53 protein-coding genes (2 of these 53 running past the window's edge) are annotated in these 57671 nt (G+C 36.1%); 33 read left to right on the top strand and 20 right to left on the bottom strand.

The features are described 5' to 3' along the window. Nucleotides 1-2: a 2-nt sliver of an NAD(P)-dependent oxidoreductase gene (locus ACFSAH_RS07300; protein ID WP_379662053.1), read on the bottom strand. 1018 nt of this gene lie to the left of the window's left edge; just 2 of its 1020 coding nucleotides fall inside the window; only part of the start codon is in view: it crosses the left edge, with 2 bases visible at nt 1-2; its stop codon lies beyond the left edge, outside the window. Between the two features lie 293 nt (nt 3-295). Here ACFSAH_RS07300 and ACFSAH_RS07295 point away from each other — a divergent pair, with 293 nt between their 5' ends. Further along, nucleotides 296-622, top strand: coding sequence for a DMT family transporter (locus ACFSAH_RS07295; RefSeq protein ID WP_379662052.1), 327 nt, complete (start codon nt 296-298; stop codon nt 620-622). A gap of 116 nt (nt 623-738) precedes the next feature. Here the strand turns inward: ACFSAH_RS07295 and ACFSAH_RS07290 are convergent, their stop codons facing one another. After that, on the bottom strand, nt 739-1668 hold the full coding sequence (locus ACFSAH_RS07290; RefSeq protein ID WP_379662051.1) for a hydrogen peroxide-inducible genes activator: 930 nt from the start codon (nt 1666-1668) through the stop codon (nt 739-741). Nucleotides 1669-1940: 272 nt separating this feature from the next. Between ACFSAH_RS07290 and ACFSAH_RS07285 the strand changes: the two genes are divergently transcribed. Both ACFSAH_RS07285 and ACFSAH_RS07280 read left to right on the top strand, forming a co-directional pair. Then, nucleotides 1941-5006 carry a SusC/RagA family TonB-linked outer membrane protein gene (locus ACFSAH_RS07285; protein WP_379662050.1) on the top strand — a complete coding sequence of 1022 codons (3066 nt, stop codon included), beginning with the start codon at nt 1941-1943 and terminating at the stop codon, nt 5004-5006. An 11-nt stretch (nt 5007-5017) separates the two neighbouring features. Further along, a complete protein-coding gene (locus ACFSAH_RS07280; RefSeq protein WP_379662049.1) occupies nt 5018-6388 on the top strand; it encodes a SusD/RagB family nutrient-binding outer membrane lipoprotein in 1371 nt (456 codons plus the stop codon). Between the two features lie 42 nt (nt 6389-6430). Here ACFSAH_RS07280 and ACFSAH_RS07275 read toward each other — a convergent pair whose 3' ends face one another. The 3 genes from ACFSAH_RS07275 to ACFSAH_RS07265 are packed head-to-tail and all read right to left on the bottom strand — an operon-like array spanning nt 6431 to nt 7653. Beyond that, nucleotides 6431-7279 carry a S66 peptidase family protein gene (locus ACFSAH_RS07275; protein ID WP_379662048.1) on the bottom strand — a complete coding sequence of 283 codons (849 nt, stop codon included), beginning with the start codon at nt 7277-7279 and terminating at the stop codon, nt 6431-6433. Beyond that, nucleotides 7248-7463 (bottom strand): hypothetical protein, encoded by a 216-nt coding sequence (locus ACFSAH_RS07270; RefSeq protein WP_379662047.1) that lies wholly within the window; start codon nt 7461-7463, stop codon nt 7248-7250. The genes ACFSAH_RS07275 and ACFSAH_RS07270 overlap by 32 nt, the downstream gene beginning before the upstream one ends. Then, nucleotides 7444-7653, bottom strand: coding sequence for a hypothetical protein (locus tag ACFSAH_RS07265; protein WP_379662046.1), 210 nt, complete (start codon nt 7651-7653; stop codon nt 7444-7446). The genes ACFSAH_RS07270 and ACFSAH_RS07265 overlap by 20 nt, the downstream gene beginning before the upstream one ends. Nucleotides 7654-7822: 169 nt before the next feature. On the opposite strand from ACFSAH_RS07265, the gene metG reads away from it, so the two are divergent. The 5 genes from metG to ACFSAH_RS07240 all read left to right on the top strand — a co-directional run bounded on the left by metG (nt 7823) and on the right by ACFSAH_RS07240 (nt 14164). Continuing rightward, the gene (metG, locus tag ACFSAH_RS07260) at nt 7823-9874 is read left to right on the top strand and encodes a methionine--tRNA ligase (RefSeq protein WP_379662045.1); all 2052 of its coding nucleotides are present in this window, start codon (nt 7823-7825) and stop codon (nt 9872-9874) included. Between the two features lie 225 nt (nt 9875-10099). Beyond that, nucleotides 10100-11065, top strand: a complete 966-nt coding sequence (locus ACFSAH_RS07255) for a M20/M25/M40 family metallo-hydrolase (RefSeq protein WP_379662044.1) — start codon at nt 10100-10102, stop codon at nt 11063-11065. 4 nt (nt 11066-11069) lie between these two features. Further along, nucleotides 11070-13235, top strand: coding sequence for a DPP IV N-terminal domain-containing protein (locus ACFSAH_RS07250; RefSeq protein ID WP_379662043.1), 2166 nt, complete (start codon nt 11070-11072; stop codon nt 13233-13235). A gap of 239 nt (nt 13236-13474) precedes the next feature. Beyond that, nucleotides 13475-13954: a DUF2975 domain-containing protein gene (locus ACFSAH_RS07245; protein WP_379662042.1), complete on the top strand. Its 480-nt coding sequence runs from the start codon at nt 13475-13477 to the stop codon at nt 13952-13954. Nucleotides 13955-13957: 3 nt separating this feature from the next. Continuing rightward, nucleotides 13958-14164 (top strand): helix-turn-helix domain-containing protein, encoded by a 207-nt coding sequence (locus ACFSAH_RS07240; RefSeq protein WP_379662041.1) that lies wholly within the window; start codon nt 13958-13960, stop codon nt 14162-14164. Between the two features lie 160 nt (nt 14165-14324). Here ACFSAH_RS07240 and ACFSAH_RS07235 read toward each other — a convergent pair whose 3' ends face one another. Continuing rightward, nucleotides 14325-14729 (bottom strand): DoxX family protein, encoded by a 405-nt coding sequence (locus ACFSAH_RS07235; protein WP_379662040.1) that lies wholly within the window; start codon nt 14727-14729, stop codon nt 14325-14327. A gap of 147 nt (nt 14730-14876) precedes the next feature. On the opposite strand from ACFSAH_RS07235, the gene ACFSAH_RS07230 reads away from it, so the two are divergent. Together ACFSAH_RS07230 and ACFSAH_RS07225 are read left to right on the top strand one after the other, a co-directional pair. Next, entirely contained in the window at nt 14877-15578 is a 702-nt protein-coding gene (locus ACFSAH_RS07230; protein ID WP_379662039.1) for a hypothetical protein, read from the top strand. Nucleotides 15579-15585: 7 nt separating this feature from the next. Next, nucleotides 15586-16398, top strand: a complete 813-nt coding sequence (locus ACFSAH_RS07225) for an alpha/beta hydrolase family protein (RefSeq protein ID WP_379662038.1) — start codon at nt 15586-15588, stop codon at nt 16396-16398. Nucleotides 16399-16485: 87 nt separating this feature from the next. Here ACFSAH_RS07225 and ACFSAH_RS07220 read toward each other — a convergent pair whose 3' ends face one another. Further along, nucleotides 16486-16926, bottom strand: coding sequence for a single-stranded DNA-binding protein (locus ACFSAH_RS07220; RefSeq protein WP_379662037.1), 441 nt, complete (start codon nt 16924-16926; stop codon nt 16486-16488). 9 nt (nt 16927-16935) lie between these two features. Next, on the bottom strand, nt 16936-17997 hold the full coding sequence (gene mutY / locus ACFSAH_RS07215; protein WP_379662036.1) for an A/G-specific adenine glycosylase: 1062 nt from the start codon (nt 17995-17997) through the stop codon (nt 16936-16938). 170 nt (nt 17998-18167) lie between these two features. Between mutY and ACFSAH_RS07210 the strand changes: the two genes are divergently transcribed. The 3 genes from ACFSAH_RS07210 to ACFSAH_RS07200 all read left to right on the top strand — a co-directional run bounded on the left by ACFSAH_RS07210 (nt 18168) and on the right by ACFSAH_RS07200 (nt 21123). Beyond that, the gene (locus ACFSAH_RS07210) at nt 18168-18467 is read left to right on the top strand and encodes an HU family DNA-binding protein (protein WP_379662035.1); all 300 of its coding nucleotides are present in this window, start codon (nt 18168-18170) and stop codon (nt 18465-18467) included. 15 nt (nt 18468-18482) lie between these two features. Continuing rightward, entirely contained in the window at nt 18483-19328 is an 846-nt protein-coding gene (locus tag ACFSAH_RS07205; protein WP_379662034.1) for a tetratricopeptide repeat protein, read from the top strand. A gap of 244 nt (nt 19329-19572) precedes the next feature. Next, nucleotides 19573-21123, top strand: coding sequence for an Rne/Rng family ribonuclease (locus tag ACFSAH_RS07200; protein WP_379662033.1), 1551 nt, complete (start codon nt 19573-19575; stop codon nt 21121-21123). Between the two features lie 399 nt (nt 21124-21522). Here the strand turns inward: ACFSAH_RS07200 and glmS are convergent, their stop codons facing one another. The 3 genes from glmS to ACFSAH_RS07185 all read right to left on the bottom strand — a co-directional run bounded on the left by glmS (nt 21523) and on the right by ACFSAH_RS07185 (nt 25669). Beyond that, nucleotides 21523-23364 carry a glutamine--fructose-6-phosphate transaminase (isomerizing) gene (gene glmS, locus ACFSAH_RS07195; RefSeq protein ID WP_379662032.1) on the bottom strand — a complete coding sequence of 614 codons (1842 nt, stop codon included), beginning with the start codon at nt 23362-23364 and terminating at the stop codon, nt 21523-21525. A gap of 65 nt (nt 23365-23429) precedes the next feature. Beyond that, a complete protein-coding gene (locus ACFSAH_RS07190) occupies nt 23430-24815 on the bottom strand; it encodes a DUF4270 domain-containing protein (RefSeq protein WP_379662031.1) in 1386 nt (461 codons plus the stop codon). A 29-nt stretch (nt 24816-24844) separates the two neighbouring features. Further along, nucleotides 24845-25669, bottom strand: a complete 825-nt coding sequence (locus tag ACFSAH_RS07185) for a glycogen/starch synthase (protein ID WP_379662030.1) — start codon at nt 25667-25669, stop codon at nt 24845-24847. Nucleotides 25670-25812: 143 nt separating this feature from the next. On the opposite strand from ACFSAH_RS07185, the gene panC reads away from it, so the two are divergent. The 4 genes from panC to ACFSAH_RS07165 all read left to right on the top strand — a co-directional run bounded on the left by panC (nt 25813) and on the right by ACFSAH_RS07165 (nt 30157). Next, nucleotides 25813-26652, top strand: a complete 840-nt coding sequence (gene panC, locus ACFSAH_RS07180) for a pantoate--beta-alanine ligase (protein WP_379662029.1) — start codon at nt 25813-25815, stop codon at nt 26650-26652. Between the two features lie 33 nt (nt 26653-26685). Further along, on the top strand, nt 26686-27036 hold the full coding sequence (gene panD / locus ACFSAH_RS07175) for an aspartate 1-decarboxylase (RefSeq protein WP_379662028.1): 351 nt from the start codon (nt 26686-26688) through the stop codon (nt 27034-27036). A gap of 629 nt (nt 27037-27665) precedes the next feature. After that, a complete protein-coding gene (locus ACFSAH_RS07170; RefSeq protein ID WP_379662027.1) occupies nt 27666-28808 on the top strand; it encodes an acyl-CoA dehydrogenase in 1143 nt (380 codons plus the stop codon). Between the two features lie 104 nt (nt 28809-28912). After that, on the top strand, nt 28913-30157 hold the full coding sequence (locus ACFSAH_RS07165; RefSeq protein ID WP_379662026.1) for a TlpA disulfide reductase family protein: 1245 nt from the start codon (nt 28913-28915) through the stop codon (nt 30155-30157). 155 nt (nt 30158-30312) lie between these two features. On the opposite strand, the gene ACFSAH_RS07160 is transcribed toward ACFSAH_RS07165, so the two are convergent. After that, the gene (locus ACFSAH_RS07160) at nt 30313-30660 is read right to left on the bottom strand and encodes a phage holin family protein (RefSeq protein WP_379662025.1); all 348 of its coding nucleotides are present in this window, start codon (nt 30658-30660) and stop codon (nt 30313-30315) included. A gap of 266 nt (nt 30661-30926) precedes the next feature. Between ACFSAH_RS07160 and ACFSAH_RS07155 the strand changes: the two genes are divergently transcribed. The 12 genes from ACFSAH_RS07155 (at nt 30927) to ACFSAH_RS07100 (ending at nt 42927) form a co-directional block, all read left to right on the top strand. After that, nucleotides 30927-31388, top strand: a complete 462-nt coding sequence (locus ACFSAH_RS07155) for a ribosome maturation factor RimP (RefSeq protein ID WP_379662024.1) — start codon at nt 30927-30929, stop codon at nt 31386-31388. A 31-nt stretch (nt 31389-31419) separates the two neighbouring features. Continuing rightward, nucleotides 31420-32655 (top strand): transcription termination factor NusA, encoded by a 1236-nt coding sequence (gene nusA / locus ACFSAH_RS07150; RefSeq protein ID WP_379662023.1) that lies wholly within the window; start codon nt 31420-31422, stop codon nt 32653-32655. Between the two features lie 69 nt (nt 32656-32724). After that, nucleotides 32725-35778, top strand: coding sequence for a translation initiation factor IF-2 (gene infB, locus ACFSAH_RS07145; protein WP_379662022.1), 3054 nt, complete (start codon nt 32725-32727; stop codon nt 35776-35778). Between the two features lie 140 nt (nt 35779-35918). Then, nucleotides 35919-36320 carry a sugar 3,4-ketoisomerase gene (locus ACFSAH_RS07140; protein WP_379662021.1) on the top strand — a complete coding sequence of 134 codons (402 nt, stop codon included), beginning with the start codon at nt 35919-35921 and terminating at the stop codon, nt 36318-36320. Further along, nucleotides 36317-36739 carry a sugar 3,4-ketoisomerase gene (locus ACFSAH_RS07135; RefSeq protein WP_379662020.1) on the top strand — a complete coding sequence of 141 codons (423 nt, stop codon included), beginning with the start codon at nt 36317-36319 and terminating at the stop codon, nt 36737-36739. The genes ACFSAH_RS07140 and ACFSAH_RS07135 overlap by 4 nt, the downstream gene beginning before the upstream one ends. Next, nucleotides 36723-37271, top strand: a complete 549-nt coding sequence (locus tag ACFSAH_RS07130; protein ID WP_379662019.1) for a GNAT family N-acetyltransferase — start codon at nt 36723-36725, stop codon at nt 37269-37271. Before ACFSAH_RS07135 ends, ACFSAH_RS07130 begins: the two co-directional genes overlap by 17 nt. A 9-nt stretch (nt 37272-37280) precedes the next feature. Then, nucleotides 37281-37511: a phosphopantetheine-binding protein gene (locus ACFSAH_RS07125; protein WP_379662018.1), complete on the top strand. Its 231-nt coding sequence runs from the start codon at nt 37281-37283 to the stop codon at nt 37509-37511. A gap of 5 nt (nt 37512-37516) precedes the next feature. Continuing rightward, entirely contained in the window at nt 37517-38527 is a 1011-nt protein-coding gene (locus tag ACFSAH_RS07120) for a ketoacyl-ACP synthase III (RefSeq protein WP_379662017.1), read from the top strand. A 2-nt stretch (nt 38528-38529) separates the two neighbouring features. Continuing rightward, a complete protein-coding gene (locus ACFSAH_RS07115; protein ID WP_379662016.1) occupies nt 38530-39633 on the top strand; it encodes a DegT/DnrJ/EryC1/StrS family aminotransferase in 1104 nt (367 codons plus the stop codon). Beyond that, on the top strand, nt 39623-40933 hold the full coding sequence (locus ACFSAH_RS07110; RefSeq protein WP_379662015.1) for a glycosyltransferase family 61 protein: 1311 nt from the start codon (nt 39623-39625) through the stop codon (nt 40931-40933). The genes ACFSAH_RS07115 and ACFSAH_RS07110 overlap by 11 nt, the downstream gene beginning before the upstream one ends. Beyond that, the gene (locus ACFSAH_RS07105) at nt 40930-41796 is read left to right on the top strand and encodes a glycosyltransferase (protein ID WP_379662014.1); all 867 of its coding nucleotides are present in this window, start codon (nt 40930-40932) and stop codon (nt 41794-41796) included. The genes ACFSAH_RS07110 and ACFSAH_RS07105 overlap by 4 nt, the downstream gene beginning before the upstream one ends. Nucleotides 41797-41814: 18 nt before the next feature. Then, nucleotides 41815-42927 carry a glycosyltransferase family 4 protein gene (locus ACFSAH_RS07100; protein ID WP_379662013.1) on the top strand — a complete coding sequence of 371 codons (1113 nt, stop codon included), beginning with the start codon at nt 41815-41817 and terminating at the stop codon, nt 42925-42927. A 4-nt stretch (nt 42928-42931) separates the two neighbouring features. Here the strand turns inward: ACFSAH_RS07100 and ACFSAH_RS07095 are convergent, their stop codons facing one another. The 7 genes from ACFSAH_RS07095 to ACFSAH_RS07065 all read right to left on the bottom strand — a co-directional run bounded on the left by ACFSAH_RS07095 (nt 42932) and on the right by ACFSAH_RS07065 (nt 52201). Continuing rightward, complete coding sequence (locus ACFSAH_RS07095) at nt 42932-44761, bottom strand: ABC transporter ATP-binding protein (protein WP_379662012.1); 1830 nt, start codon at nt 44759-44761, stop codon at nt 42932-42934. Between the two features lie 59 nt (nt 44762-44820). Then, nucleotides 44821-46755 (bottom strand): LTA synthase family protein, encoded by a 1935-nt coding sequence (locus ACFSAH_RS07090; RefSeq protein WP_379662011.1) that lies wholly within the window; start codon nt 46753-46755, stop codon nt 44821-44823. A 215-nt stretch (nt 46756-46970) separates the two neighbouring features. Next, nucleotides 46971-47963, bottom strand: coding sequence for a glycosyltransferase (locus tag ACFSAH_RS07085; RefSeq protein WP_379662010.1), 993 nt, complete (start codon nt 47961-47963; stop codon nt 46971-46973). Between the two features lie 24 nt (nt 47964-47987). Then, entirely contained in the window at nt 47988-48791 is an 804-nt protein-coding gene (locus tag ACFSAH_RS07080) for an FkbM family methyltransferase (RefSeq protein ID WP_379662009.1), read from the bottom strand. Between the two features lie 107 nt (nt 48792-48898). Further along, nucleotides 48899-49882, bottom strand: a complete 984-nt coding sequence (locus tag ACFSAH_RS07075) for a glycosyltransferase family 2 protein (RefSeq protein WP_379662008.1) — start codon at nt 49880-49882, stop codon at nt 48899-48901. A gap of 8 nt (nt 49883-49890) precedes the next feature. Next, the gene (locus tag ACFSAH_RS07070) at nt 49891-50769 is read right to left on the bottom strand and encodes a glycosyltransferase family protein (RefSeq protein WP_379662007.1); all 879 of its coding nucleotides are present in this window, start codon (nt 50767-50769) and stop codon (nt 49891-49893) included. 127 nt (nt 50770-50896) lie between these two features. Continuing rightward, nucleotides 50897-52201, bottom strand: coding sequence for an aminopeptidase P family protein (locus ACFSAH_RS07065; protein WP_379662006.1), 1305 nt, complete (start codon nt 52199-52201; stop codon nt 50897-50899). A gap of 157 nt (nt 52202-52358) precedes the next feature. Between ACFSAH_RS07065 and ACFSAH_RS07060 the strand changes: the two genes are divergently transcribed. The 4 genes from ACFSAH_RS07060 to recG all read left to right on the top strand — a co-directional run bounded on the left by ACFSAH_RS07060 (nt 52359) and on the right by recG (nt 56441). Next, on the top strand, nt 52359-53621 hold the full coding sequence (locus ACFSAH_RS07060) for an acyloxyacyl hydrolase (RefSeq protein ID WP_379662005.1): 1263 nt from the start codon (nt 52359-52361) through the stop codon (nt 53619-53621). A gap of 76 nt (nt 53622-53697) precedes the next feature. Then, nucleotides 53698-53841, top strand: coding sequence for a DUF6728 family protein (locus ACFSAH_RS07055; protein ID WP_379662004.1), 144 nt, complete (start codon nt 53698-53700; stop codon nt 53839-53841). A gap of 98 nt (nt 53842-53939) precedes the next feature. After that, nucleotides 53940-54326 (top strand): Rid family detoxifying hydrolase, encoded by a 387-nt coding sequence (locus ACFSAH_RS07050; RefSeq protein ID WP_379662003.1) that lies wholly within the window; start codon nt 53940-53942, stop codon nt 54324-54326. Nucleotides 54327-54338: 12 nt separating this feature from the next. Then, nucleotides 54339-56441, top strand: a complete 2103-nt coding sequence (gene recG / locus ACFSAH_RS07045) for an ATP-dependent DNA helicase RecG (RefSeq protein WP_379662002.1) — start codon at nt 54339-54341, stop codon at nt 56439-56441. A gap of 125 nt (nt 56442-56566) precedes the next feature. Here recG and ACFSAH_RS07040 read toward each other — a convergent pair whose 3' ends face one another. Further along, on the bottom strand, nt 56567-57671 hold the 3' portion of the coding sequence (locus ACFSAH_RS07040; protein ID WP_379662001.1) for a glutamine--tRNA ligase/YqeY domain fusion protein. 569 nt of this gene lie beyond the right edge of the window; 1105 of the gene's 1674 nt are visible here — the last part of the coding sequence; its start codon lies off the right edge, out of view; its stop codon occupies nt 56567-56569.

Below are 57671 nucleotides of genomic sequence, written 5' to 3'. Positions count from 1 at the left end.
ATTTTAAAAAGTATTTTAATTTAGTTAATTGTTAAGGCCTTAAAGTTATCAAATAGGCCAGCCAAAACAAAAATGGCTGCGTGTGTTTTTACGTAAACGATTTCGGAGCTTGTGGGAGGGGGTATAGTCCATAGTCCATAGTCCATAGTCCATAGTCCATAGTCCATAGTCCATAGTCCATAGTTCATAGTTTATGGTTCATCGTTCAATAATTCCTCATTCTTTGGTTTTAGGTTCACCGTTCTCCAGTTATCATTCAAATTTTATTTTTTACTTTTGGCCTTTTGAAAATAGTATGAATTGGGTTTATTTAATTATAGGTGGTCTTTTTGAGATTGGTTTTGCTTCTTGTTTAGGTAAGGCGAAAGAAACCTCGGGAACAGAATCTTTATTATGGTTAATCGGTTTCTTTATTAGCCTTTCGTTTAGTATGACACTGCTGTACCTGGCTACTAAAACATTGCCTATTGGAACTGCCTATGCGGTGTGGACAGGTATTGGTGCTGTAGGAACGGTATTGGTTGGGATATTCTTTTTTAATGAACCTGCCACCTTTTGGCGTATGTTTTTTATAACTACTCTGATTGCCTCTATTATCGGATTAAAGTTTGTGTCCAATTAGTTGTCTGCTGTTGTTTGTTCATCATTCTCTGGTTTATTGTTCATAGTTAACTAAAGACCGAAGTGGATTAGTTCATCGTTTATAGTTTTTCAGTTCATCATTCACCATCAACAAGTTTAAATAGCAATTACAGACTTCTTACTTTTAGACCGCATACTTTTAGGAATACTATTGAGGATCTCTTTTTCTAACGCGTCAATGGTTTTTCTTTTGATAAAGTTGGTGTGGGTAACAATGCTTACTTCTCTGCTGGGCTGTGGTGTTCTAAAATACCTGACTTTATCCAATTGCTCTACAGAAAAATCCTGGATACTGAGTTCTGGTAGTATGGTCATTCCTTTATTAACATCTACCATTCTAATGAGCGTTTCAATACTGCCGGTATTGTAATCCAGATGCTGTCCGTCGGCCTTTTTATACTTGCAAAGGTTAAGCACCTGATTTCTTAGGCAGTGTCCTTCGTTTAATAGCCAGAGCTCGTCTATATTCAGATCTTGAAACTCAAGTGTCTTTTTTGTAAAGGCAGCTGTTTCTTCAGAGGCATAGCAAACAAAGTTTTCGTAGTACACCGGTCGCTCAATAATGGTGTTTTCGCTTAATGGAGTAGCCAGTATTCCGCAATCCAATAAACCGTTTTTTAGCTTTTGGACGATGTTTTCAGTAGTGAGCTCTGATATAGATAGCCTTACCTTTGGATATTCTTTCATAAAGGCACCAATTACTTTAGGAAGTAGAAAAGGAGCAATGGTGGGGATTACGCCAATTTTTAAATCTCCACTAACTTCGTCTTTTCTTTCATTAATAATTTCGTTGATCTTATAAGATTCCTGTAACGTTTTTCTGGCTTGTGCTATAATCTCTTTGCCAATTTCTGTGGCTACAACAGGTTGTTTGGTTCTGTCGAATATTTTTACCCCTAAAACTTCTTCCAGTTTTTGTACCTGCATACTTAAAGTGGGCTGTGTAACAAAGCATTTTTCTGCGGCCATTACAAAACTTTTATAGGTATCTACTGCTACGATATATTCGAGTTGGACGATTGTCATACGAAAAGTATTATAGATGATTTTTATAAATATAAGGGCTTGTTATTTGTTTTGCAAATATTTATAAGATTGCTTAAAGAGTGTAATTGGTTTTGTGGTTATTATACTGATTTGTAAGTGCTTGTTTATGAGGTGAAATAATTGAAAACAAAACAGAATGAATGTGTGTTAAGAAAATATCAAACTAATTATAATAAAAGTTTTATGTATGCATAATAAATCTCTATATTTAACATTAATTAACACTAATATTAACTAATTTTTATTTTAACATGAAAAAACTTGTACAGAGTTTGTTCATTGTTTTGTTATTGGTAACTACTGTAATGGCTCAGGATAGGGTTGTTAAAGGTGTGGTTACCGCTGCAGAAGATGGACTGCCTCTTCCAGGCGTGAGTGTATCTGTAAAAGGTACAACTTCGGGTACGCAAACCAATGCGAACGGTCAGTATTCCCTAAAAATTACTACTTCTAATCCTGTTTTGGTGTTTTCTTTTATAGGGACCAAAACACAGGAGTTAGCTGTTCCGGCATCTAATACATTAAATGTGAAGATGGTTTCTGATGCTGAACAATTAAGTGAGGTGGTAGTAACTGCTTTGGGTGTCTCCAAAGCTAAAAAATCAATAGGTTATTCATATTCTACTGTTTCAGGTGATGACTTAGTGAAATCAGGAGAATCAAATGTGATTCAAGGCTTGGCAGCTAAAGCTTCGGGTGTTCAAGTAACCTCGTCTAGTGGGACTCCGGGTGCTTCTTCAAAAATAATTTTAAGGGGTCCAGCTTCTTTTTCTGGAGATAATCAGCCGTTAATCGTTATAGATGGAGTTCCTATTAATAACGATGTAAATAATATTACTGCTGGGGACGATCCTTATAATGGAAATCTAGCAGGAGTTCAACTAGGGAATAGAGCTTTAGATATAAATCCAGAAGATATCGAGTCAGTTACTGTTCTTAAAGGACCTGCAGCAGCGGCTTTGTATGGGCAAGCAGCGGGGAATGGTGCAATCGTATATACAACAAAAAGAGGTAAGTTTGGACAGGGATTAGGGGTTGTTTATTCATCTTCGGCTGAACTTGAAAAAGTAAATAAATTGCCTGAATTGCAATCTAGATACGGACAAGGTAAAAATGGGGTTTATGATTCCGATGAACCTAATAGTTGGGGAGAAGACTTGTTGGCTACAAATAGAAAAACCTTTAATAATATGGAAGATTTCTTCCAGACGGGAAGTACTTTCAATAATAATATAGCTATTAGTTCTGGAAATGAAAAAGGAGCATTTAGATTATCGGTAGGTAGTACTAATTCAAATGGGATAGTCCCGTTTTCTAAAATGAATAGATATACGGCAAGGCTTTCTGCAGACTCTAAGTTATCAGATTTTCTTTCTATAGGAGGGACTTTTGGTTATACAAACTCTAATGTACGAAATGTTCAAAATGGATCTAATTTGGCAGGTGTAATGTTAGGGCTTCTCCGTATGCCTGCAGAATTTGATGGTAGTGATTATATAGATGAGCATGGAAACCAAAAAACGTTTTATGGGGCTTATGATAATCCTTGGTATTCTGTTCGGAGTAATCCCTATACAAGTGAGAATGATCGTGTGACAGGTAATGTTTATGCAGATGCAAAGTTAAACGATGTATTTACTGTGACTTGGAGAACAGGAATAGACGCATATTCTACAAAAGGTACACAAATTTATGCTGTTGGATCTAACGGGGATGATAACTCAGAGGGCTATGGAGAAATTAAGAGAACTAATGTTGATTTTAGAAATGTATATAGTGACCTATTGTTGAAATTTAAAACAGAAATAAATAAAGATTTTTCTGTTTCAGGTCTTTTAGGAGGTAATATAAATTATAATCAATTTTTGAAGAACTTCGGTAGAGGCAGAAATTTAAGTATTCCAGAATTTTATAATTTTAAAAATGCTAAAGATTTGTATGTGAGTAACGAAGAGACATATAGGAATAGTAAAGCTGTTTTTTTAGATGCAACTTTTGATTATAGAAGCATTGTTTTTCTTACTCTTACTGGTAGGAATGAATGGTCAACAACTTTCGGCAAAAAATCCAAAGGATTTTTCTATCCTAAAGCAGATCTTTCTTATGTGTTCTCCCATTTACTTGATCCCAATAGTATATTATCTTATGGGAAAGTGCGCTTTGCTTACTCAAATGTAGGTATATCTCCTGATGTTTATACAGATAGAACCTATTATACTACTCCATTTATAGCAGATGGGATGACTAATGGCTTTTCTTTTCCATATTTAGGTCAAGTAGGTTATTCAATGAATGAAGAACTGAATGCAGATGGGCTTAAACCTGAAAGAAATACAGGTTATGAAATGGGGTTAGAGCTTCAGTTTTTTAAAAATAGATTAGGGTTTGATGGGACTTATTATCACCAGAAGTCTAAAGATCTATTGATTTCTCAACCTGTTGACCCTGCGACAGGGTATGCTTACTATTATAGTAATGTGGGAGAAATGGAAAATAAAGGAATTGAAATTGGTTTAAGAGGAGATATTATAAAGAAAAAGGATTTTGGTTGGAGCATGAATGTAAACTGGTCCAAGAATAAAAGTAACGTTTTAGAATTAGCTCCTGGAGTAGAAAAGCTGTCTATAGGAAGTGCCTTTGCTAGCCCCCAATCTTACGCAATTGTGGGTAATCCTTTTGGAGTGCTGTATGCAACGGCATACAAGAGAGATGGTAATGGTAATATGTTGATAAATCCTGCTACAGGGCTTCCAGAGTTTGAAGAAGAACTCCAAAATGTGGGGAGCCCAATACCTGATTGGTTGATGAATATTAACAATCAATTTATCTATAAAAATTGGTCTTTCTCATTTCTATGGGATATTAGACAAGGAGGTAAGATCTGGGGAGGTACTCAACAAACCTTAATAAATAGAGGGCGAGCTAAGATGACAGAAGATAGGGATAGGAATTATATTGTTGATGGTGTGTATGCGAGTGGGCCTAATGCGGGACAAAAGAATACTACTGAGATTTCGGGTTTTACATATTTTACAAATTATTATACTGCCGGAGAATTAGGTATTCAAGATGGATCATGGGTTCGATTGAGGTCGGTAGACCTTTCCTATAAATTTGATAAATTAGGAGCCTTATCTAAAGGAATTCAATATATAAAAGTTGGGGCTAGTGCCAGAAATCTGTTGTTATTCACAGATTATATTGGTGTTGATCCAGAAACTAGTCTTACTGGCTCTGATCAAAATTTTGCAGGATATGATTTTTATAATAATCCAGGAACGAAGTCATTTTCTATAAATTTAAGAGTAGGGTTTTAAAAAGAAATATTATGAAAAATAAGATAATTTATATAGTTTTTTTACTTACTTCCTTGTTTATAGGATGTAAAAGTGGAGATGAGCTATACTTAAGTCCAAATGATCCGGTTGATGGCACACCTCAAACTCTTTTGACCGTTTTACAAGTCAATACATTTGCGAATGTTGAGGGAGAGTTGAATAGATTGTCAGGGATATTAGTTCAACATATGGCTGGTACTGATAATCAGTATGTCCCATTTCAGAATTATAATATTACAGCAGGAGACTTTGACAACTCATGGCAAGGCTTGTATTCAGGAACAATGCAAAATGCGTATCTGTTAATTAATAAAACTAAAGACGATAATCCTTATTACGCAGGTATAGGACGAGTATTGATGGCTGTGAATTTAGGTATTGCAACCGATTTATGGGGAGATGTGCCATACTCTGAATCATTTAAGTTAACTGAGGGCGTGAAAAATCCGGTATACGATTCTCAAAAATCGGTTTATGCTTCTATTGATGCACTTCTTGAACAAGCTATAGCAGATTTTGCTAAACCGGCTTCTGCAAATGTAGTAGAGCCTGAAGACGATGATTTGATGTTTTCAGGAGATATGGGTCTTTGGACTAAAGCCGCCTATACGCTTAGGGCAAGGTATTTACATAGGACATCCGGTAAAGTTGCAGGGACAGAGGCTAAAGTCTTGCAGTATTTGACAAATGGTATCTCTAGTAATAGTGAGAATTTGGAGGCTGTCCATACGGCTGTTGGAGGTACACAAAATCAATGGGGAGCTTTTAAAAACTCCAGAAAGGGTTATATTGTTGCTAATAAAAAATTTGTTGATTATCTGAAATCCAGAAATGATCCGAGGATTAGTTATTTTCTAACAAAAGATTCTCAAAATGATTATAGTGGAGGGGATATAACTCAAGAGCAAATTAGTACTAGTGTTTCAACGATTGGTGATTTTTTTGCGACTAGTCAGAACTTTCCTATCGTTACTTTTTATGAAGCCAAGTTTATAGAAGCTGAAATTTTAGAAAAGCAAGGGGACTTAAATGCTTTTTCTGTTTTAAATGATGCTATTTCCGCTTCTGTTGATTATGTTACAAAGGGAGTAGGAAACGCATCTCCAGTGGCTAATTATTCAGTAGCAAATACAAACTTGGAGAATATTATGACTGAAAAATGGGTGGCTATGTTTGGACAGCTGGAAGCTTATAATGATTATAGAAGAACAAAATTTCCTTCTTTAGCTCCCAGACCATCTAGTGCGGGAGCAGTTAGGGCCTATATCCCTTTGAGATACCCTACACCGCAAAACTCAAGTTTATATAATCCAAATGCCAAATACGTAGAATTGAATATTCCTGTTTGGTGGGGAAATTAATATTACATTTCTAAATGTCTTCGCTAATTTTAGCGAAGACATTTAGTTTTCTTTCCCCAATACCACAGCCCAGTTATCATCAATATGCCCTGCGGGAAATCCTGAGACTATAGGGTAGCCATATTTAGAAACTACATCCCTTACTATTTCTTCAATAGAAAACCCAAAAGGAATGTCGTTGTCCTTAATAGCGGTAAAACCACCCATAATTAACCCCTTTAAGTTTTTTAGTTTTTCTGCCCTGTCTAAGGCTCTGAGCATACGATCGATAGAATAATAATATTCTCCCACATCTTCAATGAAGAGAATTTTTCCATCATAATCAGGGTCACTGTTAGATCCTAATACCGAAAGTAAGATGCTTAAATTTCCGCCAATAACCTCGGCTGGGGGTAATGCTTTTAATTGTTCGGCATTTTCAAAAACATAATCTATTGCTTCTCCAAATAAAGCCCTTCTTAATGATTCTACTCCTGCGGCAGTGCTATCCGGAATAGTTGCAGGCATTTGCCCATGGATGGTTTGTAAACCGAGTTTATTCAGGTGACAGTGAAATACCGTAATGTCGCTAAAGCCAACTATCCATTTGGGGGCTTCCATTAACGGAGAAAAATCAATTTTGTCAACAATTCTTACGCTCCCGTACCCGCCTCTGGCAGCAATAATAGCTTTGATAGATGGATCATTAATAAAAGTTTGCATTTCAGCAGCTCTAAAATCATCATCACCCGCAAATTGATGGAACTGAGAAGTCACTGTTTTTCCGATAATAACTTCTAGTCCCCAAGATTCCATCAACTTAATTGCCTGCTCCATGGAAACCAGTGGGAATTTAGCAGGACATGTAATGGCAATTTTATCACCCTTTTTTAGAAATGGAGGTTGAATCATAGCGTTGAATTTTGGTGTTACAATAATTTTCGATGCTTTGTTCTACCCAAATATCCATATCTTCCGTTGATCGGGGGTAACCATGCAGGACTACAGAGTAACCACCTACCAGGATATACTTGATGTTATAGGTGTTCAGGAGTGTTATAAATTCTTTAAAATCCTCATTGAATATGTTTCCCATCACGCGAATTTATAGAGAATAGTTTTTTTTCCATTTTCGGAAACTCACGACCTACCAAACCAAATGCTAACTTGGTCATTTCCATAGCAGCCTCTAAGCGTTCCGAATATGATTTGCTCTTCCAATATTCGATTTGTATATCGGCATCTTTAAAACTTCCTTTTTGAAATAAAGACCTTTCGAATTTCATGCCTAAAGATAAAAAAAGATGTTTAAAGGTCGAAACCAAAGACAAAGATGAAAACAGGTTGAATCTACCACTATATGGACTACCTCCGAAACTATTCAACTAATAGCTAATGATCTAAAATTTTTCATACTTAACGACTATCTTTGCAAATCAATAAATTGAATAGAAATTGGAGCAGAGTAAAATTAAAAGATATACTATTACAGCGGCGTTACCGTATGCCAATGGACCAAAACATATAGGACACCTGGCCGGAGCATACATTCCCGCAGATTTGTACGTCAGATATTTACGTTTAAAAGAAAGGGAAGTTGTTTTTGTTTGTGGGTCTGATGAGCATGGTACAGCTATTGCCAATCAGGCAATGAAAGAAAATACTACACCCAGAGCTATTATAGACAAATATCATGTTTTAATTAAGGAGTGTTTTGATAAGTTGGGTATATCGTTTGATATTTATCATCGTACCAGTGAGCCTATCCATCACGAAACAGCTCAGGATTTTTTCCGGGTACTGGATCAGAAAGATATATTTAAAGTAGAGTCCTCAGAGCAATATTATGACGAAGAGGCGCAGGCGTTTCTTGCCGACAGGTATATTAAAGGGACTTGCCCAAATTGTGGCGATCATAATGCTTATGGCGATCAGTGCGAAAAGTGCGGTACTTCTTTGAGTCCGGATGAGTTGATTAACCCGGTATCTACTTTAACAGGAAATAAACCTGTAAAGAAATTAACAAAACACTGGTACCTGCCTTTAAATGAATATGAAGATTATTTGAAACAGTGGATTCTGGAAGGTCATAAATCTGATTGGAAAACCAATGTTTACGGACAGTGTAAAAGTTGGCTAGACGGTGGTTTACACCCAAGAGCGGTAACCAGAGATTTAGATTGGGGCATTAAAGTTCCTGCTAAAGACGCAGACGGAAAAGTTTTGTATGTATGGTTTGATGCTCCAATAGGTTATATATCGGCAACCAAACAATGGGCGCTGGATAACGGAAAAGATTGGGAGTTGTACTGGAAAGATAAAGAAACTAAACTGGTGCATTTTATTGGTAAAGACAATATAGTGTTCCATTGTATTGTGTTTCCGGTAATGCTGCATGCCCATGGCGATTTTATTTTACCGGATAATGTTCCAGCAAATGAATTCATGAATCTGGAAGGAGATAAGATGTCTACCTCAAGAGGATGGAGCATAGAAATGCATGAATATCTGGAAGATTTTCCTACGCGTGTAGATGAATTGCGTTATTACCTGGCAAGTATAGCACCAGAAACCAGCGATAGTGAGTTTACCTGGAAAGACTATCAGGCAAGGGTGAATAACGAATTGGTGGCTATTCTGGGGAATTTTGTGAACAGGGTGATGATCCTGATGCATAAATATTATGAGGGCAAGGTGCAGTCGGATGGGGCTATGCTGTTAAAAGACAGTGCTATTGAACAGGAGTTAGCCCTTCATGCAGCAGAGATAGAAAAATCTTTCGAAGCCTATAAATTCAGGCAGGCGTTGGCAAGTACTATGGATATTGCCAGATTGGGTAACAAATATCTGACGGAGAAAGAACCGTGGAAAACTTATAAAGAAGATTCGGAAGCTGCCCGGGAAGTACTGCATAACTGTTTGCATATTATTGCTGCGGCGGCAAAACATTTACAACCATTTTTACCGGGATCGGCCAGAAAGATGTTTGAGATGTTGAATCTGAAACCAGAGTTTAAATTTAACGATACGGTTGTTTTTGAATCGGGACATCAACTGAACGAGGCACAATTGCTGTTTTCAAAAGTTGAAGATGATGTTATTGCACAGCAAGTACAAAAGCTGATAGATAAAAAAGAAGCTAATGAGAAAGATAAAAAAGTAGAGGTAGCTCCGGCAAAAGAAAACATCAATTTCGATCAGTTTACAGCCCTAGATATTCGTACAGGAATCATCTTGGAAGCCGACAAAGTAGCTAAGACCAAAAAACTGTTGAAGCTAAAGGTTGATACAGGTTTAGATATCAGAACCGTAGTATCCGGGATAGCAGAGTTTTATCAGCCCGAAGAGATCATAGGTCAGCAGGTAAGTATTTTAGTCAATCTGGAGCCCAGAGAAATAAAAGGGATTATGTCTCAGGGCATGATTCTGATGGCCGAAAATGCAGAAGGAAAATTAAGCTTTGTTTCGGCAACCGAAACATTTAATGCCGGAAGCGTCATCAGGTAGCTACTAAGAACTAAAAAAAATAATACAAAGGGGTTGTATCAAAAGGACCTTGTCATCCCAAGCGTAGTCGAGGAATCTCTTTCAGAAGTACTTAGGGAAGAGATTTCTCTTCGCTGTACTCATCGAAATGACAACATTTTTATTTTTGATACAGCCCCCTATTTTATTGTTTTGATTTATATCATGTACTAAATTAAGAGTTATACTAATAAAATATGGTGCAATATGAATAACCTCACCCGTTTAACATTATTCCCCTTGTTTTGTTTGTTATGGGTTTCATGTAAAGGTCAAACCACTATAACCAGCGATTTTTTTAAACCAAAAAATCTGGAAGAAATTGTTAAAGCCCTTTCTTCGGACGAGATGAGAGGACGCAGCGTATTCGATTCTGTTGCAATTAATCAAGCTGCGGAATATATTATTAGTGAGTTTGAAAAAGCAGGGCTGCAATATTTTGAAAATCTCCCGTCCTATTCACAAGAATTTCTCTACAACGCTAATGACAAAGACTACAGGCTAAGGAATATTGTAGGGATAATTCCGGGGAAAACAAAGCCCCAAGAGTATATTCTCTTTTCGGCACATTACGATCATATTGGTATTATAAAAGGAGAGGTAACAGATTCAATTGCAAATGGCGCAGATGACAATGCTTCTGGAGTGACCAGTATCATTCAGCTGGCAAGATACTTTTCTGCACAGCAAGAAAATGCCAGGACTTTAGTTTTTGTGGCATTTACCGCAGAAGAGGTAGGAGGAAAAGGTTCTGCATACTTTGCCGAAAATGTAGATCCCAGCAAGATTGTTGCCATGTTTAATCTGGAAATGGTAGGTAAAGTTTCTAAATTTGGTAAGAACACAGCGTATATAACCGGCTTTAAATATTCAGATGTAGGTAAGATTATGCAAAAAAATCTGGAAGGAACAAAGTATAAACTTTTTCCGGACCCTTATCCAAATCAGCAGCTTTTCTTTAGGTCCGATAACGCTCCATTAGCACATAAAGGCGTTCCGGCACATACCCTTTGTACCGTTGAAATAGATAAAGACAACACCTATCATCAGGTAACAGATGAATGGCCGCTTTTAGATACAGAAAATATGTCCGGCTTGTTAAAATTCATCGTATTGTCAACAAAAACAATAATTAACGGAGAAGATACACCCCAAAGAATAAAATCGAAATAAAGACATGAAACACCTGTATATTTTTATAATTATTTTGCAGCTGAGTTTACCCGGGGTTTTATATGCACAGTATGATAAATTACCCTGGTCGCCAGATGGCAATTATTTTTATGATATAGACGACAGCGGGATATATGAAGTAAATGCCAAAAATCCAAAATCAAGAAAACTATTTATAGCTCAGGCAGCGCTAACAGTGCAAGAGCAACAACCGTTGCGAGTTTCCAGTATAGCATTAAGCGCAGATAATAAGAAGGTACTGTTATTTACCAATACCAAAAAAGTATGGCGCTACGAAACAAAAGGCGATTACTGGGTATATGATATTCGCACCAAAAAAATAAGGCAAATAGGCGCTAAAAAAACAGCATCTTCTCTGATGTTTGCCAAATTCTCGCCAGACGCCCAAAAGGTAGCCTATGTTTACCAGAACAATATTTATGTAGAAGATATAGTAACCGGAAAAGGGGTGCAGCTTACCACTTCTGGAACTACGAGGCTAATTAACGGGACTTTTGATTGGGTGTATGAAGAAGAGTTTGGTTGCAGAGATGGCTTTAGATGGTCTCCAGATGGAAAAAACATTGCCTATTGGCAATTAGATGCCACTCAGATTAAAAACTATCTGATGATTAATAATACCGATTCCCTTTATCCTTTTACCATTCCCGTAGAATATCCGGTAGTAGGCGAAGACCCCAGTAAATGCAGGATAGGAGTTGTTTCCGCCAGTGGAGGAGAAACCCGATGGATGCAAATAGATGGAGATGCCAAACAGCATTATATACCGCGGATGGAATGGGTTTCCAATACCGAAATTATTTTGGAACAACTGAATAGAAGACAAAACATATCCAGAATATTTTTAGCGGAGGTAGGTAACGGAACAAGCAAAATTTTGCATAAAGAAGAGGAAACAGCGTGGATAGATTCTAAAGACAGGTGGAGCGATGACGGGCCCGATGGGTGGGATTGGATAAATAACGGCAAAGAGTTTATTTGGGTAAGCGAAAAAGGTGGATGGAGACAGATTTACGCTATAGACCTGAAAGGAACAGAGCGACTGATTACCCAAGAGAAATTTGATATCCTATCTATTAAGAAGGTAGATAGCCGAAACAATCAGATTTATTTTATGGCATCGCCGCTGAATGCGACCGAACGTTATCTGTATAAAATAGCGTTAGACGGTAATTCAAATGCGGTAAAGTTAAGTCCAGAGAACCAAAAAGGGACTCACGATTACGATATTTCACCCAACGGATTGTTGGCAGTACATTATTTTTCCAGTGTAAATGATTATCCCATGAGTGAGACTGTTTCTCTTCCTGCGCATAAATCATTAATAAAACAGGAAAAAACAAAGTTGCCTGCGTCAGCACCAAAAGTAGAGTTCTTTAAAGTGACCACAGTTGATGGTGTAGAAATGGACGGCTGGATGGTAAAACCGAAAAACTTTGACCCTCATAAAAAATACCCGGTTCTGTTTTATGTTTATGGAGAGCCCGCCAGTCAAACCGTTAAAAATAGATATGGAACCGGAATAAACAGGCTTTACGATGGTGATATGTCTGCAGATGGATATATTTATATATCTGTAGATGGTAGGGGTACCCCTGCACCAAAAGGAAGAACATGGCGAAAATCTATTTATAAAAATATAGGCATACAGAATATCAGGGACCAGGCCATGGCGGCAAAAGAAATATTGAAGTGGAATTTTATAGATAAAAACCGGATGGCAGTTTGGGGCTGGAGCGGAGGTGGGTCTACTACGCTTAACCTGCTGTTTCAGTACCCTGATATTTACCAGACGGGTATTTCTATAGCAGCTGTGGATAACCAGTTGAACTATGATAACATTTATCAGGAAAGATACATGGGGCTGTTACCCGAAGACAGACAGTTTTTTGAACAGGGATCGCCTATAGCCCATGCTAAAAACCTGAAAGGTAATTTGTTACTGATACATGGAACAGGTGACGATAATGTGCATTATAATAATGCCGAACAAATGATTAATGAATTAATAAAATACGGTAAAACTTTTCAGATGATGAGTTATCCAAACAGGTCGCACAGCATTTCGGAAGGAGAGGGAACAAGCAAACACCTGACTTTGATTTTTACCAAATTTTTGAAAGAGAACTGTCCTCCGGGAGCCCTATAATTAGAGAAAGCTGAACCATGATTAACCCACTAGCTCAAATCTCTGGGTAAGGGTCAAATCGAAAGGAGATTTGGTCTTTTATACTGCAAATATAAGTTAGGACTTAGTAGCTAGAGTCGTTGGTTTTAGAATTTAAACTAGGAGACTGTTCTTAAATGTTTTGATTGTTAATCGATTTTTATTTATTGTTTATCAATAAATAATTGTTGTATATTTGTAATGGGATAATGCAAATCATTATGAAAAGAATTTCAATCATATTTCTGCAGGCAGTCGTTGTGCTTATCGGCATAATAACACTTGCCATTTTAATCAGGTTCCCTTTAATTGAAGGAAGAGCCACAAATCTGGATCTGTGGAGTATTTATTTCGACGGATTTATTTTGTATATGTATGCAGCTTCAATGGTGTATTTTATTGCCCTGTACAAAATATTTAAATTACTAGGGTATATTGGTCAAAATAAAATATTCTTTCCAAATTCAGTTGAGGCATTAAGAAGCATAAAGTATTGCGGAATTGTACTGAGTATTTTAATTGTAGTGGCTGGACTTTACATAAGGTTATTCCATAGTAAGGAAGACGATCCTGCTGGTTTTTTAGGTATTTGTATGGTGGCTACTTTGGTTGCTGCTGTAGTTGCAACTGCCGCTGCGATATTTGAGAAGATTCTACAAAATGCTGTAGATATGAAATCCGAAAATGACTTGACAATTTAAGCTATGGCAATTATTGTAAATTTAGATGTGATGATGGCAAAGCGAAAAATTTCTCTTAATGAGCTATCCGAAAGAGTTGATTTGACATTATCCAATCTTTCTATATTAAAGACAGGAAAGGCAAAAGCAATTCGTTTCTCTACTTTAGAAGCAATTTGTAAAGCATTGGATTGCCAGCCAGGAGATATTTTGGAATATGTAAGTGAATAGGGCAAATAATAGCCGTAAACAAAATGCAGGACTACAACGCTTAGTTTTTGAAAGAAAACTGCCCGCCGGGAGCCCTATAGTTAAAGGAAGCTGAACCATGATGATGTATGAGTTTTTATGAGAGAGAAATAATCCAATCTATCACGGCTCAGCCCGGTAATTATTTCTTATCTATACTGTATTTCCCAGGACCTATAAATATCAATCCCAAAAATGCAATGCCAATTTCTATGGCATGGGAAGCTCCCATAAAACCCTCGCCTTTGTTGATATGAACAAGAGCTGCAATTAACATGGTAAATGCCAACAAAGCATTGGCCGGTCTGAAAAAAAGCCCCAGTACCAAAAGAAAACCACCAAAAGTTTCTACAGCAGAAGCCATAAAGCCCCAGAAAGTTGGTGCGAAATCTATACCTATTGTATTCATGGCCCCGCCAATAGCCTTCCATTTTTCCATGCCGCCTGTAATTTTAGGTAAGCCATGCATAACCATACAGATACCTAATCCAACCCTGATGATGAGTATACCGAAGTCCCGGTTCTTAAAAAAATTAGTACTTGCCATATTGTAAAATAAAGTTGTAAAGATAAATTTAACCTCAAAGTACAACAAGTCTTCTGTTACATATTTTTAATTATTGGAAAGCTTAACTCCTTGTTTGATTTTAAAGTGCAAATACTTTGTTATTTTTAAAAATAAATTAAAATCATAATGAACAAATATTTCATCTGCCTTGCGCTGTTAACAATTGGTTTGGCAGGATGTAAGAAAAACGAGCCGATTGATTTAGAGACACTAAGTGGGACTTTTTTAGCAGATAAAACCATTCAGGTTTATAAGGCCGAGCTTTATACAAAGAATGGGAAATCTGTCGTTAAGAATGAGGTCGCAAATTTTATAAAAAGGAGGGCATTAACTGAGTCTTTTTCTGAAAAGGATAAACAGGATATGGGTGATCAGTTTTTGTTTAAAATTACGCTGGATGGTCAGGGGAGTTTTTCGGCAACAATAGCGGATGAACCTTATGCCGCCGGTAAGATGGAAAAACAATCATCCAGTATAGCTTTATTAATAGATGATAAGGAACCTGATCCTCTAATAATAGGAGGTGAAGATTGTTTGACCAAAGTTGTAAGTCGTTTCACACACTTGATAGAATGTAGGTGGATTCCTTCAACTACTGGGTATTTAAGTGGGTGTATTTCTAAAACATTTCTTCCTATAGAAGTCAAAAATGCAAATTCCCTTGCCATACCATTATACTCTTTGTATTACTCAAAAAATAAGATGGGGGTAAGTTCATACTGTATGGCTTTAGACCGGCCTAATTTTATTAACGAAGATTTCTATAAAAATTTACAGGAAGGAGATACAGTCCTGATTCAACGTAAAGAACATTTTTTAAAAAAATAATAAAAAGATGGAATTTAAGATAGCCGGGTTTAATGGTAAAACCATATTGGGTGATATCACCAGAGCCAAAGAAGAGAATAATATTTATGCTGTTTTTGTACATGGATTTAAAGGTTTTAAAGACTGGGGGGCACATAATCTGGTAGGTAGTTATTTTGCAGATCAGGGAGTCCATTATGTGAAGTTTAACTTTTCCCATAGTGGTGTGCCTATCGAAAACCCCGTAGATGTTTCCAATCTGGAAGATTTTGCCAATAATACACCCATTAAAGAACTATATGATCTGGACAAAGTACTGCACTATGTGAAAAGTGATCTAAAAGCAGCTAAAATAATTCTGATTGGACATAGTAGAGGAGGTGGAATTAGTATTCTACAAACAGCTAAAGACCAAAGAGTGGATGGGTTAATAACCTGGGCAGCTATTAGTGATTTTGCCAGCCTCTGGAAAAAAGAACAGGAACAAGAATGGGAGCAAAAAGGTAAAATAGAAACATTTAATGCCCGAACCAAGGAATATATGCCGTTAAATGTAGTGCTTTTGCATGATTACTTACAACATGCCAAAGAACTGAATATTATTACAGCAGCTAGTGGCGTAAAGCAGCCCTGGTTAATTATACATGGTGATAATGATATTAATGTGAACGTATCTGTAGCAAAACAGTTCCATCAGATTAATCCTGTATCTGAGTTAGAAATTATACCTGCTGCCAACCATGTTTTTGGAGCATACCATCCCTATAAGGAAGATATGCTTCCAAAAGAGTTGTTAGATATTTGTAAGATGAGTATTCGGTTTATAAATGACTTAACTTAAGATTACCTTGGGTAATACTTAGGCTGCTTATAGCAGGTGGTGGCTATTGCGCAATATGCGGAAGTTTCCACTACCTCTATTTACAGGTTAAAAAGGCAAATCATCATCTACCGGATTCAAACTTAAACTTTCATCAGTATTAGAAGAATTAGTTTTTTCAGTGTCGGCACCCCCACTATTAGAGCTGCTTTCAAAATCACTCTTTCTGCCCAGCATCGTAAAGTTTTCAGCCACTATTTCAGTAGTATATTTTTTGTGGCCTTCTTTGTCTTCAAAAGAACGGGTTCTTAGTTTTCCTTCAATATATACCAGCTTACCTTTTTGGAGGTATTTAGAAGCAACCTCAGCCAAACCACGCCACATGACGATGTTGTGCCATTCGGTTTGCTCTATTCTTTTACCGTCTTTATTATACGTTTCTGATGTAGCTAAGGGGAAGCTTGCTACCGTAACATTTCCATCTAAATGTCTTACTTCGGGATCTTTTCCCAAGTGACCTACTAAAATAACCTTGTTAATACCTGACATAACTTGCAATTAAATTTCCTTTAATTTATAGAAGTTTTTTAAAAAAGCCAAAATTAATTTGGGTTTAGCGTAATCCTCTAATTTGTTGATTTCTACCCAGAACCATCCATTTCTTTCAATAAGATGGCTTTTGATGGAGTCTATTTCAATAAACGTTCCGAAAAGTCTTTGATGGGTAAGTATATGTTTTATCGGAGCAGAAGTTTTGCCAATAGTGGCTGCTGAAGGAAACCATTGGTTGAAGATATCATGTTGCAATAGCTCCTCAGGAAGCAGTGCCCTCTCACTTTCTATCATGGGAAAGTCATGTAAACCCGCCCAGATGTCCGAATTATCTCTTCTTCTTATCAATATTTTGTTATCCTTTATAATAACGAAATAAAAAAAGTGGCGTTCTTTAATCTTGAGCGTTTTCATCTTTACAGGAAGACTATCCGTTTTATTGTTCAAAAAGGCATAGCAGTTTGAAGATAAAGGACAGTCAAAACAGTTTGGATTCTTAGGTTTGCATTGCAAAGCCCCAAATTCTATAATAGCCTGGTTGTTTTCTCCCGCATTATTTTTATCCAGTAATTCATCGGCCAGTGCCTGAAATTCTTTTTTACCCGCTCCTGTATTTATAGGAGTATAAATACCGAAGTATCTGGATAAAAGTCGATATACATTTCCATCCACTACAGCCTTAGGTTCATTGGCAGAAAAAGATGAGATAGCTGCTGCGGTATATTCACCTATTCCTGTTAATTTAATAAGTTCATTATAGGAAGACGGAAAACGACCACTATATTCCTCTACCACTTTTCGGGCAGTCTTTAACATATTCCTGCCACGCGAATAGTAACCCAGACCCTGCCAAAGCATTAATATCTCGTCCTCCGAGGCAGCGGCAAAGCTGCGGACATCAGGAAAACGCTCCGCAAACCTTAAATAATAGGGCATTCCCTGGTCAACACGAGTCTGCTGCAGGATGATTTCGGATAGCCAAATCAGGTAAGGATCACGGGTTTCTCTCCATGGGAGTGGTCTTTTGTTATAATTGTACCATTTTATCAATTCAGCCGAAAAATTCATGCACAAAATTACATTTAAACTGGTATATTGATCGCATTAAAGCTTAAGCATTGTTTTATAGGCGTTTGAAATAAAAAAAAGTGGATATTTATTTTCCTTATTCAACTAAAACCCATACTTTTGCATCCCCAAATCAAGGGAAGGAAAATTAAAAAAAGAATATATAAGACATGACAAAGGCAGAAATTATTGCGGAAATTGCTAATAAGACTGGAATCGAGAAAGTAGACGTCCAAGAAACAGTTGAGGCATTTTTCAAAGTGGTGAAGAACTCGATGATTAACGGAGAAAATGTTTATGTAAGAGGATTTGGTAGCTTCGTAGTGAAAAAAAGAGCTGAAAAAACTGCAAGAAACATTTCGAAAAACACAGCTATAATAATTCCTGAGCATTTTGTGCCAAGCTTTAAACCAGCAAAAGCATTTGTTGATAAAGTAAAAGTAGGAAACAAAAAAGCGGTTACCGCTTAATAAAAAAACAAAAAGATGAAGACAAAACAATATATAGTAGTTGGTTCAGTAGTTGTGCTAATGGGTATATTATTGAGTCTTGACATCAAAGGGTTAATAAAGCAGGAAGATGCTCAGGAAGGTCAGGAGCAAACCAGTTCTAACGGAGCGTCAACCTCTTCCTTTTCTAAAGAGGGGGTAATTGCTGTAGCTAAACAAAATGTTAGCGCAAGTTTATTGACTGATATACAAAAAGTAGAAGAATCTTTAAAAAAATCTTCAGGTGATGGCGCTTTAGCCTTAGAAGAAGAACTTGCCAAGAAATGGGATGATGTTAATCAGCCTGCGGCAGCTGCTTTTTCTTACGAAGCCATTGCAGAAAAGAAACCATCTTATAAAAGTTGGTTACTTGCAGGAGATAGGTTTACAGAAGGATATCAGAATTTTCCGGATACAAATGCAATCCAGGGTTTAACCCAAAAAGCCATTGATGCTTATACAAAAGCATTAGAATTTAATGCGGATGGGCTTGAGGCGCAAACGGGACTGGGCGTAGCGTATGTATCTGGTACAAACAACCCTATGCAGGGTATACAAATGCTGCTGAAAGTGGTTGAAGTAGACCCTAAAAACCTAAGTGCAAATATGAATCTGGGATTATTCTCTATGAAGTCTGGCCAGTTTGGAAAAGCGGTAGAAAGATTTAAAACTGTAATAGAGGTAAGTAAAAGTCCAGAAGCGTATTTTTATCTTGCTACAAGCTATGAAAATATGGGAATGAAAACGGCTGCTATCGAAGCTTATGAAGCAAGTAAGAAGCTGGCGGGCGATCCGGGATTAAGTTCCTTTATAGATAGAAAGATAAAAGAGTTAAATAATTAATAATAATTTAAAAATTAAAGATTATGCCAAGCGGTAAAAAAAGAAAAAGACATAAAATGGCTACCCATAAACGTAAAAAACGTTTAAGAAAAAACAGACATAAGAAAAAATAAGCTTTCATAGCATATAAAATATTATAAATTGCTCCCTATAAGTCTATAGGGAGCAAATTTCGTTTCTGTTTATTTAAAAATCCTCTGTTGGTTAAAAGGTTTACAGATAAATCTTTTTAAAAAAGTAGCTGTTGGTAAAAGAGTTAATTATTAATTCGGCCCCAGGCGGGGTTACTATTGCATTAGTGCAAGATAAGCAGCTCGTAGAACTCAACAAAGAACAAATCAACAACAATTATGCTGTTGGTGACATTTATCTTGGCCGAATCAAAAAAATCATGCCCGGATTGAATGCTGCGTTTGTTGATGTAGGCTACGAGAAAGATGCTTTTTTGCACTATTTGGATTTAGGGCCACAAGTTCTCTCTTTATTAAAACTAACTAGAGTAGCCAGAAATGGCAACTTTAACGACTATCTCTTAAGCTCATTTAAAAGAGAAGAAGACATAGATAAATCTGGAAAAATTTCAGGGGTTTTATCTAAAGATGTTTTGCTTCCGGTACAAATTGCTAAAGAACCCATTTCTACCAAAGGACCCAGGTTAAGCTCGGATTTGTCTTTAGCGGGCCGTTTTGTTGTTCTTGTCCCTTTTTCAGATGTAATTTCTATATCTAAAAAGATTAAGAGCAATACAGAAAGAACCCGGTTAAGAAAGATTGTAGAAGGCATTAAACCTAAAGGGTTTGGGATTATTATCAGAACAGTTTCTGAGAAAAAAGGTGTTGCCGAAATTCAAAAGGATATACAAGACCTTGTTTCTAAATGGGAAACTTTTATGAAAAAGATTCCTAAAACCAGTCCTTCTAATAGAATTCTGGGAGAAATGGGAAGAACCTCAACTATATTGAGGGATATTCTGAACGCAGATTTTACCCATATTTATGTTAATGATGCAGCTTTATATGAAGAGGTGAGATCTTATATTCATGAGATTTCTCCCGAAATGGAGAGCATCGTAAAGCATTACAAAGGGAAAGAGCCAATTTTTGAACACTTTGGTATAGAAAAACAGATTAAGTCTTCCTTTGGTAAAACAGTAAATCTGGCAGGAGGCGCCTATCTGGTTATCGAGCATACTGAAGCTTTACATGTCATTGATGTAAATAGTGGTAACAGAACGGCTAACCCGGAAAATCAGGAAGAGAATGCTTTACAGGTTAACAAAGAAGCAGCAAGAGAGATAGCAAGACAATTGAGGTTGAGAGATATGGGTGGAATTGTGGTAATCGATTTTATTGATATGCACAAAGCCCCTAATCGGAAAGAGCTTTTCGATTATCTTAAAGCCGAAATGAATCATGACAGAGCCAAACATACCATCTTACCTCCAAGTAAGTTTGGACTGGTGCAAATTACCAGACAGCGTGTTAGGCCTGAAATGAATATTGTAACCAGTGAAAAATGCCCTACTTGTGGCGGAACTGGTGAGATTAAGGCAAGTATCATATTGATAGACGATATTGAAAGTAACCTTAACTATATCCTGAACGAGCAAGCAGAAAAAGGAATAACACTTTGTGTACATCCTTATGTAGAAGCTTACATTAAAAAAGGTCTGTTGTCTAAACAACTAAGATGGTTTTTTAAGTACGGGCAATGGGTAAAAGTAAAAGGTATAACTTCTTATCACTTAACAGAATTTGCCTTTATCAATAATAAAGAAGAAGAGATTAAGCTTTAATGCAATAGGAGATTCTTATAGTAAGAATCCCGGAAAAAAGGAACGGGGCTGTATCAAAAGTAATTTGTCATTCCGAGCGGAAGTCGAGGAATCTGTTTCAGGAGTACTTCAGAAGAAGATTTATCTTTACTGTACTCATCGAAATGACAATGTCCTTATTTTTGATACAGCCCTTTTTGTACTGTAATTTGTGGTGCTTGTAATACTGCGATAAAAATATTTTACTGATATCAGCATATTGTTTTTTTATAATTGTGCGTAACCAATATTTTAATGTCTTTCCTTTAGTTCTATCTTAATCAGCTTTATCGAGCTAAATAGCACAATACTGGGGAATAAAAAGTAGACTCACGAAGTTTATATCTAAATATAAAACTCCGTAAGTCTGCATATTAATAACTATTCTACTGTAACCGACTTTGCCAGATTTCTTGGCTGGTCTACATTACAACCCCTCATTACTGCAATATGATAAGATATTAATTGTAACGGGATGGTGGCAAGTAAAGGCAAGAAAGCCTCATCTGCATGAGGAATTTCAATAACATAATCTGCCATGTTTTTTACTTCGGTATCACCTTCTGTAACAATAGCAATTATTTTTCCTTTTCTGGCTTTAACTTCCTGTATGTTTGAGATTACCTTTTCGTAAGAGCTGTTTTTGGTAGCTATTACAATAACAGGCATCTGTTCGTCTATCAGTGCAATAGGGCCGTGTTTCATTTCAGCAGCAGGATAACCCTCAGCATGTATATAAGAAATCTCCTTTAGCTTCAATGCCCCTTCTAAGGCAACAGGGAAGCCAGTTCCTCTGCCCAGGAAAATACAATTTGTAGAATCCTTAAATTCCTCGGCAATCTTTACAATGATATCGTTGGTTGCCAATGCTTTTTCTACCAGAGAAGGAATACTCTCTAATTCTGTTAGCAGAGAAGTTAGCTTGCTTTGAGATAGGGTCCCTTTAATCTGCGCCGCATAAAAGGCAATTAATGTTAATACGGTAACTTGGGCAGTAAAAGCTTTGGTAGAGGCCACACCAATTTCCGGTCCGGCGTGAGTATAGGCTCCGCCATGTGTTAATCTGGGGATAGAAGACCCTACAACATTGCAGATCCCCAGTATAGTAGCTCCCTTTTCTTTGGCCAGCTCAATAGCAGCCATTGTATCTGCAGTTTCTCCTGATTGAGATATCGCTATAACAATGTCATTCTCATAAATTACCGGGTTGCGGTATCTGAATTCGGAAGCATACTCAACCTCTACCGGTAATCTTGCAAATTCTTCTATAAGGTATTCGCCTACTAAACCGGCATGCCATGATGTTCCGCAGGCTACAATAATAATCCGATTGGCATTTCTTAGTTTTTCTGAATACTCTACCAGACCGCCCAGTTGTACCTTTCCTTCTAAAGGGTAAATACGGCCTCTCATGCTATCGTAGATAGAACGTGGTTGTTCGTATATCTCTTTGAGCATGAAATGGTCGTAGCCCCCCTTTTCAAGCATTTCGAGCTTTAGGTTCAGTTCCTGTATATACGGAGTTTGTATGATGTTATCGATACTTTTGATAATCAGCTCGTCTCTTTTAAGGTAAGCAATCTCATTATCATTCAGGTAGATTACATTTTTGGTGTATTCTACAATAGGAGTGGCGTCAGACGCTATAAAATATTCTCCTTTTCCAACACCAATAACCATAGGGCTTCCTTTTCTGGCGGCAATCAGTTCATTGGGACTTTCTTTATCTATAATCACAATAGCAAATGCACCAATTACCTGATGCAATGCCGTTCTTACAGACTCTTCCAGGCTAAGATTACCCTCTTTTTGAATGTCTTCGATTAAGTGAATAAGAACTTCTGTATCGGTATCACTTTTAAACTCATGCCCTCTGGTTATTAACTCTTCTTTTAATGGCCCATAGTTTTCTATGATACCATTGTGTATGATCGCTAATCTTCCATCACCAGACTGATGCGGGTGAGAGTTCCGGTCACTGGGTTCTCCGTGGGTGGCCCACCTTGTATGGCCCATTCCAACAGAACCAGAAATGTCCCGGTCTTTTACGAAATCTTCCAGATCTTTAACCTTTCCCGCTTTTTTGTAGATGTTTAGCGAGTTTTTTTCATTGATAAGGGCTACGCCGGCACTGTCATATCCTCGATATTCCAGGCGTTGTAGTCCTTTAATAACAATAGGATAGGCGTCTCGCCCTCCTATGTATCCGACTATTCCACACATAGATTAAATATTTTGTAGTTTGGTTGCCCCTAAACTACAAAATATTGTTTTTATATGCGGTCAAATTATTTCAAGTCAGAATAATAGATTTTTAATTTGGGTTTGTCTGCAGAAGTGCTTCCGCCACCTATCAGAATGGATCTTCCGGGAGCGTTTAAGCGACCTGTTTTGCCTATAAAGTCATGAGTGGTTATGAATGTCCCCTCATTAGGGTATTTTTTCTTAAATAAATCCTGAATATATCCGGTTACGTTAAGAATATACGTTTTTTTGCTTTTGTTATAGTATCCACCAACCATTCCGGCCCCAACATATCTCGGATCCGAAGTGTTTTCTTCAGGGATATATTTAGGAAGTAAAGCAGGATCCAGTTTATATATCCTTAATATAGATAGGGGATCAAAACTAGCAGGTGTTTCTTCTTCAACCGTAAAAATAAGTTCGGCTCTATTAATCGCTATATTCTTGCCTAAGTTGTTTAAATCATGAAGATTAGGGAATTCTGCTTTTATTTTAGTTCCGGAAAATCCTTTTAAATACAGTTTCTCGTTGTTATTTGTTGCATTGCTTAGCGCAGCAGCAGCGTTAGAGCCCGTAGCATCCCAAATAACTTCCGTAACAGCAGCGCCTGAGCTTCCGTTAATAGGGAAAGTTTTAGAGGTAGTATCGGCTTTGTCTTCACTATTGGTATATCTGTAATAAAGTACCAGACTGGCAGCATTCTCAGAATAAGTGTCAAAAGAGATAGCTCCGCCTTTGCCTGCCACACTGTTTTTATCAAACGAAAGTTTTAACCCTTTAAATGAATCAGCAAACTTTTGACTTGTAGATAAAGTAGCAGAGTCCAACGAAACAATTTTGTTAATAATAAACTGATTATCTAGAGGTATTCTTAGCTGCGCCGGTATTTTTACTGTAGAGTCCTGGTAACCATAAAGTTTAATAGAAAGACTATCGTTGTAAGCAGGAAAGAATGTTTTTGAACCTACTACAGTACTTTCTGTAGTCCATTCTTTATTACTGTAGTAAACTTTGTTTGTAGTGCCGTCATACAGTTTTTCCGACAGTTGGTTTACAAGAACTTTATAGCTTGCACTATCACCGTAAATAGGTGCAGAAGCTGCGTATTTTAATACCAGTACTGCAGAATCCAGAATAGGGTCTTTCCCGAAAGAAACATTGGACGAAGGTAAGGTAACAGCTAAGGCAATGTTAGTTGTTGTTTTACCAAACTCAGCGTCTTTCATATAAGAAAGTACACTTCTCTCAGTATAGTTTGTAGCAATGCTATCGTCTTTTATGAGCTTGGTAATAACGTCAGTTTCATGAATACTTGAATTGAGAATTACGTTTGGATCAACATCTAAACCTATTCCCATGGGGCTATTACAGCTACTTAAAATAAAAAGACTTATCAACAGGGTTAATAAGTCTAAGTTTCTTGATTTCATCAACAGAATGTTCTTTATTTTTTCCTAAATTAAACTGCAGATACCAAATCGTCTACAGTAATTTCTTGATAAAAATTGTAATAATTTTCGAAATCTAAAGAAGAATTGTAGTCTAATAATGGTTTTTCAGACTTTTTAACATAATTTAACACCTCTTCATTCAGGTTTTCGTCACCATATACAACCGCATCTGAATAAGCTATTGCAGCGTTGTTTATAGCTGTTAAAGTAGCGTCAGTGTACAATGCCGTATCAGCATGTTGCATACCTTTCATGACTGCTTTTGCTGCAAAATCTTTTCCAAGGGTTTGGCTAAAACTGTCTTCATATACCGAATACACTATTTTAGCATCTTTAAATGCAGGGTCTTCTTTATAGATAGTTTTAAGATAAGCCGGTACCAAAGAAGTCATCCAGCCATGGCAATGTACCACATCTGGCGACCAGCCTAGTTTTTTTACTGTTTCTAATGCGCCTTTGCAAAAGAAAATAGTTCTTTCGTCATTGTCTGCGAAGAAATTTCCTTTAGCATCATTAAATACATGTTTGCGTTGAAAATAATCTTCATTATCTAAGAAATAAACCTGCATTCTAGCTGCAGGAATAGAAGCAACTTTAATGATTAAAGGGTTATCGTTTTCAGCAATCACTATATTCATCCCTGATAACCTGATTACTTCATGAAGTCTGTTCCTTCTCTCATTGATGTTCCCAAAACGAGGCATAAGGATTCTTATTTCTAATCCTTTGTCTTGCATGGCTTGTGGTAACTGTCTGGTAATTTCTGAGATTTTAGTTAGTTCTAGAAATGGTGACATTTCATGAGTAATGAACAAAAGCTTGGTTTTTCCCATCTCCTAATCTTCTAAGTTTTTGTCGAAAAAAATGAATTTCAACTGCAAAGATAAGCATTATATTGAATATAATCAATCATTTACACAATAGGTTTTGTAATGTGTGACAAAATTTACAACTTAGCCCCCTAAAAAATACTTTTTTGAAAATAGTTGATACTAAAGCAGAGCTGGCCGTTGTTATCGGGCAACTAAGAGCAAAAGGTTTGAGTATAGGTTTGGTGCCTACGATGGGAGCTTTGCACAATGGGCATCTTTCTCTTGTAAAACAATCTCGGCAGAAAGCCGATGTGACTGTTGTGAGTATTTTTGTTAACCCTACGCAGTTTGATAATAAAGAAGACTTGCAGAACTACCCTCGCCCGATAGATCAGGATATCTTGCAATTGGAACAAAATGGTTGTGATGTGCTGTTTATGCCGGAAGTGGCCGAAATGTATGAGACAGGAGAAAGTTGGGATTACGAGGTAGGTGATCTGGACAGTAAACTGGAAGGGGAGTTCAGGCCGGGACATTATAAAGGCGTTACCCAGATAGTTTATAAATTATTTGATGCCGTTAAACCGGATATGGCTTTTTTTGGCCAGAAGGACTATCAACAATATCTGGTAATCAATAAAATGGTAAGGGATTTTTCTTTGCCGGTCAATTTGGTTTTATGCAATATTGTGAGAGAACCAGACGGTTTAGCTATGAGTTCAAGAAATGTGAGGTTAAATGCAGAAGAGCGTAAAACCTCTGTAGTATTATATGAAGCGCTGTTGTTTATAAAGCAACATTTTTATGAATACACCTTTGCCGAACTGCAACACAAAGCAGAACAGCTTTTTGATACAAACCCTCTGTTGCAGTTGGAGTATATTAAGATATGCGATTTAAATACCCTGGAGGAAATCAACACTAAAGAAGCAAAAAACTTAATTGTTTTGGTAGCTTGTTATGTTGGCAATGTAAGGCTTATAGATAATATGATATTGTCTTAACCTTTTTTAATTGTTAATCCTTAAATTTGCAAGATGATTATAGAGGTGTTGAAATCCAAGATTCATAGGGCTCGAGTTACACAAGCAGAGTTGAACTATGTTGGTAGTATTACAATAGACGAAGATTTATTAGATGCAGCCAATATAATACCTAATGAAAAAGTGCAGGTAGTAAACAACAATAATGGAGCCCGTTTTGAAACCTATGTTATTAAGGGAGAAAGAGGCTCTGGTATTATCTGTCTCAATGGTTCTTGTGCCAGATTGGCTCAGGTAGGTGATATAGTCATCATTATGTCTTATGCCCAGATGTCAATGGACGAAGCTAGAAAATACGAACCTATTCTGGTTTTTCCGGACGATAATAATCGCTTAATCAAATAGAATACCCGTCCCCCCGGTCTTTTAAAGGATTGGTGTGGGCCTGTGTAATAAATAGCCGATTTTTATATTGGTTCATCAACAATATCTCATCTTTTTTCTGAATTGAGATTGTGTCCCTTTTTTTAATAATTGGCATCTACATATTAGATGTTGCTGTCATTTTTTAGTAATGTATGTTCGAGAGGATGTTGCGCCAGCAAATTCTAAGGTACATTGTCCTCCCGAAGCCGATGCTGGAAAAAAATTACTGTAAATTCTGGTCTATAGACTATCCATTATTGAAATGCCCTACCGGATCCATATATTTTATAGCTAACTCATCCGTTATTGTCTAATTATTAAACTGAAATTATCTACTTTTTAAAAGAGATATAATAGTGATTAAATAGAGGGTTTGTAGAGGGTTCATAGAGGTAGATCTCTATAAACTCTCTACTTTAACACTCCTATATTTATAATTATATACTGTTATTGATTCCTTTATAATATACCTACCTCCTTGTAGAGATAATTCTCTATAAATCTTTGTATAGAATAGCGATATTTTTCAAACTGAACTCCCTTTGTTTTGTTTGTGTTATGCTTGCATAGTAATTTTTTGTATATTACATTTAATAAATCAAAAGCTTATGGATTTTAATTTATCAGAAGAGTATCAAATGATTAAGGAAGCTGCGAGAGATTTTGCGCAGTATGAACTTAAACCGGAAGTTATACAAAGAGATGAAGAGCAAAAGTTTTCTGCTGAACTTGTTGGTAAAATGGGTGATTTAGGGTTTATGGGAATGATGGTGTCTGAGAAATATGGAGGAGCAGGATTAGATGCTTTGTCTTATGCATTGGCCCTGGAGGAAATTGCTAGTATAGATGCTTCGGCAGCAGTAATTATGTCTGCTAATAACTCTTTGGTTTGTTTTGGGTTAGAAAAATATGGAACAGAAGAACAAAAACAGAAATATCTGCTTCCTTTAGCTTCGGGTAAAAAACTGGGGGCCTTTGCATTATCAGAGCCAGAAGCTGGGTCAGACGCTACTTCCCAACATACTACGGCAGTAGATAAAGGAGAATATTATTTGTTAAATGGAACTAAAAACTGGATTACCAACGGAGGAACAGCGTCAACCTATATAGTGATAGCGCAAACAGATGTTTCTAAAGGACACCATGGAATTAATGCTTTTATTGTGGAAAAAGGTATGGAAGGCTTTGAAATCGGTCCTAAAGAAAATAAATTGGGAATACGAAGTTCGGACACCCACTCATTAATGTTTACAGATGTAAAAGTGCCTAAGGAAAACAGGTTGGGTGAAGATGGTTTTGGTTTTAAGTTTGCCATGGAAACATTAGACGGTGGGCGTATAGGTATAGCAGCACAGGCATTGGGGATAGCTAAAGGGGCTTATGATTTGGCCCGATTGTATTCTAAAGAACGAAAAACGTTTGGTAAGCCCATTTGCGAACATCAGGCTATAGCTTTTAAGCTGGCGGATATGGCTACCGAAATAGAAGCTGCCAGATTATTGGTTTATAAAGCTGCCTGGTTAAAAGATCAGGGGTTGTCTTACGGAAATGCGAGTGCTGTTGCAAAATTATTTGCATCGGAGGTGGCTATGAAGACAACTGTAGAGGCTGTTCAGATTCATGGTGGATATGGCTATGTTAAAGAATATCATGTGGAGCGTTTAATGCGTGACGCTAAGATTACCCAGATTTATGAGGGAACTTCAGAGATACAAAAAATTGTTATTTCCAGAGACTTGCTGAAACATTAACTTTGAGTGGTGATAGAAAAATAAACGATTAGCATCTGTGTTTTTTAGGCTGCAACTAATCTTTTAGATTTTTTACCTTTGGTTTTAGGTAAATCAATATCAATATGAAAAACAAAAGCTTAAATCTTATCTGTTTTGGTCTGATAGTATCGGTTTTTTTCTTGGCCTCCTGTGATAAGCCATCTTATGAATTGAAGGAAGGAATATGGAGAGGAGCTTTGTTGACTGAAGCAGGGATAGAAATTCCTTTTAATTTTGAAGTTAAAGATAGTCTGGGGCATCATTATATAGATATTGTTAATGGGCAGAGTAAGTTGCGTGTTAATGATATTAGGATAGAGAAAGACTCAGTTTATATTCAGTTACCCTTCTTTGATGCAGAACTAAGAGGAGCTTTATTGGATGGACATGTTGATGGGGTTTATATAAAACACCTTCCGGACAAGGAGGTTTCTATGGCCTTTTCTGCTAATTATAATGTGGCCTGGAGGATAAAAGAACAGGTTGCATCGCCAAAATATGATATTAGTGGAAAATGGGAGACCTATTTTATTAAGGATAATGGAGATTCTGTGAAAGCTATTGGAGACTTTAAGCAGGAGGGTAGTCGGGTAACCGGAACTTTCATGACAAGAACAGGTGATTACCGCTTTCTGGATGGTGTGCTGGATGGCGACAAACTTAGTCTGTCTACTTTTGATGGAGGTTTTGCTATGTTTTTCTCTGCCCTGTTAACCAATGATAGTACTATGGTAAATGGAGAGCAGTATTCGGGCTTCTCGTCGCAGCGTAAGTTTTTTGCCAAAAAGAACGATAAGGTTGTATTGGATGATCCTTATAGTTTAACGTATTTAAAGCCTGGATATAAAAAAATAGAATTTTCGTTCCCGGATGTTAACAAGCAACAAGTGAGTCTTCGTGATGCCCGTTTTAAAGATAAGGTAGTTGTTGTGCAGATCTTAGGTTCGTGGTGCCCCAATTGTATAGATGAAACGGCTTTTCTAAGTCAATATTATAAAAAACAGAATGGGGACGTGGAAATTGTAGGATTGGCCTACGAGGCGACCAAAGATTTTGAGAAATCGAAAGCAAATATCCAAAGAATAATAGACAGGTTTGATGTTAAATATCCTATACTGATTACGGGATATACGGCTAATGGAGATGAGCCTAGTCAGAGTTTACCGATGCTTAATCGGGTTATGGCCTTTCCTACCACAATTATTATAGACAAAAAAGGCGAGGTAAGAAAAATACATACCGGATTTACTGGTCCGGGTTCAGGTAAATACTATGAGGAGTTTGTAATGGAATTTGAAAAAATGATATCGTCTTTACAGCAGGAATAAGTCTGTTTTTTTTAAGAGGATGTCTAAAAAGGAAAGGCTATCCATTGAGTGGGCCGAAGAGTCCGTAAATGGAATAAGAGACCTTGAATATTGGTCTGCCCGTCTGGGAACTTTTGTTTTAGACATCCTCCTGCTTCTTATAATAGGGTTCTGTTTTACGATACGTTTTTTGAATCCATACTACCAAATATCATATTGATAATGGCAAGTACAATGGCAAATACTGTAGCGCTAAGAAATCCGGAAACATGAAATCCAGACATAAGATTGCTTACCAACATTACCATTAAAACAGTTATAATAAATGAGACAAGCCCCAGGGTTAGAAAATTAAGGGGGAAGGTAAGGACCCTTAGTATAAAACCAACAGTTGCATTGGCTAATCCAATAAAAAGCCCTGCCATAATTGCTTTAAAAAAACTTTCTACTTGTACTCCCGGAACAATGTAAGCGGCAATTGCTATTGCCAGACCCATCAATAAAATTTCGATAATTACTTTCATAAAATCAGGTTAAATTTGAACTTTAAAAGAATATAAACAATTTTTAAGCCATAAAGTACAAAGGATAGAAATTTTATGAAGAGGCAAGGGGTTTAAAAGAGGAGATGTGGTTTGTTTTTGTGAGTTTAAACCATCATTATATTTAGCCTCTTGATTAAGAATATCTTGCGAATTTAAAATTTTGAAAAAACCATAATATTTTATTAGCTTTGTGCAATTAAAAGGAGAGGGGGCTGTAGTCCCCTCTTTTTATTTTTCGAAAAAAGATGAGTGTAGAACAACGCGTAAGAGAATTGGCAGAAGAAAAGTTGCAGGACAGGCCTGATCTTTTTATTGTTTCTGTAAAGGTTCAGAATAAAAAAATTACACTCTTGCTGGATGGAGATAACGGAATAGGTATAGACGATTGTGCTATAGTAAGCCGACATGTAGGGTTTCATATAGAAGAAGAAAATCTGATGTCCGATGCTTATAATCTGGAAGTTAGTTCGGCAGGGTTAGATGCAGCATTAGTACTTGACAGGCAGTTTGAGAAAAACGTAGGTCGTCAATTAAGTATTAAAAAGACGGATGGGAAAACAATAGAAGGGAAGTTACTTCAGGTTTTACCCCATGGGGTAATGATTGCCCATCGGGTGAAAGAAAAAGGAAAAAAAGCACAAGAAGTAGAAACATTAATAGAAAAAGAAAATATCGCTGTAGCTAAAGTCAGCATATCATTTAAATAAATAGGGCGTTTTAAATGTTCAGGAAAAGACAATGAGTAGCATTAATTTAATAGATTCATTCCAAGAGTTTAAAGACTTTAAGAATATCGACAGACCAACAGTCATCAGTGTGTTGGAAGAAGTGTTCCGTAGCATGCTTCGTAAGCGTTTTGGAACAGATGAGAATTGTGACGTTATCGTAAACCCGGATAATGGTGACTTGGAAATCTGGAGAACCAGAACTGTAATGGAAGATGGTTTTTCGGAAGATGACGATTTGGAAATAGAATTGGCAGATGTGCATAAAATAGATCCCGATCTAGAAGTAGGGGACGATTTTATTGAGCAGATTACGCTGGAAAGTTTTGGGCGTAGAGCAATTCTGGCTGCTCGTCAGACTTTAGTTTCTAAGATATTAGAACTGGAAAAAGACGAAATCTTTAAAAATTATAAGGATAGAATTGGTGAAATTGTAACCGGAGAAGTTTATCAGGTTTGGAAAAAAGAAACATTAGTTTTAGATGATGAAGGTAATGAATTGATTCTTCCGAAATCAGAGCAAATTCCTGCAGATTACTTCAAAAAAGGAGATTCGGTTAGGGCGGTCGTATTGAAAGTAGATATGATGAATACCAACCCTAAGATTATTATTTCCAGAACTGCACCGACTTTCTTACAACGCTTGTTCGAATTGGAAGTTCCAGAAGTTTTCGACGGTCTGATTACTATCAAAAATATTGTAAGAGAACCAGGTGAAAGAGCAAAAGTTGCAGTAGAATCTTACGATGACCGTATCGATCCGGTAGGAGCTTGCGTAGGGATGAAAGGTTCTCGTATTCACGGGATTGTGAGAGAATTAAAGAATGAGAATATTGATGTGATCAACTTCACTAATAATATCTCTCTTTACATACAAAGGGCTTTGTCGCCAGCTAAGATTTCTTCCATTAAATTGGATGAAGAAAACAAGAGAGCGGCAGTTTACCTAAAACCAGATCAGGTTTCTTTGGCAATAGGTAGGGGCGGACATAATATTAAACTTGCAGGTAAACTGACAGGTTACGAAATAGATGTTTATAGAGAGTCATCAGAAGAAGATGAAGACGTTGATTTGGATGAATTCTCAGACGAAATTGACGGTTGGATTATAGACGAACTGAAAAAAGTTGGTCTGGATACAGCAAAAAGTGTATTAGCGCTTAGTGTGAACGAACTAGTGAAACGTACTGATCTCGAGGAAGAAACGATAGGAGAGATCTTAGATATTTTGAAGGCAGAGTTCGAATAATTTTAGAATTGCATTAAGTTAGCGTACATTTGTTTTTATAATATTTAGAATAGATAGAAAAATTATTAGATGTCAGAAGACAAAAAGTTAGGAATATTAAAGGTAGCTAAAGAACTAAACATTGGTATTGGTACTATCGCTGAGTTTTTGGATACAAAAGGCTTCAAGATTGAGGCTAAGCCAAATACTAAGCTTACCGATGATATGTATAGAGCTCTTTTAAAAGAATATCAAGGAGATAAAATCCTTAAAGAGGAGGCCAAAAACATTGTTATTGGTAAGATCCGTCGTGACGACGCTCCTCAGGTTATTGAAAATGCTCAACCAGAAAGAAAAGATAAAGGAGAAAACGAAGAGCCTGAGATTTTGATTAAGAATGCGGGAGCAGAAGAGTTGCCAAAAACAGAGTCTCAGCAACCCAAAGCGGTTGAAGATAAAAAAGAGGAGTCTACTCAATCACCATCAGGTGTAAAAATAGTAGGGAAAATCGATTTGGATAGTCTTAATTCCAGAACACGTCCTGACAAAAAACATACCCCTCAACCTAAAGAAGAGGAGAAAAAAGTTGTAGAAGCTCCAAAAGAGACACCTCCGGCTCCAGTAGTTGTTGAAGAAAAGCTTCCTCCAGTAGAGAAAAAAGAAGTGGTAGAAGCTAAACCAGAAGAGGTGAAACCTGTTGTAAAAGCAGTTGAGCCAGAAACACCTAAAGAGCAACCGGTTGTTGCTCCGATTGTACCGGAACCTGTAAAAGCAGAGCAAAAAGAAGCGCCTGTTGTTCAACCGCCGGCAAAACCTGCCGAAGAAGAAAAGGCAGACGATGACGTAATTAGAGCGAAAGCACAACAGCTTAGCGGTCCTAAAATTATAGGTAAGATTCAACTACCTGTAAATAAGAAAAAAGATCAGCCGGTAGCATCTTCATCAAACCCTAATGCGGGAGATAACAAGCGTAAACGTAAGCGTAAACCTTCAGGAGGACCGGGGGCACCAGGTAATCCGTCTGAAGGAGGTAATGCAAATACAAATACAGGGAACAGACCGTTTGGACAAGGCAACAGGCCATTTGGTCAGAACCAGCAGCAAGGCGGAAACAGGCCGCCACATGGTGGTCCGCAACAAGGTGGAGGAAACCGATTTGAAAAAGGTGGTAACAGAAACCATCCTCATAAAAAAGGTGGTCCACATCAGGCAGCAGCACCAAAGGCAGAGCCTACAGAAAAAGAAATACAAGATCAAATTAAGGCAACTCTTGCCCGTTTAAGTGGAGCAGGTAAGTCTGGTAAATTTGCCCAAAGATCTAAGTTAAGAAGACAAAACAGAGACCGTGCATCAGCCAGTGCAGAAGAAGCAGCATTAGAGCAAGAGCTACAGTCAAAAATATTGAAAGTAACAGAATTTGTTACAGCCAATGAGTTGGCTAGTATGATGGATGTTGCGGTTACCGATGTTATCTCAACTTGTATGAGTTTAGGGATGTTTGTTTCTATTAATCAAAGATTAGATGCAGAAGCCCTTACTATAGTTGCTGATGAGTTTGGTTACGAGATTCAATTTGTTGGTACGGAAGAAGAGGAAGTTAATTTAGTAGAGGAAGATAGAGAAGAAGATTTGTTGCCAAGAGCACCAATCGTTACTGTAATGGGACACGTTGACCACGGTAAAACATCTTTATTGGACTTTGTAAGGAAAGCAAATGTTACTTCTGGTGAAGCAGGAGGGATTACGCAGCACATTGGAGCGTATGAAGTTCTTGTCGACGGAAATAAGAAGATTACGTTTTTGGATACACCTGGTCACGAGGCTTTTACGGCGATGAGGGCCAGAGGTGCTAAAGTTACCGACGTAGCTATTATAGTTATTGCGGCGGATGATAGTGTGATGCCTCAAACGGTAGAAGCCATAAATCACGCACAGGCGGCTAACCTGCCTATCGTGTTTGCTTTTAATAAGATTGACAAGCCAGGAGCTAATACTGATAAGATCAGAGAGCAATTGGCGGGAATGAATATTCTTGTTGAAGAATGGGGCGGTAAATACCAAACGCAGGAAATTGCTGCTAAAAGTGGTTTAAATATCGATAAGCTTTTAGAAAAAGTATTGCTAGAGGCAGAACTTCTGGACTTAAAAGCTAACCCTAATAAGAGAGCGTTAGGTACAGTTATCGAAGCTCAATTGGATAAAGGTAGAGGTTATGTAGCGACAGTATTGGTTGAAGAAGGAACTCTAAAAGTAGGGGATCCTATTCTGGCAGGTTCATACAGCGGTCGTGTAAAAGCGTTATTTAATGAGCGTGGCGGTAAAGTAGAAAAAGCAGGACCTTCTACACCGGTGCAGGTTCTTGGATTCCAGGGAGCGCCACAGGCAGGTGATAGATTTAATGCTGTTGAGGGTGAAGCGGAAGCTCGTAATATAGCCAATAAACGTTTGCAATTGCAACGTGAGCAAGGACTACGTACTCAAAAACATATTACACTTGATGAGATTGGCCGTCGTTTAGCGATTGGTAACTTTAAAGAGTTGAATATTATTATTAAAGGTGACGTTGACGGTTCTGTTGAGGCATTGTCAGACTCTTTACAGAAATTGTCTACTGAGGAAATCGTAGTTAAGATTGTTCACAAAGGTGTTGGACAAATCTCTGAATCTGATGTGTTGCTAGCAACAGCGTCTGATGCGATTATTATAGGTTTCCAGGTAAGACCTTCTGCAGGAGCAAGAAAGCTGGCTGAAAATGAGGAAATAGATATCAGATTGTATTCTGTAATCTATAAAGCCATCGAAGAAATTAAATCTGCGATGGAGGGTATGTTAGCTCCTGAGTTTGAAGAGAAAATTGTTGCCAACGTTGAAATCCGTGAAACATTTAAAATCTCTAAAGTGGGTACTATTGCAGGATGTATGGTCTTGGAAGGTACTATCCACAGAAACAACGAGATTCGTATTGTCCGTGATGGTGTAGTTATCCATACCGGAACGTTAGAGTCTCTAAAACGCTTTAAAGATGATGTGAAAGAGGTTAACCGTGGTTACGAATGTGGTTTAAATATCAAAGGATATAATGATATCCAGGTTGGCGATATTGTAGAGGCATTTGAACAGGTGGAAGTGAAAAGGAAGTTGTAATATAAAGATATCTCTTAAATTGAAAAATTCCCTATTTAGACATTCTAAATAGGGAATTTTTTTTAAGTTATATCCGCAATTATATAAATAAAACAATTTGAACTTCTCTGAAACAATAATTAATTAACTATTTTTGCCAAATGTCTCAAAAACCTAGAATAATATCATTGCCGAAAATTTTAGATGATCGAGGTAATCTGTCATTTATAGAAGAGTCGAGCCATATTCCATTCGAAATTAAAAGATCGTATTGGATTTACGATGTCCCTGGTGGAGAGATAAGAGGAGGGCATAGTTATTATGAAAATCAGGAATTAATTGTAGCACTTTCAGGGAGTTTTACGATAGTGACAAATGATGGAAAGGAAGTGAAGGAATTTCTATTGAATCGTTCTTACAATGGATTATATGTTCCTGCTGGAATATGGAGGCATATGGAGAATTTTTCTACTAATGCATTTGCTTTAATATTGTCATCAACGGAATATCATGAAAATGATTACGAAAGAGAAATGGATAAATTTTTATTATCAAAAAAATGAAGTCATCTATATATAACTGTAATGTAATAGAGTTGCCTAAAATACATAATCGAGCAGGAAATATTACCCCTGTTCATGGTATGAGGGAGATTCCTTTCTCAATTAAACGTACATATTATTTATACGATGTTCCTGGGGGAGAAACGAGAGGAGGACATGCTCATAAAGAGTTGCATCAGCTTATTGTTGCAGCTAGTGGTAGTTTTGATGTTACATTAGATGATGGGGCGAATAAAAAAACTGTTTTTTTAAATAGACCGAATTATGGACTTTATGTTTGTCCGGGTATTTGGAGAGATTTAAGTAATTTTTCTTCGGGGGCAGTTTTGTTGGTTTTGGCATCAATGAAATATGATGAAACTGATTATTTAAGAAGTTATCAAGAATTTTTAAATTTTATTAATGGATCAAGGTTATAGCTTCCTGAAAAATGGGATAGAAAGATACGGTATAAGGTTGAGGTTCGTTGAAATTAAAGACTCCGAATTTATATTGAGTCTTAGGAATGATGAAAGGTTGGGGAAGTTTATATCGAAAACAAGTAATAGATTATCAGATCAGGAGCAATGGATATCTGATTATAAAAAAAGGGAGTTAAAAGGGGAAGAGTTTTATTTTATAGTGGAGGATTCTCAAGGCGAAAGGTATGGAGTGACTCGCTTATCAGATTTAAAAAAAGGAATTCCTTTTGAGTTGGGAAGTTGGTTGTTCTCTCGGGAATCTCCCCCTGGAATGGCCATAAAGGCAGATATAATTGCTAAAGAGGTTGGGTTTGATACATTAGGTTTCAATGTGTGTAAATTTAACGTTAGGAGAGACAATAAAAGTGTCTTGAATTACCACTTAAGATATGAACCGTTAATAGTTGAAGAAACAGATATAGATATATATTTTAATCTTTCGAAAGAAAACTTTAATAAGGGGAAACAAAAATTTTTAAAATTTTTATAAATTTTACTTATGGACTTAAATGTGTTTTTGGAGAAATTTTCGGATCAATTTGAAGATATTGATAGAGAAAATATAGCATTTGACACTCATTATAAAACTCTTGAGTCGTGGGACTCGTTAACAGCTTTTTCCATTCAGGCTATGATAGAGGATGATTACAGTGTTGAGATAAATGGTGAAGACCTTAAAACAGTGGATACTGTGGAAGAATTGTTTTTATTGGTTAAGTCAAAAATGTAATAACTATGGTTCAAGCGAAAATACAGGCGATTTCATATTACCTGCCTGAGAAAAAGCTTACCAACCAGCGCTTAAGTGAAAGTTTTCCTGAATGGTCTGTAGATAAGATTTCTTCAAAAACGGGTATTTATATTCGAAGGATTGCTTCAGAAAACGAATATTCTAGCGATTTAGCAATTGCTGCGGCTGAAAGGTTATTTGATGAAAATAAAATAGATAGAAAATCTGTAGATTTTATTTTGTTTTGTACCCAAAGTCCAGATTACTTTTTGCCCACAACGGCATGTATTATTCAGGATAAATTAAACATTCCTACTTCTGCAGGTGCGCTAGATTTTAATTTGGGATGTTCTGGTTATGTGTACGGTCTTAGTCTTGCAAAAGGGCTTATTGCTGCTAATATAGCTACTAATGTTTTATTGTTAACATCTGAAACTTACAGTAAATTTATTCATCCTCAGGACAAAAGTAACAGAACTATTTTTGGAGATGCCGCTGCAGCGACATTAATTGCAAAAGACAATGGTTGTTGTGAGTTAGGGGATTTTGAGTTAGGGACTGATGGTGCTGGTAGAGAAAATCTGATAGTTAAAAATAGGGGAATAAGAAATTTTAATCTCAAAGGAAATGACTTTTTTGATATAGATGGAAACTATCTAAGAAATGATGATTTTCTGTATATGAATGGGGGAGAAATTTTTAAATTCACTTCAGAAGCTGTGCCAAAACTGATTAATAATCTATTGCATAAAAGTAAATTAGGAATAGAAGAAATAGACTTGTTTATATTTCACCAAGCTAATGCTTTTATGTTAAATCATATACGTAAAAAGTTGAAAATAGAAGAGAGTAAATTTTTCTTATTTCTAGAAAATTGTGGAAACACAGTGTCTTCAACAATACCAATAGCTTTGAAGGAAGCTATTGAACAAAGAAAGATAAAACCAAATGATAAAGTTCTCTTAGCGGGATTTGGCGTTGGATATTCCTGGGGAGCTACTATATTGCAATTTTGAAAATGATAAAATTTCTTGATTTACAGAAAATTAATGACCAATATCGAGTGGAGCTTGTAGACGCTTTCGAAAGAGTACTCCGTACAGGATGGTTTCTTTTAGGTGATGAAACAGCCAGATTTGAGAAAGAATTTGCGGGATATTGTGGTGTAAAAGAGGCTATAGGTGTAGCCAATGGATTGGATGCTTTGAATTTGATTTTTAGGGCGTATATTGAGCTGGGAGTGATGCAACAAGGTGATGAAGTAATAGTTCCCGCAAATACTTACATTGCTAGTGTACTAGCTGTTTCTGAGAATGGATTGACCCCTGTTTTTGTTGAACCGGAATTGGAAACTTATAATATAAATCCATATATATTAGAAGAATATATAACTCCAAATACTAGAGCAATCTTAGCGGTCCATCTGTATGGAAATATGGTAGCCATGGATGCTATTTGTTCTTTAGCAGAAAAATATAGTTTAAAAGTTATTGAAGATTCGGCTCAAGCACATGGAGCTGTTTTTAATGGTAAAAAAGCAGGAAACTGGGGGGATGCTTCTGGATTTAGTTTTTATCCCGGTAAGAATTTGGGAGCTTTAGGTGATGGAGGTGCGGTTACTACTAACGATGCTGAATTAGCTAAGATTATTCGCTCCATAGCAAACTATGGCTCTGAGATAAAATATCACAATGATTATAGAGGTTTAAACAGCCGACTGGATGAAATACAAGCAGCGTTCTTAGGTGTAAAGTTAAAGTATTTAGATTACGAAATAACAAAACGAAGAGAGATAGCACTAAGATATATTAAAGAAATTAAGAATGATCATCTATCGCTTCCATCTTTTATGGAAATAGAACAACATGTTTGGCATCTTTTTGTTGTCCGTACTCAACATCGTGATTCATTTCAAAAATATCTGACGGAGAATAATATTCAAACAGTTATACACTACCCTATTCCACCTCATAAACAGCAGGCCTATGTAGACTTTAATCAAATGAGTTTTCCAATTACTGAGAAGATACATAATGAGGTTCTTAGTTTACCCATAAGTCCTATTCTGACTAACGAAGAGGTTACTACTATAATTGATGTAGTAAATAGATATGGAAAATAGTCGAAGATTTAGCATAGAAGAAGAGAAGCCATTTAAGAAACCTGGTTTTTTCAAAAGGTATTTAATGGCTAAGATGAAGAGGATATACCGAAGAGATAGAATTGAGCTTCAAAAACCATTGATGAAATTTTTGACATCTAAGTGGTTTATGGAAAGAGATATAATTGCTTTTCCTCAATATAAATTATTGAACAATAACCTTAACATATTAAAAGAGGAAGAGGTGGTTTTGAAATATTCTTTTCCTGATTTTTATGAAAAACACTTTGAAGGAGATAAAGAGATAAAAGAATGTGGAGGATTTTATAAATATACTATAGAGCTTAATAATGTAAGATTAATAGGAGGATCAGATATCATTATTTTAAATGAAAAGTATGCATTATATGATCTGAAATTTTTAGATAGGGAAAAAGCTTTTGATTATACAGATGAGGCGATAAAGTTCCTTAAAAATGATACCGTAGTTTTTGAAACCAATAAAAGTAAAATTAACCTACCTAGAGGGGTGTGTTTTGTAGGAAATTACTCCGCAAATTATTACCATTTTATTATAGAGATTATCTCTCGATTTGAACAACTCGACAAGCTGAAATTAGATAAAGATATTCCTGTCATCATGGACAAATCGTGTTGGGATATAAGGCAGTTACAAGAGCTAATGACTTTATTTAATATTCAGAACAGGAATATAATAATAATAGAGAAAGGAGTACAATATGAGGTAGAACAGCTTTATTATATCTCTAAACCAAATTTTATACCCCCGAACTATAAGGATATAACCAATATTAAGGCGCAGCATAATCTTTTTGATGAAGTGTCTTTAACATTTATTAGAAATACGGTATTAAATAGTGTACAAGAAAAGTACGATTTTAAAAAGCGGTTGTTTATTTCAAGAAAGAATGCCAGTGGAAGAAGGCAATATAATGAGAGTGAGATATATGAAATTCTTAAACCTTATGGTTTTTCAATTTTTTATCCAGAGGAATATTCTGCAATAGAACAAGCTACGATATTTAATCAGGCCGAATTTATAATTGGAGCGACAGGAGCTGCATTTACAAATTTATTATTTTGTAACTTCAGTTGTAAAGTTATTTGTATGACTAATTATGATCTCGATGTTTCTATATTCTGTACTATATGTAGGTTGTTTGGTATAGAACTGTTGTATATGTACGATGAAACTCTAGAGTTAAATAAAGATTCTGATGTTCATATAGATTTTAATATATCACCAAATAAAATGAAAAAAGCATTAGAAATTATGCTCACTGATACAAAGCCTATATGATAGATGAATATCCTTTAGTCACTGTTATAGTTCCATGTTATAATCATGAAAAGTTTATAAGCGAAAGTATACTTAGTGTACTCAATCAGGAATACAGAAGAATAGAATTAATTGTTATTGATGATGGGTCTAATGATCAAAGTATTGACATAATTCTGAAGTTAAAAGAACAATTTGATTTTATCTTTATATCGCAAGAGAATAAAGGAATATCAAATGTATTAAATAAAGGTCTAGCAATGGCAAAGGGAGAATATATAGCTTTTCTCGCTTCAGATGACTATTGGTTGCCAAACAAGGTTTTTTCTCAGATAGCCTTTTTTCGGAATCATCCTGAATTTAAAATGGTTTTTTCTAATGCTTATATCGTAGATAATAAATCTAAAATTATAGGACAATTTCAGAATAACTTTTCGATACCGTTTCCGGTTGTTAGTTTTAAAGATATAGCTTTAGGTAAAAAAACTGTACCTGCATTAACCGTCATGGTACACAAGGAGGTGTTTTTAAGTATAGGGGGATTTGATGAGAACTTGATGATAGAAGATTGGGATATGTGGCTAAGAATTGCAGACAGATACCATATTGGTGGGGTCAATGATGTTTTAGCCTGTTATAGAAAACATAATTCAAATATATCTTTAATAAGGTTAGAGGATATGACAAAAACCAGATTTAGAATATTAGGCAAATGGCAAAATAAAATAAATCAAAGGTTATATAATAAGATCTCTAGGAATTTGGAAATACTAGCTATGAGCGAGTTGGGAAATAATCCTCTTCTGAAAGAATATATACGGCCAACGTTTCAGAAAATGTTGAATTCTAGATATAGAAGATTGTTCTTCAAATACTATTTCTAATAATTGTCTTTTTTGATTATGAAAAAAGTCTTATTTATAACCCCTTTCTTTGGTAGAACCGGTTCCGAAATGCTCTTGTTCTACACTTTAAAAAATATTGATAAAAGTTTATATAAGCCTTATCTGTTCACCAGAAATGATGGTGTATTGCTAAAAGAATTGTCAGAAGATATAACAGCTTTTATTGGCTATAAGAAGCATAAAAACTTTTTATACAGAATTTTTAGATTATTGCTATATGTTGTAAACATAAACCCTATAGAGTATCAGTTAAAAGCTATTCATAAAAAAGTAAAACCTGATTTTTGGTACATTAATACTATCGCAAACAGAGATGCGTACAATATAGCTAAAAAGCTAAATGCTAAAGTGATTTCGCATGTTCATGAATTACCGCTTTCTTACAATCTTGTAAAAGGCAATACTATAAAAAATATTATACATCACTCTCTTTTATGTATAGGGTGCTCAAAAATAGTTTGTGAAAAGCTGGAAGATATGGGACATGAAAATGTACGTCTGTTGTATGGGTTTGTGGATGACAGCTTGATAAAGATTAGACAGAGTAGAGACCAAATAAGAACTTCATTAAAATTGGATGAACAAGATTTTGTTTGGGTAATTTCCGGAGCAACAAATATGATCAAGGGAATTGACTTTTTAATCCCTTTGATGAAAAAATTGAAAAGTAATCATAAAATTGTATGGATAGGGAGTAATGACAATGGGGGAACATCTTATTATGCAGAAGAATCTGTAAAAAATAAGTATGCAGACAGGGTTCTTTTCATTGGGAAAAAGTCTGATGATTATTACGATTATCTAAATGTTGGAAACGCTTATCTATCTCTTTCAAGAGAAGATTCTTATCCATTGGTGTTATTAGAGGCTGCTCATTTGGGAATGCCAATTGTTGGATTTAATTCAGGCGGGATTAAAGAGTTTGTGACAGAAAAAATTGGCTATGTTGTTGATCAATTAAGTTTTGATGAGTTAGCAAACAAAATGGCTCTTGTGGAAGCCGAATACCAAAATTTTGACAGTGAGTACATAAAAGCACATGTCAGTAAGATTAATGCAAGCACACAAATGCAAAAACTCATTTCTCTGTTGGATGATTTTAGTAAATAATTACCTAATCATTAAAAGTTTGCATATCAATCAACTTCTTGTATAGCCCGTTCCGTTCAATCAATTCAGAGTGAGAACCTTCTTCTATAATTTTACCCTCTTCCAAAACAAGGATTTTATCCGCATTCTGAATAGTGCTTAACCTGTGTGCAATAATTAACGAAGTTCTGTTCTTCATTAAATTATTGATGGCTTCCTGTACTAATTTTTCGGATTCGGTGTCTAATGCAGATGTAGCCTCGTCCAGAATTAATATAGAAGGGTTTCTCAATACAGCTCTAGCTATATTTAAGCGTTGTTTTTGCCCGCCAGAAAGTTTCATGCCTCTGTCGCCAATATTGGTCTGGTAGCCTTTTTCTGTAGCCACAATGAAGTTGTGTGCATTGGCTATTTTTGCTGCAGCTTCAACTTCTTCCTGACTTATGTTGTCTAAGCCGAAGGCAATATTATTGAATACAGTATCATTAAATAAGATGGATTCCTGGCTTACAATCCCCATTTGAGAGCGAAAAGACTCGAGGGTTAGATCTCGTAAATCTGTGCCGTCAAATAATATTGCACCATTTGTTACATCGTAAAATCTCGGAATAAGATCAGAGATTGTGCTTTTTCCACCTCCGGATGGCCCAACCAAAGCAACGGTTTTTCCTTTTTCAATTTCAAAGCTCAAATTGTTTAAGACCAATTTATCTGTATAGCCAAAAGATACGTTTTTGAAAGCGATGCTTTTTGAGAATGAGGAGGCTACAATAGCATCAGCTTTATCTACAATTTGAGATTTAGTGTCAATTAATTCAAGGACGCGTTCTCCTGCGGCTAAACCAGAGTGGATATTGCTGAAAGAGTCTGTTAGTGCTTTTGCCGGACGCATTACCTGCGAGAAGATAGCTATATAAGCAATAAAATCTGCAGGAGAAAGTTCAGAGTTTTGATTGAAAATCAGATTTCCTCCATACAATAAAATCCCGGATACGGTACATATTCCCAAAAACTCCGAAACAGGGGAAGACATTTGCTGCCTTTTAGACATGGACTTTGAAATGTTGCTAAACTTTACGTTCTGTTTGTCGTATCGATCTATAATAAAAGGAACAGCATTAAAAGCTTTAATGATTTTGATACTGGATAGGGCTTCATCTAAATGAGAAAGCATCATACCAAAAGTTTCTGCAGCTTCTTTTGCCTGGGCTCTTAAAGATTTTACTATTCTGGCAATGATTAACCCGGAAATAGGGATGACCAACAAAGAAAATAGTGTCAATTTTACAGAAATCATCAAGAGGGCAACTATAAAAGCAATTAATTGTAAAGGCTCTTTTAATACAACCTGTAAGGTTCCGGTAACTGAATATTGCACAACCTGAACATCTGATGCGATTTTTGAGATAATGTCTCCTTTTCTCTCGTTACTAAAGTAGCCAACATGAAGATTCATTACGTTATCAAACACGCTTTTTCTTAATTTTAACAAGGTATGGATTCTTAAATTCTCCATAATACGTTGCGAAAAATATTTGAAGAAATTACCTAGTAGGTTCGAAGCTATAATTATAACGCAGACGAATTGTAAAGCACCCAGTCTACCCTGTTCCAGGATTGCTTTGTCGAAATAATAGAAGAATAAGTCTTTGAAATAATTAAAGGAGAAAGAAAAGTTAGGCATAATAGCTTGCTCTACTACTTTGCTTTCGTCAAATAATGTATTTAAAAGAGGGATAATCAATGCGAAATTTAATGTGCCAAACACAACAGCAAATAAGGTGCATATCAGGTATGGGATGGCAAATTTTTCTATGGGCTTAGCAAATGCTAAAAGTCTAAAATACGTCTTCATTAATATGAGATAATCTTACAAAGATAAGATTTTATAATAGGTATACATTCGTTAAATTGTTACTGATTTAGTTTTCTCTGAGTGATGCGATAGACATAGTCTTGTATGAAAGCCTTACAGTCATTCATGCCAGTCTCTATTTCGTCATTTTTAAGGTCTTTTAGGTTGTTGGTCATGGTCTTGTCTTTAATTTCATATACGCCACTGAAGTTTGAACCATCAAATACATAGATATAATTACCCTGCATAAATTGGTATACGTTTCCTGGAGAATTTATCACCCTCGGAGTTTCATCTTTAAAGTTAGCTACCAAGCTCCGCCCCCATGATCTTATAGGCTTGTTGTAACCTATGAGTTGTGTAAGTGTAGGGTAAATGTCTATTTGTTGGGCCAGTTCAGTGTTTTTTCCATGTAAATTAAACTTATTGTTTGGACTAAAAAATAGGATAGGCACAGCAAACCTGTCAATAGAATTATTGTACTCCTGATAGTAGTATTGATTGGTATGATCGGCTGTGAAAACAAATATAGTGTTTTGGTACCAGTCCTGTTTTTTTGCGTATTCAAAAAACTGTTGGATAGAGTAGTCTGTATATTCTATACATTTATGGATGGGAATATGACCTTCTTTAAATCTGTTTTTATACTTTTCTGGAATTTTAAAAGGATCATGAGAGGAAAGAGAAAATAGGGTAGCCATAAAAGGCTGTTTTTGCTGGGTTAGTGTTTGACCCATGTATTGGAAAAAGGGTTCGTCCCAAATTCCCCAAATCCCATCATACTCGCTTTCATTATTGAATTCGGTACGTCCGAAATAGTTTTTGTAACCCAATATATTGGAAAATCCCAGAAAACCCATTGACCCATTTGCTGCTCCATGAAAGAATGAGGTGTTGTATCCCATAGAGTCACAAACAGAGATGATGGACTGGATGTCCTGTTTTGCATAAGGAGAAGAAGTAAAAGCATCTAAAAAAGACGGAATGCCAGCCAAAACAGATGACATGCCGTGGATAGACTGACGGCCGTTAGCATATGCATTAGTAAATATAAGACTGCTTTTGCTTAAGGAGTCCAGAAACGGAGTGTGCGATTGAAAATTAGCTATATTGGTATCTTCATTCATACAACCCCAATATTCTCTGCCAAAGCTTTCCAGAATAAAGATAATTACATTGGGTTTTTCAGTTTTGCTGATATCAGGATAGTATTTAATTGGTTTAATCCGTTTGTTAATATAATCTTGAGAGACCCATTGTTTAGCTTCATATTTTTTTATGTTCAATGTTCTGAATATAGCAAAAGGAGTGTTTAAAACAACATCTCCATGGTTTGGAATGGTTACATGACGATAGGCATCTACCATGTTTATAGGTCTGGTGCTGTGTTTGAAATCGCCTCTTATGCCGCCAATGGCAAGAGTAGCAATAATCAAAAGTCCAATTAATGAAAATAAAAAATAGGGTACCAGTTTGTGCTTTGGATGTGGTTTTACTTTTACCCGATTGTATAAATAAACCCATAGATAAGCGCATACTATGAATAGTACAAATACATACCAATAAGTTGTCAGGAAATGAAAAAATAAAGAGAAGCCATTGGATTCATCTTTAATAACATCTAATGTAGATTTAGTGGATCTTGTTTGGCTGAACCTATAATATATAAAATCTGTGAAGTTTGTGGCGTAGAAAATAAGGTTTGTTACAAAATATAGAATCTTTAGCGCTTTCTGGTATCCATCTTTTGTGTTAATGGTTAATGGTAGTATACTTAATAATATAAAAAGACTGTTGATATAGAGGAGGGCTGTTGTATCAAAAGCTGTTCCATACCAGCAAAACTTGAAAAGGTCTCCAATGTTATTGATCTTTATGATAGATTGATTGAAGAGGTAAAAAAGTATTCTGGCGATTTGGTAAAATAAAAAGCTTAAAAAAATCCGGTAAAATAAAACGAGGTATTCATTTAATCTTAAGCTGTTATTTGACATAGAATATTATTTTTGTGTGATACATCTCTTAATTAATGGTTGTAGAACCAATGGAAAGCAAAAGTAAACCAATTGACAGATTTATAGATGCTTTCTGTAAAAATTATATAATTGTGTTGATAGATGTTCTAAATATTAGAGAAATCGGTGTCAATAGAAACCGTTATCTTAAAATCAGAACTTAACATGAGGAAACAATATTTAAATCTTTTTGATTATTCATGCCAATCCAGGAATTTTGGTTTTGGTGTATTGTCTGAGAATGGATGTTGTTTGTTTAGTGGCTCATTATCTAACACGCGGGTGTACCTTTCTAAATAAGTCAAAGCCATTTTTTTACTGTTGAAGTTCTCCAGAGCATATTCATGGCATACTTTTTTAGAGTATCGTCCTGTATTTTCAACAGCTTCAATTAGCTCCGATTTTTTGTTGGATAAAAAACCCACATCCCCGATAACCAATTCTTTCAGGGAGCCATAAGGAGTGGCAAATACAGGACATCCAAAATATAAACTTTCAATAATACATAATCCAAAAGGCTCATGCCATTTTATGGGAAATATTAACCCTTTGGATTTTCTTAAGAGCAGGTTTTTTTCCTCACCACCAACCATGCCGCTAAATATGGCTCTTGGTGTTAGTGTAAACCTAAAGCCCATTTTGAAATTTAGTCTTGTTCCCCCAATGATATTTATTTTTTCAGATCTGGTACCTTTTATGATACCGATGGCCCCTTTAACATTTTTTACTCTCCATGCGGCGTTTCCCAGAAAATGAAAATAATCTCGATGAGAAGCTGCTAAAGGATTAGAGTAGTCTTGCCAATCTAATCCGTTATAAACAAAAGAATCGGAAGAATATCTGTTGGCGTGATTTCTGGAAACAAAAACAGTATTTATGGGGAATTTAAAAGGGAAATCTACATTTCCATGTATGGTAACGATATAAGGTGTCTGTACTTCATCGATATCGTCCGGGGGGAAATGGAAATGTACAATGTCTATGTCTTGTGGAATTTGTTCTGATATTTTTTTACTGCTATCAATATAAATAACAGGAGCAAAGTCACATTTAGACCCTTCGCTGACCAAATATACAATCTGATGCCCTAGCTTAAATAATTCTTTTCCCAAATACCATATAACTCTTTCGGTTCCACCATACGAGGAAACGGGGATTTTGGCTGTGCTAGCTATAAGGATTCTCATCTATTATCTATCAGGGAAATTTTTTTATAAGGGAGTGGCGTAAATGTTAATTGTTTTCTTGAATTTCAGCATATCTTCACTTTTTCCCAGTTTCTGTACTACTGCATCTGTACTAAAGTCCTCGAAATAAAAAATATTGTATCCCATGCCGTGAATGATTTCGAATAATTCTTTCTTTGCGGTATTGGAGGCATTTCCAAAACTCTCAGCAATAATTGTTGGTTTGCATTTAAGAATCAAGTCTTTTATAGATTTAAGAATTTCTTTATCATATCCTTCCGTATCTATTTTTATAAAAGAGAATTTATCAATCCAGTCCGGGTAATTGTTTTGTAAAAAATATTCCAGATTAACTCCTTTCACTTTCTGAGGTTGGATGAATTTTCCATGTTCGCTTTTCTCGGTTTTGGAGATAGCACCGTTCGCAAAAGAGGCTTCTGATGATATAAAGAAAAACTCTTCCTCATTACTTGAGATGGCATAAGGTTGTGGTTCTATTCTATAGTGTTCGGTATTTAATGATGCATTCTTTTTTAGAATTTTAAATACGAACGGGTTGGGATCGAAACCTAAAGTAAGACCAGTTTGTCCTGTACATAATGCCATTGGTACAGTGGTGTCACCAATATTGGCACCAATATCAATAGCCAAGTCTCCAGGTTTAATAAATTGACTAAAAAAATCAATCATCGCTGAATGAATTTTTATATGTGGAGCCAATGGATTAGACCAGTTTGCAAAATCTATTTTTCCATATTTGCCTAGGTCGAAAGAGTCTATTACCGGAGGGTATTCCTGTGTAATTCGTCTTGCTTTTTTTCTTGCCAAAGAATTTTTGAAGTAACTCAGCATAAAAATTTGAAATAACTTGACTTTAAAAGGAAATAAATATACAATATTCGAGGGTACTTCGGAAAAAGTAATTTTAGAAAAGGTTAGATCTTTATTATGTTCCTGCCATCTAAGGAGGCTTCCAATTGATTTATTATTTCCAGAAGATCGTGATTAGTGTCTCTTTTAGACATTTGACGGTTGAAAGCTTTCTTTTTTCTTTTCAACTTTTTTCTATTGAAAAATAGGGTCAGGTATGCAGGGATTTTATAAAATTGTAATGTTACTATGGTGAGCATCACATCAACGATAGCTACTTGCAGATGCCATAATAATAAGTCGCTTCCCGATAAATGTAAATAATGTACGTAGTACCTGTTTCTGAAGTATAGCTTCTTTACAGCCCATTTGTCACTATGAAATTTGGTAGAGCCAGAAACCTCATGCCTGCATATAGCGCTATGTTCATAGTAGCATTTCCAGCCCATTCTCCATGCTCTTATGGAAAGCTCCTGATCTTCGCAATAAAAAGGGTTAAACAGCTCATTGAATCCGTTTAGCTCTTTTAGTTTTTTACTATCAATAAGTGCAATAGCCCCGGATAGATAAAAGGTAGGTGTGAAGGATGTAGGGTTTTCGATGTAAAAAAAATTACTGGGTTTTATTTTTTTTCCAGAAACTTTAGGAAGCCTTGCCGACTCTTGTATATTATTGTCGTCCATTCCAATAATTCTTCCCATTACACCAAAAGTATCTTCTTTTTCAAAATACTTGAACAGATTATCAAAATAACCTTCGTTTAGTTTTACGTCGGTATTGAGTAAAAATACTAAATCGTTTTTTGAGGCATTAATGCCCAAGTTGCAGGAGTTTGAAAAGCCACTATTCTGTTCTTTTTTTATAATCTGTATTTTATCTCTGTAATTTTGTTCCAAATACTCCACAGAGCTGTCTGTTGATGCGTCATCGACAACAATTATCTCTGTATCAGTTTTTAAGGACTTTATGATATTGAAATTGTGTTCGAAATACCGTTCAAATAAATGTTTTCCATTATAGTTTGGAATAACCACAGAAATACTCTTCATCAGCATTCTTACCTTATCTTTTTATAATTTTTGTACTCGAACAATCTATATCCGGTATACTTCTCAATTAATTTTAAAAGTTTTCTTCTAAAAGAAAGTTTTCTTTTAACCTTAGTAGGATCAAATGAGAACTCCCAATTATTATTCGTAATTCTTTCCCGAATTGATACAGGGTGAGTCAAATTAAATTTTATTAGTTCGTCTGCGTTGCCGTAATCGAAGGTATCTGCTTTAGGATAATTTGTATCTATCCATTCATCATTATGATAAAATTTATTGAAATTCCTTACTTTATTATTAAGAGCATGAGGTGGTTTTACCCATCCGTAGTGATATATATAGGCGTCAATTTCTTTTACTCTTATTTTTCTGTCGTTGATTCTAAACCCTTGTGCGTCTCGATATGATTTTATTCCCTTGAGATTCTTCAGAACTCTGATCTCTCGTCTGTACCATCTTCTGGATATAGCATAGTAATCGTATGAACCGTAAAAGTGAAGGTATTTAAAAAGAAGTCCTTCTACAGAACTATCATTTAAACACAGCTCCATTTCCTTTTTTATAACTGGAAGATATTTTTCATGAACCACCTCGTCTCCCTGGATGTAAAATGCCCAATCTGTATCTGAAGAGATAGCCTTGAATGCTTTATCGGTCTCTAGTGCAAATGTACGCCCCCCTTCACGGACACTTTCGTCCCAAACTGTATCTATTATTTTAATTTTGGGCGAGTTTATACCCTTTAGCAATTCTAATGTTTCGTCAGTTGAGCCGCCATGAGCAACAACAAACTCATCACAAATAGGTAAAATAGAGTTGATTGCCTCAACAATTGGGTAATCGTTAATAACGGCATTTCTGATGAATGTGAAGCCGGTTACTTTCATTAAATATGATTTTGTCTGATGGTAATTATGTACAAAAGTAATAAAGCTTTATGGTATTCGCTCTTTAATTAATTTATTATTCTGTCTGGTTAAAAAAAATGTTTTTCATAGCGTGATGTTTTTCTTGTTATATAAGTGATGGAGATGCATTCATAATGTCTTCAATTTCATTTGCTTCCAAAGGAATATCTGCCATAAGGTCTATATTTCCATCTTTAGTAATCAAGATATTGTTTTCCAGCCTGATTCCCAAATTCTCTTCCAAAATATAAATCCCTGGTTCATTTGTTAAAATATTTCCCGGTTTAAAAGGTTCGTATCTGTTGCTTACATCATGTACGTCTAAACCCAGGTGATGAGAGTTTCCATGCATAAAATATTTTTTATATAGGGGCATTTTAGGATTTTGTTTAGCTACATCATGTTTGTCCAATAGCCCTAGATTGATTAGCTCTGAGGTCATTATTTTTCCAACTTCATCCTGGTAATCATTCCAAAGTGTACCGGAAACCAGCATTTGCTTGGCTTCCTTCATTACATTAAGTACCGCATTGTAAACGTCTTTCTGACGTTTTGTAAAACGACCATTTACGGGAATAGATCTACTTAGGTCGGCATTGTAATTGGCATATTCAGCACCAAAATCGAAAAGGATAACATCTCCGTCTTTACAGATCTGGTTGTTATCGTTGTAATGTAAGACACAGGCATTTCTACCAGAGGCTATAATGGGAGAGTATGCATGTCCGGTTGCGCGCTGGCGGATAAACTCGTGGATAATCTCTGCCTCTATTTCATATTCTGTCACATCAGGCTTTACAAATCTGAGCACTCTTAAGAATGCGTCGCGTGTAATTTGACATGCTTTTTTAATATAAAATATCTCACCTTCGGATTTAACAGGTCTTAATTCTCGCATAATTACAGAGGCTCTTTCTAATTTATGGAGTGGATATTTAGATTTTATTTCTTCAATAAAGCGGATATCTCTATAAGGTACTGTGTGAGCGTACCTGTCGTTTTCATTAGTGTTTAGGTAAATATATTCCGCATAATGCATCAAAGAAGGGAAAATATTCCAAAAGTCTTCTAACCAGAAAATATTCTCTATTCCGGATACTCTTTTTGCTTCATCTTTAGTGTATTTATGTCCTTCCCAAATGGCAATGTGCTCATTTGTTTGTCTTAAAAAAAGGACTTCTCTGTATGCCGGGTTGGGTGAATCTGGGAAAATAATTAAAATAGACTGCTCCTGATCTATACCCGTTAAATAGAAAAAATCAGGGTTTTGCTTAAAATCGAAAGATTGATCGCCACTTTTTGGAAACTCATCATTTGAATTAAATACAGCTAAACTGTTGTTTTTTAGTTTATTGCATAGTTTTTTTCGATTGCTTATAAATAGCTCTGAGTTAGTGATTTCATATTTCATAATGCTAAGTTAGCAAACACCGTACAAAAACTGTTTAAAGAAATTAATTGAATTATTTGTTTTTTGGAATGAAATTTGATTATTTGCTGATGTCAAACTTATAATTTAAATTTGACGGAATTTACAATTAAAATTGTTTAACCTTAAAAAATTGATTATGAATTATTCTACAATGAAGAAAACAGTTGCGTTGTCACTGGCTACTGCTTTTGCAGCTGTGGCAAATGCGCAAGAGTCTTCTTCAGCAAAAGTTTTTGGGGGGGCAAAACAATATAGAACTTGGTCTATAGGTGTTAATGCCGGCGTACTTTCTCCTATTATCCCTTTTGGAACAAACGACTACCCTGAGTGGGAATCAAATCTTGGATATGGCTTATTTGTTAAAAAACAATTAGCACCATCTTTTGGATTAAAATTAGATGCACATAGAGGTAAATTGTCTGGTAAACTGAACGATACTCCTAATGCGCCAAGTTTTGAAACAGATTTAAACTATGCTGCTGCCTTAAAAGGTGTGGTTAATGTAGGTACTGTTTCTTTCTTGAAAAGACAAAATACATTAGGTTTCTTCGTACAAGCGGGTGCGGGTTTAACTGGTTATGATTTAAAAAACAACGCTGACAATAACACAGGAAAAAGAACAGAATTATATATTCCTGTAGGTGTTGGTGCTAATGTTAAGTTAGGTGAAGTTGTTGCTTTAAACATCGGTTACGATGCTAACTTCTTAGATGCTGACAACTTAGATGGAAGATGGGCTAACGGTGCTTCAAATAAAGACAAATGGTCTTATGCTTATGCAGGTTTGGAGTTCACGCTAGGTTCAAAATCAAAACCAAGCTTACAGTGGTCTAACCCAGTAGCTTTGTTGTATGATGAGTTGAAAGATCCAGCTTTACGTCAAGAAGTTGATGCATTGAAAGGTCGTTTAACAAACGTTGAGTCTTCAGTAGATGCACTTAAAAAAGATTCTGATGGTGATGGTGTAGCAGATTATTTTGACAAATGTCCAAATACTCCTGCAGGAGTTCAAGTTGATGGTTCTGGTTGTCCAATTGAATTCCCTGAGCCTCCAGCTGTTGAGAAAGAAATAACTTCAGACAACATTCAGTTTGAATTTAATTCTTCAGTATTGAGAACTTCAGCTTATCCTACTTTGGATAGAGTATCTGCAGACTTAAGAGCTAACAAATCTAAAAAAGTACAATTAGATGGCCACGCTTCATCTGAAGGTACAGAAGCTTACAACATGCAGTTATCAATCGATAGAGCTAACTCTGTAAAAACTTACTTAGTAAACTCTGGTGTTGATGCGAAAAGAATTTCTGTAAAAGGTTACGGAGAAAGCCGTCCAATTGCATCTAATGCAACAGAAGAAGGTCGTATCTTAAACCGTCGTGTTGAATTCAAAGACAAATAATCTAAATAGATTGTTATATAAAAAACGGAGTCTCTAGTCTTAGAGACTCCGTTTTTTATTTTATACTTTTGTATGTATGTACTTCTTTAGAAAAAAGAATCCCAATATACCTCAGAGTTTTAACCTGAAGGTGATGCATTGGATTAATAGAATCGCCATTATAATGTTTATATTGGGGGTCATTTATAAAATGCTGGATTGGTTTGTTTTTAATAAATAATAAGCGGGCTTTATAATAGGCATTGTATAAGTGTTTATTAAGAGACTGTCAATTCAGATTTATATCTTTAAATTTGGTTTTATATTCTTGATTTATCCATGGAAAAGAAAATTATATACACTTCAAATGCTCCAGAGCCCATTGGTCCGTATAGTCAGGCAGTAATGGTTGGCGATATTTTATATGTGTCAGGTCAGATAGCTATAAATCCTGAGAATAATAAAGTCATGGATGAAACTATAGAGCTGGAAACAGAACAGGTGTTAAATAATGTGGAAGCAATATTAAATGCCGCTGAGATGGATTTTTCTAATATTGTGAAAACGTCTATCTTTCTGAGCGATATGGATTCTTTTGCAAGAGTGAATGAAATTTATGCCAAGCGATTTACTCACGATTTCCCGGCCAGGGAAACTGTTGCTGTAAGAACCTTGCCTAAAAATGTAAATGTAGAAATATCAGTTGTAGCGGTAAAAGCCAACTAAAGATAACACGCTGTGGATATTTTTAATACACCTATAGAATATCTAAAGGGCGTTGGCCCGCAACGGGCTGAAATTTTAAAAAAAGAAACAGGTGTTTTTACTTATAAAGATCTGCTGTATTATTATCCTTTTAGGCATATTGATAAAACCAGGTTTTATAAGATTACTGAAGTAGACGCAAATTCCCCCTATGTACAAATTCTTGTACGTTTAAAATCCTTTGAAATAATTGGCGAAAAGCAAACAAAAAGACTAGTAGCCCGAGCAGTTGACGATACCGGAGAAATAGAATTGGTGTGGTTTAAAGGCTTAAAATGGATGGAAAAAATATTAAGGGTTAATCAGCTTTATATCCTATTTGCCAAACCATCATTTTTTAATGGTAAGCTACAAATGGCACATCCGGAGTTGGAAGTGTTTTCTAAAGAAACTCAAGAGAAAGGTAATTTGAGTCTCCAACCTGTATATTCGTCTACGGAGAAGCTCAAACAATTCTCATTAGATTCTAAGGGTTTACAAAAGTTAGTGGCCAATTTACTGGATGTTGTTGCAAATGAAATCAAGGAAGTACTACCTGATTATGTTTTGGAAAAATATAAGCTTATTTCCAATAAAGAAGCTATCTCGAATATACATTTTCCTGTAAGTGCCCATTTATTGAATAGAGCGCAGGCAACTTTAAAATTTCAAGAGTTGTTTTTTATACAGCTAAAGCTTTTGAAAATAAAACATCTGCGCACACAAAAATTTAAGGGGAATATATTTGTTAATGTAGGGGAGAAGTTTAATTATTTTTACGAGAACTTACTGCCTTTTGAATTGACTAATGCGCAGAAAAAGGTGTTGAAAGAGATACGTTGGGATAGCCAGAGAGGGGCGCAGATGAATAGATTAGTGCAGGGAGATGTAGGTTCAGGAAAAACCGTTGTTGCATTAATGAGTATGTTGCTGGCAATAGATAATGGATTCCAGGCATGTTTAATGGCTCCTACAGAAATTCTGGCGACTCAACACTATGTGTCTATTTCTTCCATGTTGCAGGACGGTCTTGTGCGTATAGCCTTGCTTACGGGATCTACAAAGAAGAAGGACAGAACCCGGATTCTGGAAGATTTAAAAAATGGAAATTTAGATATATTAGTTGGTACACATGCTTTAATAGAAGATACTGTTGTTTTTAAACAATTGGGATTGGCTGTGATTGATGAGCAACATCGCTTTGGAGTGGAACAAAGGGCCAAACTGTGGAAGAAAAACCCGATACCGCCACATGTATTGGTTATGACAGCTACACCTATTCCTCGTACGTTAGCCATGTCTTTATATGGGGATTTGGATATTTCTGTAATAAACGAGTTGCCTGTTGGAAGGAAGCCTATAAAAACGATACATATGTATGAGGCACAGCGCTTAAGAATGTTTGGTTTTATGAAGCAGGAAATAGCAAAAGGCAGGCAGGTTTATGTTGTTTATCCGTTGATACAGGAAAGTGCAAAATTAGATCTTAAGAACCTGGAAGATGGGATAGAAACACTTTCCAGAGAGTTTCCTTTACCGAAATACAGAATAAGTATTGTACATGGTCAATTAAAGCCTGATGAAAAGGAATTCGAAATGCAGCGTTTTGTAAAAGGGGAAACACAAATTATGGTGGCTACAACAGTGATAGAAGTTGGAGTAAATGTGCCTAATGCCTCCGTTATGATTATAGAAAATGCAGAACGTTTTGGGTTGTCTCAATTGCACCAATTGAGAGGAAGGGTAGGAAGGGGATCTGAGCAATCTTTTTGTATCCTGATGTCCAAGGAGAAATTGAGTAAAGAAGGGAAAATCAGGTTAGAAACTATGGTTCGTACAAATGATGGCTTCGAAATTTCAGAGGTAGATTTACAACTGAGAGGACCGGGAAATATAGAAGGAACGCAGCAAAGCGGTGTTCTTGATCTTAAACTTGCTGATTTGGCCCAAGATCAGAATATACTCATTGAGGCCCGGAAAACGGTACAGGAAATTATGGGAAATGATCCTGAGCTGTTAAAGCCTGAACACATGGTGTTAAGAAGCTTTTTTAATAAACCTTCGGCTGCAGGAATTACTCTGGATAAGATTTCTTAGGATTTTATTGTAGACTATTCTGATAGAAATCTCTATTGGTGGTCGAGATGAAAATAAGACTCCTTTCCTCCCAAATGTTTTAGGAAAGAAAGGAGTGCCTTAGATTTCTTTTTTAATTTTAATCATTATTTAGACCAACCGTCTTTTAAAGTAACAGTTCTGTTGAATACTAGTTTCTCAGCAGTAGAATCCTTGTCCAGACAGAAATAGCCTTTTCTAATGAACTGATATCTCCTGTCAGGGAAATCTGCCAGTTGTTGTGCGGCATGAGATAAGTCTGGTTCTATATATGCGTTTTCTACAACGACTAAACTCTCAGGATTGATATAATCTTTAAAGTCACCTTCTTCTGCATCTGGTGCTTCTGCCTTAAATAATCTGTCGTAGAGTCTAACTTCTGCTGTTTTGGCGTGAGGTACACTCACCCAGTGCATGGTTCCTTTTGCTTTAAGGCCAGAAGTGTCACTGCCTGATTTTGAATCAGGGAAATAAGTACAATGTATTTCGGTAACATTGCCGTGTTCATCTTTTACAAAGTCATCACATCTAACAATGTAAGCAAATTTTAATCGACACATTAAACCAGGACCTAACCTAAAGAATTTTTTAGGAGGCTCCTCCATAAAATCTTCTCTTTCAATCCAAAGCTCTTTGGTGAAAGGTACTTTTCTTGATCCTTCACCACCCTCAGCTTCCGGATTGTTTTCTCCTTCCAGCCATTCTATTTCGTTCTCAAGGAAATTGGTAATCACCATTTTGATAGGATCCAGTACCGCCATTCTTCTCCACGAAGTTTTATTCAGGTCTTCTCTTATAAAGAACTCGAGCAAGCTGAAATCTATGACATTCTCTCTTTTTGCTATTCCAATTCTGTCACAGAAATTTCTTATTGAAGCAGGAGTAAAACCTCTTCTTCTTAATCCGCTGATAGTAGGCATTCTCGGATCGTCCCAACCTGCAACAAAAGCATTGTTAACCAATTGCATTAACTTTCTTTTGCTCATCACTGTATAGCTCATATTAAGACGGGCAAATTCGTATTGCTTGGAAGGGAATATTTCAAGCATGTCAATCAGCCAGTTATATAACTCCCTGTGAGGAATAAACTCCAGTGTACACACAGAGTGTGTTATTTTTTCTATAGCATCAGATTGTCCGTGAGCAAAATCGTACATCGGATAAATACACCATTTGTTTCCTGTTCTATGATGGTGCGCATGTTTTATCCTG

It is taken from the genome of Pseudopedobacter beijingensis (assembly GCF_042678145.1).
Classification (GTDB): domain Bacteria; phylum Bacteroidota; class Bacteroidia; order Sphingobacteriales; family Sphingobacteriaceae; genus Pseudopedobacter; species Pseudopedobacter beijingensis.
Note: the sequence above shows the minus strand (reverse complement) of the source record. Positions and strands in the feature narration are given on the sequence as shown.

Coding starts and splice junctions, on each gene's coding strand:
- ACFSAH_RS07280 (WP_379662049.1), top strand. CDS start 5,018: ATGAAAAATAAGATAATTTATATAGTTTTTTTACTTACTTCCTTGTTT.
- ACFSAH_RS07285 (WP_379662050.1), top strand. CDS start 1,941: ATGAAAAAACTTGTACAGAGTTTGTTCATTGTTTTGTTATTGGTAACT.
- ACFSAH_RS07075 (WP_379662008.1), bottom strand. CDS start 49,882: ATGAAGAGTATTTCTGTGGTTATTCCAAACTATAATGGAAAACATTTA.
- ACFSAH_RS07205 (WP_379662034.1), top strand. CDS start 18,483: ATGAAGACAAAACAATATATAGTAGTTGGTTCAGTAGTTGTGCTAATG.
- ACFSAH_RS07135 (WP_379662020.1), top strand. CDS start 36,317: ATGAAGTCATCTATATATAACTGTAATGTAATAGAGTTGCCTAAAATA.
- ACFSAH_RS07160 (WP_379662025.1), bottom strand. CDS start 30,660: ATGAAAGTAATTATCGAAATTTTATTGATGGGTCTGGCAATAGCAATT.
- ACFSAH_RS07055 (WP_379662004.1), top strand. CDS start 53,698: ATGTACTTCTTTAGAAAAAAGAATCCCAATATACCTCAGAGTTTTAAC.
- ACFSAH_RS07100 (WP_379662013.1), top strand. CDS start 41,815: ATGAAAAAAGTCTTATTTATAACCCCTTTCTTTGGTAGAACCGGTTCC.
- ACFSAH_RS07110 (WP_379662015.1), top strand. CDS start 39,623: ATGGAAAATAGTCGAAGATTTAGCATAGAAGAAGAGAAGCCATTTAAG.
- ACFSAH_RS07230 (WP_379662039.1), top strand. CDS start 14,877: ATGAACAAATATTTCATCTGCCTTGCGCTGTTAACAATTGGTTTGGCA.
- ACFSAH_RS07130 (WP_379662019.1), top strand. CDS start 36,723: ATGGATCAAGGTTATAGCTTCCTGAAAAATGGGATAGAAAGATACGGT.
- ACFSAH_RS07070 (WP_379662007.1), bottom strand. CDS start 50,769: ATGAAAGTAACCGGCTTCACATTCATCAGAAATGCCGTTATTAACGAT.
- ACFSAH_RS07225 (WP_379662038.1), top strand. CDS start 15,586: ATGGAATTTAAGATAGCCGGGTTTAATGGTAAAACCATATTGGGTGAT.
- ACFSAH_RS07290 (WP_379662051.1), bottom strand. CDS start 1,668: ATGACAATCGTCCAACTCGAATATATCGTAGCAGTAGATACCTATAAA.
- ACFSAH_RS07190 (WP_379662031.1), bottom strand. CDS start 24,815: ATGAAATCAAGAAACTTAGACTTATTAACCCTGTTGATAAGTCTTTTT.
- ACFSAH_RS07155 (WP_379662024.1), top strand. CDS start 30,927: ATGAGTGTAGAACAACGCGTAAGAGAATTGGCAGAAGAAAAGTTGCAG.
- ACFSAH_RS07050 (WP_379662003.1), top strand. CDS start 53,940: ATGGAAAAGAAAATTATATACACTTCAAATGCTCCAGAGCCCATTGGT.
- panD (WP_379662028.1), top strand. CDS start 26,686: ATGATTATAGAGGTGTTGAAATCCAAGATTCATAGGGCTCGAGTTACA.
- ACFSAH_RS07125 (WP_379662018.1), top strand. CDS start 37,281: ATGGACTTAAATGTGTTTTTGGAGAAATTTTCGGATCAATTTGAAGAT.
- ACFSAH_RS07270 (WP_379662047.1), bottom strand. CDS start 7,463: ATGGGAAACATATTCAATGAGGATTTTAAAGAATTTATAACACTCCTG.
- ACFSAH_RS07250 (WP_379662043.1), top strand. CDS start 11,070: ATGAAACACCTGTATATTTTTATAATTATTTTGCAGCTGAGTTTACCC.
- ACFSAH_RS07065 (WP_379662006.1), bottom strand. CDS start 52,201: ATGAAATATGAAATCACTAACTCAGAGCTATTTATAAGCAATCGAAAA.
- ACFSAH_RS07115 (WP_379662016.1), top strand. CDS start 38,530: ATGATAAAATTTCTTGATTTACAGAAAATTAATGACCAATATCGAGTG.
- ACFSAH_RS07235 (WP_379662040.1), bottom strand. CDS start 14,729: ATGGCAAGTACTAATTTTTTTAAGAACCGGGACTTCGGTATACTCATC.
- ACFSAH_RS07265 (WP_379662046.1), bottom strand. CDS start 7,653: ATGAAATTCGAAAGGTCTTTATTTCAAAAAGGAAGTTTTAAAGATGCC.
- ACFSAH_RS07165 (WP_379662026.1), top strand. CDS start 28,913: ATGAAAAACAAAAGCTTAAATCTTATCTGTTTTGGTCTGATAGTATCG.
- ACFSAH_RS07120 (WP_379662017.1), top strand. CDS start 37,517: ATGGTTCAAGCGAAAATACAGGCGATTTCATATTACCTGCCTGAGAAA.
- ACFSAH_RS07185 (WP_379662030.1), bottom strand. CDS start 25,669: ATGGGAAAAACCAAGCTTTTGTTCATTACTCATGAAATGTCACCATTT.
- nusA (WP_379662023.1), top strand. CDS start 31,420: ATGAGTAGCATTAATTTAATAGATTCATTCCAAGAGTTTAAAGACTTT.
- ACFSAH_RS07295 (WP_379662052.1), top strand. CDS start 296: ATGAATTGGGTTTATTTAATTATAGGTGGTCTTTTTGAGATTGGTTTT.
- infB (WP_379662022.1), top strand. CDS start 32,725: ATGTCAGAAGACAAAAAGTTAGGAATATTAAAGGTAGCTAAAGAACTA.
- ACFSAH_RS07255 (WP_379662044.1), top strand. CDS start 10,100: ATGAATAACCTCACCCGTTTAACATTATTCCCCTTGTTTTGTTTGTTA.
- ACFSAH_RS07095 (WP_379662012.1), bottom strand. CDS start 44,761: ATGAAGACGTATTTTAGACTTTTAGCATTTGCTAAGCCCATAGAAAAA.
- ACFSAH_RS07085 (WP_379662010.1), bottom strand. CDS start 47,963: ATGAGAATCCTTATAGCTAGCACAGCCAAAATCCCCGTTTCCTCGTAT.
- ACFSAH_RS07240 (WP_379662041.1), top strand. CDS start 13,958: ATGGCAATTATTGTAAATTTAGATGTGATGATGGCAAAGCGAAAAATT.
- ACFSAH_RS07170 (WP_379662027.1), top strand. CDS start 27,666: ATGGATTTTAATTTATCAGAAGAGTATCAAATGATTAAGGAAGCTGCG.
- ACFSAH_RS07220 (WP_379662037.1), bottom strand. CDS start 16,926: ATGTCAGGTATTAACAAGGTTATTTTAGTAGGTCACTTGGGAAAAGAT.
- ACFSAH_RS07140 (WP_379662021.1), top strand. CDS start 35,919: ATGTCTCAAAAACCTAGAATAATATCATTGCCGAAAATTTTAGATGAT.
- glmS (WP_379662032.1), bottom strand. CDS start 23,364: ATGTGTGGAATAGTCGGATACATAGGAGGGCGAGACGCCTATCCTATT.
- ACFSAH_RS07210 (WP_379662035.1), top strand. CDS start 18,168: ATGACAAAGGCAGAAATTATTGCGGAAATTGCTAATAAGACTGGAATC.
- ACFSAH_RS07090 (WP_379662011.1), bottom strand. CDS start 46,755: ATGTCAAATAACAGCTTAAGATTAAATGAATACCTCGTTTTATTTTAC.
- ACFSAH_RS07245 (WP_379662042.1), top strand. CDS start 13,475: ATGAAAAGAATTTCAATCATATTTCTGCAGGCAGTCGTTGTGCTTATC.
- ACFSAH_RS07105 (WP_379662014.1), top strand. CDS start 40,930: ATGATAGATGAATATCCTTTAGTCACTGTTATAGTTCCATGTTATAAT.
- mutY (WP_379662036.1), bottom strand. CDS start 17,997: ATGAATTTTTCGGCTGAATTGATAAAATGGTACAATTATAACAAAAGA.
- ACFSAH_RS07275 (WP_379662048.1), bottom strand. CDS start 7,279: ATGATTCAACCTCCATTTCTAAAAAAGGGTGATAAAATTGCCATTACA.
- ACFSAH_RS07060 (WP_379662005.1), top strand. CDS start 52,359: ATGAATTATTCTACAATGAAGAAAACAGTTGCGTTGTCACTGGCTACT.